This is a genomic window from Tsukamurella sp. M9C, from assembly GCF_020169415.1.
Classification (GTDB): domain Bacteria; phylum Actinomycetota; class Actinomycetes; order Mycobacteriales; family Mycobacteriaceae; genus Tsukamurella.
Genome location: NZ_JAIULG010000020.1, coordinates 1 through 54885, shown reverse-complemented (window position 1 = coordinate 54885; position 54885 = coordinate 1). Strand labels below are relative to the sequence as shown.

At 71.1% G+C, this 54885-nt stretch carries 58 protein-coding genes and 1 pseudogene; 40 read left to right on the top strand and 19 right to left on the bottom strand.

Translation table 11 applies throughout. The features are described from left to right. The first annotated feature begins 169 nt into the window (after positions 1 to 169). The gene (locus LB823_RS11860; protein WP_224647357.1) at positions 170 to 1555 is read left to right on the top strand and encodes a lipase family protein; all 1386 of its coding nucleotides are present in this window, start codon (positions 170 to 172) and stop codon (positions 1553 to 1555) included. Positions 1556 to 1562: 7 nt separating this feature from the next. Here the strand turns inward: LB823_RS11860 and LB823_RS11855 are convergent, their stop codons facing one another. After that, positions 1563 to 2624 (bottom strand): ferredoxin--NADP reductase, encoded by a 1062-nt coding sequence (locus LB823_RS11855; RefSeq protein WP_224647355.1) that lies wholly within the window; start codon positions 2622 to 2624, stop codon positions 1563 to 1565. An 87-nt stretch (positions 2625 to 2711) separates the two neighbouring features. On the opposite strand from LB823_RS11855, the gene LB823_RS11850 reads away from it, so the two are divergent. The 7 genes from LB823_RS11850 (at position 2712) to LB823_RS11820 (ending at position 11037) form a co-directional block, all read left to right on the top strand. Then, positions 2712 to 3692 carry an alpha/beta hydrolase gene (locus tag LB823_RS11850; RefSeq protein WP_224647353.1) on the top strand — a complete coding sequence of 327 codons (981 nt, stop codon included), beginning with the start codon at positions 2712 to 2714 and terminating at the stop codon, positions 3690 to 3692. Beyond that, a complete protein-coding gene (locus LB823_RS11845) occupies positions 3692 to 4546 on the top strand; it encodes an SDR family oxidoreductase (protein WP_224647351.1) in 855 nt (284 codons plus the stop codon). Before LB823_RS11850 ends, LB823_RS11845 begins: the two co-directional genes overlap by 1 nt. A gap of 38 nt (positions 4547 to 4584) precedes the next feature. Then, a complete protein-coding gene (locus tag LB823_RS11840) occupies positions 4585 to 5508 on the top strand; it encodes a ferritin-like domain-containing protein (RefSeq protein WP_224647349.1) in 924 nt (307 codons plus the stop codon). Between the two features lie 17 nt (positions 5509 to 5525). Continuing rightward, positions 5526 to 7010 carry an NAD(P)/FAD-dependent oxidoreductase gene (locus LB823_RS11835; RefSeq protein ID WP_224647347.1) on the top strand — a complete coding sequence of 495 codons (1485 nt, stop codon included), beginning with the start codon at positions 5526 to 5528 and terminating at the stop codon, positions 7008 to 7010. Positions 7011 to 7019: 9 nt separating this feature from the next. Further along, positions 7020 to 7790 carry a MerR family transcriptional regulator gene (locus LB823_RS11830; RefSeq protein ID WP_224647345.1) on the top strand — a complete coding sequence of 257 codons (771 nt, stop codon included), beginning with the start codon at positions 7020 to 7022 and terminating at the stop codon, positions 7788 to 7790. 65 nt (positions 7791 to 7855) lie between these two features. Beyond that, positions 7856 to 8701: a formate dehydrogenase accessory sulfurtransferase FdhD gene (fdhD, locus tag LB823_RS11825; protein WP_224647342.1), complete on the top strand. Its 846-nt coding sequence runs from the start codon at positions 7856 to 7858 to the stop codon at positions 8699 to 8701. Further along, positions 8698 to 11037: an FdhF/YdeP family oxidoreductase gene (locus LB823_RS11820; RefSeq protein ID WP_224647341.1), complete on the top strand. Its 2340-nt coding sequence runs from the start codon at positions 8698 to 8700 to the stop codon at positions 11035 to 11037. The genes fdhD and LB823_RS11820 overlap by 4 nt, the downstream gene beginning before the upstream one ends. Positions 11038 to 11067: 30 nt before the next feature. Here the strand turns inward: LB823_RS11820 and LB823_RS11815 are convergent, their stop codons facing one another. From LB823_RS11815 to LB823_RS11805, 3 genes are all read right to left on the bottom strand, one after another. Then, entirely contained in the window at positions 11068 to 12828 is a 1761-nt protein-coding gene (locus LB823_RS11815) for an MFS transporter (protein WP_224647340.1), read from the bottom strand. Positions 12829 to 12944: 116 nt separating this feature from the next. Then, positions 12945 to 13778 carry an acyl-[acyl-carrier-protein] thioesterase gene (locus tag LB823_RS11810; RefSeq protein WP_224647339.1) on the bottom strand — a complete coding sequence of 278 codons (834 nt, stop codon included), beginning with the start codon at positions 13776 to 13778 and terminating at the stop codon, positions 12945 to 12947. Positions 13779 to 13803: 25 nt separating this feature from the next. Beyond that, positions 13804 to 14400, bottom strand: a complete 597-nt coding sequence (locus LB823_RS11805; RefSeq protein WP_224647338.1) for a DUF1269 domain-containing protein — start codon at positions 14398 to 14400, stop codon at positions 13804 to 13806. Between the two features lie 132 nt (positions 14401 to 14532). On the opposite strand from LB823_RS11805, the gene LB823_RS11800 reads away from it, so the two are divergent. Then, positions 14533 to 15450, top strand: coding sequence for an FAD-dependent oxidoreductase (locus LB823_RS11800; RefSeq protein ID WP_224647337.1), 918 nt, complete (start codon positions 14533 to 14535; stop codon positions 15448 to 15450). Positions 15451 to 15540: 90 nt separating this feature from the next. Beyond that, positions 15541 to 16110: a hypothetical protein gene (locus tag LB823_RS11795; RefSeq protein WP_224647336.1), complete on the top strand. Its 570-nt coding sequence runs from the start codon at positions 15541 to 15543 to the stop codon at positions 16108 to 16110. A gap of 31 nt (positions 16111 to 16141) precedes the next feature. Here LB823_RS11795 and LB823_RS11790 read toward each other — a convergent pair whose 3' ends face one another. Further along, a complete protein-coding gene (locus tag LB823_RS11790; protein WP_224647335.1) occupies positions 16142 to 17335 on the bottom strand; it encodes a serine/threonine-protein kinase in 1194 nt (397 codons plus the stop codon). 39 nt (positions 17336 to 17374) lie between these two features. Here LB823_RS11790 and LB823_RS11785 point away from each other — a divergent pair, with 39 nt between their 5' ends. Beyond that, a complete protein-coding gene (locus tag LB823_RS11785; RefSeq protein ID WP_224647334.1) occupies positions 17375 to 17662 on the top strand; it encodes a DUF2277 domain-containing protein in 288 nt (95 codons plus the stop codon). A 41-nt stretch (positions 17663 to 17703) separates the two neighbouring features. Here LB823_RS11785 and LB823_RS11780 read toward each other — a convergent pair whose 3' ends face one another. Then, a complete protein-coding gene (locus tag LB823_RS11780) occupies positions 17704 to 18606 on the bottom strand; it encodes a hypothetical protein (RefSeq protein ID WP_224647333.1) in 903 nt (300 codons plus the stop codon). A 107-nt stretch (positions 18607 to 18713) separates the two neighbouring features. Here LB823_RS11780 and LB823_RS11775 point away from each other — a divergent pair, with 107 nt between their 5' ends. The 9 genes from LB823_RS11775 (at position 18714) to LB823_RS11735 (ending at position 26936) form a co-directional block, all read left to right on the top strand. Then, positions 18714 to 19595: an ABC transporter ATP-binding protein gene (locus LB823_RS11775; RefSeq protein ID WP_224647332.1), complete on the top strand. Its 882-nt coding sequence runs from the start codon at positions 18714 to 18716 to the stop codon at positions 19593 to 19595. Beyond that, positions 19592 to 20356 (top strand): ABC transporter permease, encoded by a 765-nt coding sequence (locus LB823_RS11770; protein WP_224647331.1) that lies wholly within the window; start codon positions 19592 to 19594, stop codon positions 20354 to 20356. The genes LB823_RS11775 and LB823_RS11770 overlap by 4 nt, the downstream gene beginning before the upstream one ends. Positions 20357 to 20405: 49 nt before the next feature. Beyond that, complete coding sequence (locus LB823_RS11765; RefSeq protein ID WP_224647330.1) at positions 20406 to 20798, top strand: DUF5313 family protein; 393 nt, start codon at positions 20406 to 20408, stop codon at positions 20796 to 20798. Positions 20799 to 20807: 9 nt separating this feature from the next. Beyond that, the gene (locus tag LB823_RS11760; RefSeq protein WP_224647329.1) at positions 20808 to 21686 is read left to right on the top strand and encodes a DNA-3-methyladenine glycosylase; all 879 of its coding nucleotides are present in this window, start codon (positions 20808 to 20810) and stop codon (positions 21684 to 21686) included. Positions 21687 to 22028: 342 nt separating this feature from the next. Then, the gene (gene rpsL, locus LB823_RS11755) at positions 22029 to 22403 is read left to right on the top strand and encodes a 30S ribosomal protein S12 (protein ID WP_224647328.1); all 375 of its coding nucleotides are present in this window, start codon (positions 22029 to 22031) and stop codon (positions 22401 to 22403) included. Then, complete coding sequence (rpsG, locus tag LB823_RS11750) at positions 22403 to 22873, top strand: 30S ribosomal protein S7 (protein WP_068522691.1); 471 nt, start codon at positions 22403 to 22405, stop codon at positions 22871 to 22873. The genes rpsL and rpsG overlap by 1 nt, the downstream gene beginning before the upstream one ends. A gap of 129 nt (positions 22874 to 23002) precedes the next feature. Continuing rightward, a complete protein-coding gene (fusA, locus tag LB823_RS11745) occupies positions 23003 to 25108 on the top strand; it encodes an elongation factor G (protein ID WP_224647327.1) in 2106 nt (701 codons plus the stop codon). Positions 25109 to 25230: 122 nt separating this feature from the next. Further along, positions 25231 to 26421, top strand: coding sequence for an elongation factor Tu (tuf, locus tag LB823_RS11740; protein ID WP_224647326.1), 1191 nt, complete (start codon positions 25231 to 25233; stop codon positions 26419 to 26421). Positions 26422 to 26576: 155 nt separating this feature from the next. Beyond that, the gene (locus tag LB823_RS11735; RefSeq protein WP_224647325.1) at positions 26577 to 26936 is read left to right on the top strand and encodes a DUF732 domain-containing protein; all 360 of its coding nucleotides are present in this window, start codon (positions 26577 to 26579) and stop codon (positions 26934 to 26936) included. Positions 26937 to 26943: 7 nt separating this feature from the next. On the opposite strand, the gene LB823_RS11730 is transcribed toward LB823_RS11735, so the two are convergent. Further along, a complete protein-coding gene (locus LB823_RS11730) occupies positions 26944 to 27801 on the bottom strand; it encodes a hypothetical protein (RefSeq protein ID WP_224647324.1) in 858 nt (285 codons plus the stop codon). A 121-nt stretch (positions 27802 to 27922) separates the two neighbouring features. Here LB823_RS11730 and LB823_RS11725 point away from each other — a divergent pair, with 121 nt between their 5' ends. Continuing rightward, positions 27923 to 28738, top strand: coding sequence for an SHOCT domain-containing protein (locus tag LB823_RS11725; RefSeq protein ID WP_224647323.1), 816 nt, complete (start codon positions 27923 to 27925; stop codon positions 28736 to 28738). Between the two features lie 45 nt (positions 28739 to 28783). Here the strand turns inward: LB823_RS11725 and LB823_RS11720 are convergent, their stop codons facing one another. Beyond that, entirely contained in the window at positions 28784 to 28942 is a 159-nt protein-coding gene (locus LB823_RS11720; RefSeq protein ID WP_224647322.1) for a DUF5302 domain-containing protein, read from the bottom strand. A 99-nt stretch (positions 28943 to 29041) separates the two neighbouring features. On the opposite strand from LB823_RS11720, the gene LB823_RS11715 reads away from it, so the two are divergent. Further along, entirely contained in the window at positions 29042 to 29860 is an 819-nt protein-coding gene (locus LB823_RS11715; RefSeq protein ID WP_224647320.1) for an SDR family oxidoreductase, read from the top strand. Between the two features lie 12 nt (positions 29861 to 29872). Here LB823_RS11715 and LB823_RS11710 read toward each other — a convergent pair whose 3' ends face one another. Beyond that, entirely contained in the window at positions 29873 to 31306 is a 1434-nt protein-coding gene (locus LB823_RS11710) for an MFS transporter (protein ID WP_224647319.1), read from the bottom strand. A 161-nt stretch (positions 31307 to 31467) separates the two neighbouring features. Between LB823_RS11710 and LB823_RS11705 the strand changes: the two genes are divergently transcribed. Then, positions 31468 to 32091, top strand: a complete 624-nt coding sequence (locus LB823_RS11705) for a TetR/AcrR family transcriptional regulator (RefSeq protein WP_224647318.1) — start codon at positions 31468 to 31470, stop codon at positions 32089 to 32091. Positions 32092 to 32094: 3 nt separating this feature from the next. Here LB823_RS11705 and LB823_RS11700 read toward each other — a convergent pair whose 3' ends face one another. Next, positions 32095 to 33210: an alcohol dehydrogenase catalytic domain-containing protein gene (locus LB823_RS11700; protein WP_224647317.1), complete on the bottom strand. Its 1116-nt coding sequence runs from the start codon at positions 33208 to 33210 to the stop codon at positions 32095 to 32097. Further along, entirely contained in the window at positions 33210 to 34232 is a 1023-nt protein-coding gene (locus LB823_RS11695; RefSeq protein WP_224647316.1) for a ferredoxin--NADP reductase, read from the bottom strand. The genes LB823_RS11700 and LB823_RS11695 overlap by 1 nt, the downstream gene beginning before the upstream one ends. A 122-nt stretch (positions 34233 to 34354) precedes the next feature. On the opposite strand from LB823_RS11695, the gene LB823_RS11690 reads away from it, so the two are divergent. Both LB823_RS11690 and LB823_RS11685 read left to right on the top strand, forming a co-directional pair. Then, positions 34355 to 35107 carry a M50 family metallopeptidase gene (locus LB823_RS11690; protein ID WP_224647315.1) on the top strand — a complete coding sequence of 251 codons (753 nt, stop codon included), beginning with the start codon at positions 34355 to 34357 and terminating at the stop codon, positions 35105 to 35107. Positions 35108 to 35203: 96 nt separating this feature from the next. Continuing rightward, positions 35204 to 36691 carry an NAD(P)/FAD-dependent oxidoreductase gene (locus LB823_RS11685; RefSeq protein ID WP_224647314.1) on the top strand — a complete coding sequence of 496 codons (1488 nt, stop codon included), beginning with the start codon at positions 35204 to 35206 and terminating at the stop codon, positions 36689 to 36691. Here the strand turns inward: LB823_RS11685 and LB823_RS11680 are convergent. After that, entirely contained in the window at positions 36676 to 37287 is a 612-nt protein-coding gene (locus LB823_RS11680; protein ID WP_224647313.1) for an alpha/beta fold hydrolase, read from the bottom strand. The two genes, LB823_RS11685 and LB823_RS11680, sit on opposite strands and share 16 nt — an antisense overlap. A 33-nt stretch (positions 37288 to 37320) precedes the next feature. On the opposite strand from LB823_RS11680, the gene LB823_RS11675 reads away from it, so the two are divergent. Together LB823_RS11675 and LB823_RS23900 are read left to right on the top strand one after the other, a co-directional pair. Further along, positions 37321 to 38415 (top strand): CaiB/BaiF CoA-transferase family protein, encoded by a 1095-nt coding sequence (locus LB823_RS11675; RefSeq protein WP_224647312.1) that lies wholly within the window; start codon positions 37321 to 37323, stop codon positions 38413 to 38415. Positions 38416 to 38537: 122 nt separating this feature from the next. Continuing rightward, on the top strand, positions 38538 to 39923 hold the full coding sequence (locus tag LB823_RS23900; RefSeq protein WP_304941281.1) for a serine/threonine-protein kinase: 1386 nt from the start codon (positions 38538 to 38540) through the stop codon (positions 39921 to 39923). 111 nt (positions 39924 to 40034) lie between these two features. On the opposite strand, the gene LB823_RS11665 is transcribed toward LB823_RS23900, so the two are convergent. The 3 genes from LB823_RS11665 to LB823_RS11655 all read right to left on the bottom strand — a co-directional run bounded on the left by LB823_RS11665 (position 40035) and on the right by LB823_RS11655 (position 42401). Continuing rightward, positions 40035 to 40745: a S1 family peptidase gene (locus LB823_RS11665; RefSeq protein WP_224647311.1), complete on the bottom strand. Its 711-nt coding sequence runs from the start codon at positions 40743 to 40745 to the stop codon at positions 40035 to 40037. A gap of 120 nt (positions 40746 to 40865) precedes the next feature. Then, entirely contained in the window at positions 40866 to 41348 is a 483-nt protein-coding gene (locus LB823_RS11660) for a hotdog fold domain-containing protein (RefSeq protein WP_224647310.1), read from the bottom strand. A 39-nt stretch (positions 41349 to 41387) separates the two neighbouring features. After that, positions 41388 to 42401: a S9 family peptidase gene (locus LB823_RS11655; RefSeq protein ID WP_224647307.1), complete on the bottom strand. Its 1014-nt coding sequence runs from the start codon at positions 42399 to 42401 to the stop codon at positions 41388 to 41390. Between the two features lie 364 nt (positions 42402 to 42765). Between LB823_RS11655 and rpsJ the strand changes: the two genes are divergently transcribed. Genes rpsJ through rpsQ form a run of 11 tightly spaced genes read left to right on the top strand, consistent with a single transcriptional unit; the run spans position 42766 to position 47992 of the window. Further along, the gene (gene rpsJ, locus LB823_RS11650) at positions 42766 to 43071 is read left to right on the top strand and encodes a 30S ribosomal protein S10 (protein WP_003938093.1); all 306 of its coding nucleotides are present in this window, start codon (positions 42766 to 42768) and stop codon (positions 43069 to 43071) included. Between the two features lie 19 nt (positions 43072 to 43090). Next, a complete protein-coding gene (rplC, locus tag LB823_RS11645) occupies positions 43091 to 43756 on the top strand; it encodes a 50S ribosomal protein L3 (protein WP_224647306.1) in 666 nt (221 codons plus the stop codon). Then, positions 43753 to 44406 (top strand): 50S ribosomal protein L4, encoded by a 654-nt coding sequence (gene rplD / locus LB823_RS11640; RefSeq protein ID WP_224647305.1) that lies wholly within the window; start codon positions 43753 to 43755, stop codon positions 44404 to 44406. Before rplC ends, rplD begins: the two co-directional genes overlap by 4 nt. Beyond that, complete coding sequence (gene rplW / locus LB823_RS11635; protein ID WP_068522672.1) at positions 44406 to 44717, top strand: 50S ribosomal protein L23; 312 nt, start codon at positions 44406 to 44408, stop codon at positions 44715 to 44717. Before rplD ends, rplW begins: the two co-directional genes overlap by 1 nt. Then, positions 44718 to 45554 (top strand): 50S ribosomal protein L2, encoded by an 837-nt coding sequence (rplB, locus tag LB823_RS11630; RefSeq protein ID WP_224647304.1) that lies wholly within the window; start codon positions 44718 to 44720, stop codon positions 45552 to 45554. A gap of 14 nt (positions 45555 to 45568) precedes the next feature. After that, the gene (gene rpsS, locus LB823_RS11625; protein WP_068573204.1) at positions 45569 to 45850 is read left to right on the top strand and encodes a 30S ribosomal protein S19; all 282 of its coding nucleotides are present in this window, start codon (positions 45569 to 45571) and stop codon (positions 45848 to 45850) included. Next, a complete protein-coding gene (gene rplV, locus LB823_RS11620) occupies positions 45850 to 46248 on the top strand; it encodes a 50S ribosomal protein L22 (protein ID WP_068522669.1) in 399 nt (132 codons plus the stop codon). Before rpsS ends, rplV begins: the two co-directional genes overlap by 1 nt. Before the next feature lie 2 nt (positions 46249 to 46250). Continuing rightward, the gene (gene rpsC / locus LB823_RS11615) at positions 46251 to 47060 is read left to right on the top strand and encodes a 30S ribosomal protein S3 (RefSeq protein WP_068522668.1); all 810 of its coding nucleotides are present in this window, start codon (positions 46251 to 46253) and stop codon (positions 47058 to 47060) included. Positions 47061 to 47064: 4 nt separating this feature from the next. Then, the gene (gene rplP / locus LB823_RS11610; protein WP_224647303.1) at positions 47065 to 47481 is read left to right on the top strand and encodes a 50S ribosomal protein L16; all 417 of its coding nucleotides are present in this window, start codon (positions 47065 to 47067) and stop codon (positions 47479 to 47481) included. Beyond that, entirely contained in the window at positions 47481 to 47711 is a 231-nt protein-coding gene (gene rpmC, locus LB823_RS11605) for a 50S ribosomal protein L29 (RefSeq protein ID WP_013128010.1), read from the top strand. Before rplP ends, rpmC begins: the two co-directional genes overlap by 1 nt. Continuing rightward, entirely contained in the window at positions 47708 to 47992 is a 285-nt protein-coding gene (gene rpsQ / locus LB823_RS11600) for a 30S ribosomal protein S17 (RefSeq protein WP_068573211.1), read from the top strand. Before rpmC ends, rpsQ begins: the two co-directional genes overlap by 4 nt. 85 nt (positions 47993 to 48077) lie before the next feature. Here rpsQ and LB823_RS11595 read toward each other — a convergent pair whose 3' ends face one another. Further along, positions 48078 to 48596 carry a hypothetical protein gene (locus LB823_RS11595; RefSeq protein WP_224647302.1) on the bottom strand — a complete coding sequence of 173 codons (519 nt, stop codon included), beginning with the start codon at positions 48594 to 48596 and terminating at the stop codon, positions 48078 to 48080. A gap of 102 nt (positions 48597 to 48698) precedes the next feature. Continuing rightward, a complete protein-coding gene (locus LB823_RS11590; protein ID WP_224647301.1) occupies positions 48699 to 49250 on the bottom strand; it encodes a hypothetical protein in 552 nt (183 codons plus the stop codon). A 393-nt stretch (positions 49251 to 49643) separates the two neighbouring features. Here LB823_RS11590 and LB823_RS11585 point away from each other — a divergent pair, with 393 nt between their 5' ends. Both LB823_RS11585 and LB823_RS11580 read left to right on the top strand, forming a co-directional pair. After that, the gene (locus LB823_RS11585) at positions 49644 to 51035 is read left to right on the top strand and encodes a DEAD/DEAH box helicase (protein ID WP_224647396.1); all 1392 of its coding nucleotides are present in this window, start codon (positions 49644 to 49646) and stop codon (positions 51033 to 51035) included. 87 nt (positions 51036 to 51122) lie between these two features. Next, complete coding sequence (locus tag LB823_RS11580) at positions 51123 to 51449, top strand: bacterial transcriptional activator domain-containing protein (RefSeq protein WP_224647300.1); 327 nt, start codon at positions 51123 to 51125, stop codon at positions 51447 to 51449. Here LB823_RS11580 and LB823_RS11575 read toward each other — a convergent pair. Together LB823_RS11575 and LB823_RS11570 are read right to left on the bottom strand one after the other, a co-directional pair. Beyond that, positions 51375 to 54647, bottom strand: coding sequence for a helicase HerA domain-containing protein (locus tag LB823_RS11575; RefSeq protein WP_224647299.1), 3273 nt, complete (start codon positions 54645 to 54647; stop codon positions 51375 to 51377). The genes LB823_RS11580 and LB823_RS11575 overlap by 75 nt on opposite strands. Beyond that, positions 54644 to 54885: pseudogene (locus LB823_RS11570) on the bottom strand (hypothetical protein); the annotation flags it as partial. The gene LB823_RS11575 and the pseudogene LB823_RS11570, both read right to left, overlap by 4 nt.

The following is a 54885-nucleotide window of genomic DNA, read 5'->3' as shown; positions in this document are numbered from 1 at the left end:
ATACCGCCGAGGCGTGTGTCCGACGTCCATCTGAAACAGATTCGTTTCGATTTGGCGTTTCCGCGCCCGGCCGCGTGCTAGTGTCCGTCATCACAGTGACACACATATGTTTCACACTAACCCCCGGGAGGGTAACGTGGCAGCTCGTGGCGGTATTTCGCGACGGATCGTGAGGCTGGTCGGCGCCGTGGTCCTGGCGTTCGCGATGGCGGTGACGGGGCTGCCCGGCGTGGCCTCGGGCGACGCGGTGCGCCCGGCGACGGTGCCTGTCGAGCCGGCTCCGGCGATCCCGTTGCCGGCCGAGTTCGACCCGTCGTTCTACGCGCCGCCGGCCGCGGCCTACGCGGACAAGAAGCCTGGAGAGATCGTCGCGGCGCAGGCGATCAACGCAGCGAACTTCGGCGTTCTGCCCCTCAATGTGGACGCGTGGAAGGTGTCCTTCCGTACCGAGAACACCCGGGGAGAACCGATTCTCGGTGTGACCACCCTGCTCAAGCCGCGGGGTCGGACTGCGGGTGCGCGGCACGTGGTGTCCATGCAGTTGGCGGAGGACGGACTGGCGCAGTACTGCGCCCCGTCGTACGCGGTGCAGCAGTGGTCGCTGAGCCTCCCGGTCCAGAACGCGGCCATCCCGTTCGAGATGCTGGTGGTGCAGGGGGTGTTGCAACAGGGCTACGCCGTCTCCATTCCGGACTACCAGGGCGCGGCGTCCGCCTACGGGGCCGGCCCGCTGCACGCGCGGATCACCCTGGACGGCCTGCGCGCGGCGCGGGACTTCGGGCCGCTGGGGGTATCGAAGGACAGCCGGATGGCGATGTTCGGCTACTCGGGCGGCGCCATCGCCACCGGACACGCGGCGGAGCTCAAGCGCAGCTACGCCCCGGAGCTGCCGATCGTCGGCGCCGCCGAAGGTGGCGTTCCCGCGGATCTCGGCGCGGTGCTCGACGTCGCGAACGGCCAGGCCACCAGCGGGCTGATCTTCGGCGCAGTGCTCGGACTCACCCGCGAGTACCCCTACTTCCGGGAATTCCTCGAGAAGCACCTCGACCCCGCGGGGCAGTTCCTCGCTGCGATCAAACAGCCCTTCTGCGTGGGTGTTCAGGCCGCGACCCTGCCCTTCGTCAACCTCAAGGGCATGATCCGGTGGCCGGGCGATCCGCTCACCGCGCCGCCCGTCCGGCGGGTCCTCGACGAGACCCGGATGGGCACGGTGTTGCCGGACATGCCGATGTACATCTGGAACTCGAATCCCGACGAGGTGATCCCGGTGGGGCAGGTCAACCGCCTGGTCGCCGACTACTGCGCCAAGCCCGGGGCGCGAGTGACGTACACGAGGGACCACTTCAGCGAGCACATCACCGGCGAGGTCGTCGGCGCGCCACTCGCGCTGCTCTGGCTCCGGGATCGCCTGGAGGGCAAGCCCGCCCCGTCCGGCTGCTCCACGAAGGATGCGGGCTCCATGGCACTCGATCCGGCCTGGTGGCCGACCTTCTCGCAGGTGGTCGGCGGCGATCTCGCCGCGCTGTTCGGGCACGCGATCGGCGCCACCCGCTGATCACGGGTCAGTCGAACTCGACCTCCAGATCGTCCGCGCGGGGGAGTGACTGACAGGCGAGCCGGACGCCGTTGCTGAGCTCGTAGTCGTCGAGGGTGTCGTTGACCAGCATGTGCACCTCGCCGCGGCGCAGCGTGAAGGCGCAGCCGCCGCAGTTGCCCTCGCGGCACACGTACGGAGCGTCGAGGCCCCGGTCCAGGAGCGCGTCGAGCAGCACCTGATCGCGGGGCCAAGCGAGAACGGTGCTCTCGCCGTTCAGGCCGACGGTGACGGTGGCGGCACCGTCCGGCGATGGCGGGCCGCCGGCCGGTGCCCCGGACGGTACGGCGGCGAACGGATCGCCGGTCAGTGACGAGAAGGCCTCGCGGTGGATGCGCGCGCCGTCGATGCCCGCGGCCGCGGCGGCCTCGGTGGCGCAGTCCATGAACGGGGCGGGGCCGCACAGGTACGCCGACGTCGCGCGGGTCGGCGCCGGCAGGAGTGCGCCGAGCGTCGCGGCGTCGGGCAGGCCGCGCTCGGACTCGAGCCAGTGGGTCAGGCGCAGCCGCTCGCCGTACGCGCCGGCCAGTTCCGCCAGCGCGGCGTCGAACACGACGGAGCCCCGATCCCGGTTCGCGTAGACGAGCGCCACCGGCACGGCGGACTCCGCGAGGGCGGCCCGCAGGATCGAGATCACCGGCGTGATGCCGCTCCCGGCGGCGAACAGCACGAGCGCGTCGGGGGAGTCGCGCACGGTGAACCGCCCGCCGGGCGGGAGGGATTCGAGGATCATCCCCGGCTTCGCGTTGTCGCACAGCCAGTTCGAGGCGTAGCCCCCGGCCGTCCGCTTGACGGTGACCTGCAGATGCGGATCGATCCCGGGCGTGCTGGAGAGCGAGTAACAGCGCGGCGCCCAGGTGGTTCCGTCCTCCGGCGTGCCCGGCACGCGCAGCGTCAGGAACTGTCCGGGCAGGTAGTCGAAGCGTTCCCCGGCGGGGCGCGCGAAGACGAGGGAGACCGCGTCGGCGGTCTCCTCGATCACGTCGATGACCTCGAGGGGGTGCGACTGCGCGGGCGTCGATGGATCCACGTGCTCTGCTCCTTCGTCGGGGACCCGGACGCTACCGCGATAACTGTGCCATTGACAAATGGCACGATTGCTGGTGGTGTGGATGACATGCGAACAACGACACCGGCGCCGCCGGTCCCGTCGGCCTCGACGACCCGTTCCGACCTCGCAGCCGCGCTGACCCGCTACGGATTCGGCGCCGCCACCGGGTTGATCCCGATGAACGCGCCCGGGGTCCGGCTCGCCCGCGGCCTCGTGGCCGCGATCATGGGCGCCCTGGGCTCGACCCCGCGGGGGACCGCTGTCACCGCGGTGCGGGCCCCGGTGCGGGGCGACTGGGTCCTCGGTCCCGGCGTCACCTACGGCCGGCGCGCGATCTACTACGTGCACGGCAGCGCCTACGCGATCTGCTCGGCGCGCACGCACCGCAGCCTCGCCGCGCGACTGTCCGCCACCACCGGGCTCCCGGTCTTCGTCGTGGACTACCGGCTCGCGCCGGAGCACCCCTTCCCGACCGCCGCGGGCGACATCGCCGTCGGCTGGGACTGGCTCCTCACCCAGGGCTACGCGGCCGAGGACCTGGTGATCGCCGGTGATTCGGCCGGTGGTCACCTCATCTGCGACCTGCTGCTGCACCGCGCTGCCACCGATCGCCCGCAGCCCGCCGCGGCCGTCCTGTTCTCCCCGCTCATCGACCTCACCTTCGCCCTCGCCGCAGAGCAGGAGCGCGTGCGGCGGGACCCGGCCATCTCCGCCGCCGCGGCGAAGCGCCTGGTCGACCTGTACACCGCCGGCGTGGATCCGGAGCATCCGCGCCTGCGCCTCGACTTCTGGCGCTCGGACCGGCTGCCGCCCTTCCTGATCCAGGCCGGCGGCGCCGAGATGCTCTCCGCGGACGCACGGTACCTCGACGCCGAGCTCCGCGACCACGGCGGCGCGAGCACGCTCGAGATCTGGCCCGGCCTCATGCACGTCTTCCAGGCGCTGCCCCGGCTCGCGCCGGAGGCCGACGCCGCGCTCCTGCGGGTGCGCGACTTCCTCGCCGCGCTCGACACCGTTGCGGCTCACACTGATTCGGAGGCCTCCTGATGTTCGGTATCGACCGATTGTTGCACCACCTCGTCCGCGATCCGATCACCGGCGACGCGAAGGCCGTCGTCACCGGCGCCGGCAGCGGCATCGGCCGTGCCTTCGCGCTCGAACTCGCCGGCCGCGGCGGGGAGGTCGTCTGCGCCGACATCGACGAGGGCCGCGCGAAGGAGACCGTCGGGCTCATCGAGGCCCGGGGCGGGAGGGCGCACGCCGTCGTCGTCGACGTGGCCGACCGGGCCGCCGTCGAATCCCTCGCGGCGTTCGCGCGCACCGTCTTCGACGGTCCGCCCACCCTGGTGATCAACAACGCGGGCGTCGGCATCGGCGGCCGTCCCGTCGGCGACATCGGGCTCGACGACTGGAACTGGGCCCTGGGCATCAACCTGTGGGGCGTGGTGCACGGGTGCGAGCTGTTCGCGCCCATGCTCCGCGAGGCGGGCCGCGGCGGCATCATCAACGTCGCCTCCGCCGCCGGGTTCGCGGCCGCGCCGTCGATGGGGCCGTACAACGTCTCGAAGGCCGGCGTGATGTCGCTGTCGGAGACCCTCGCCGCCGAGCTGGCCGGGACCGGCGTGAACGTGACGGTGCTGTGCCCCACCTTCGTCAAGACCAATGTCGCGCGCGACGGCCGGATCACCGAGGGCAGCAAGAACCTCGCCGGCACCCTCATGAAGCTCACGGGCATCTCGCCCGACGGGGTCGCCGCGCAGACCCTCGACGCGCTCGACCTCGGCCGCCTCTACGTGGTGCCCCAGCTCGACGCGAACGTCATCTGGCACCTCAAGCGCCACTTCCCGACCCCCTACGTGCGCGGACTCGGCCTGCTCACCCGGCTGCTCCCCGCCTCCTGACCGGACACCCTCTCCGCCACCCCGAAAGGACCGCTCTCATGGCCATGGACCTCGACAACATGCTCCAGATGATCAAGGACCGGCAGTGGGCCCTCGTCGACATCGACTGGGACGCACCCGGCGCCGAGCTCATCGACCCCGAGCTGCACGCCAAGCTCAAGCCCTTCCTCTCCGACCTGATGTGGATCGAGAACGTGGGCGCCCGCGGCTTCGCCGCCATGGCGCGCAAGGCGCCGACCCCCACGCTCAAGAGCATCTACGAGCACTTCCACGCGGAGGAGCAGAAGCACGCCAACGCCGAGCTCGCGCTCATGCGCCGGTGGGGCATGCTCGACGACGACGAGATCCCGTCGCCGAACATCAACGTGCAGCTCGTGATCAACTGGCTCGACCAGCACTCCGACGGCATGTCGCTCTCCTTCCTCGGCACCGTCATCCCCATGCTCGAGGTCGCCCTCGACGGCGCCCTCATCAAGTTCATCACCGACGAGGTGATGGACCCGGTAGCGCAGGAGGTGTTCAAGCGGATCAACGCCGACGAATCCCGCCACCTCGCGGTCGACTTCGAGGTCATGGACATGCTCGGCCACGCCGACCTGCGCAAGCGCACCATCGACTTCGTCGGCGGGTGGGTCAAGCCTTCGCTGCTCATCGGCTTCCTCAGCTACGTCCCGCTGCTGAACAAGATGCGCGACAACATCGTCGAGATGGGCGTCGACGAGGAGCGGCTGTACGGCGCCATGAAGCGTTACCGCGCCGCCGGCGATCGCAGCGAGTACATCAAGCGGCTCCCCATGTTCCGCGTGGTGGCCTGGCACGGCAGCTGGGTGATCAACCGCACCAACCGGCTCTACCACGTGCCCGCGGACACGCTGGTGAAGGCGACCTCCCTCATCCCGTTCCCCCTGGTGCACCGCACACCCACCTGGTCGCAGGAACTGACCTACGAGCCCACCGCCTGACGAGGATCTGATCAGCCATGACCCACTCCGTAGCCGTCATCGGCGCCGGCTTCGCCGGCATCGGCGCCGCCATCCGCCTCCGCGACAAGGGGATCGACGACTTCGTCGTCCTCGAACGCGACACCCGCGTCGGCGGCACCTGGCGCGACAACACCTATCCCGGCGCCGCCTGCGACATCCCGTCGCGCCTGTACTCCTACAGCTTCGCGCCCAACCCGGACTGGTCGCACACCTACTCCGGCAGCGCCGAGATCCTCGACTACATCGACCGCATGGTCGAGACCAGCGGCGTCGCACCGCACATCAGGTTCGAGCACACCGTGACCGGACTCGAGTACGACGCCGACGCGGGGGAGTGGACCATCGCCCTCGAGGGCCGCGAGCCGCTGCGCGCCCGGTCCGTGATCCTCGCCTCCGGCCCCCTCGCGAACTGCTCCTTCCCCGCGATCCGCGGCATCGAGGACTACGAGGGGCACAAGATCCACAGCGCCCGCTGGGACCACGACTACGACTTCACCGGCAAGAAGGTGGCCGTCGTCGGCACCGGCGCCAGCGGCGTCCAGATCGTGCCCGAGTTGGTGAAGAAGGCCGCCTCCGTCAAGGTCTTCCAGCGCACGCCCGGCTGGGTGCTGCCCCGGATCAACACCGAGACCGGCGAATTCACCAAGGGGCTGTACCGCTCGATCCCCGGCGCGCAGCAGCTCGCGCGCGCCCTGTGGTTCTGGGGCCACGAGTCCGTCGCGCTCGGCGTCGTCTGGAACACCCCGCTCACCCGCGTGGTGGAGGCCGTCAGCAAGCTGCACCTGCGGCTGCAGGTGCGCGACCCGTGGCTGCGCCGCCAGCTCACCCCCGACTTCGCCGCGGGCTGCAAGAGGCTCCTCATGACCAGCGACTACTACCCGGCGCTGCAGCGCGACAACTGCACCCTGGTCACGTGGCCCATCGCGCGCATCGCGCCGCAGGGGATCCGCACCGTCGAGGGCGTCGAGCACCGCTTCGACTGCATCGTCTTCGCCACCGGCTTCGACGTCTCCAAGACCGGCTCGCCGATCCCCGTCACCGGGCTCGACGGGCGCGTGCTGGCGGACGAGTGGAGCGGCGGCGCCTACGCCTACCGCAGCGTCGCGGTCTCCGGGTACCCGAACCTGTACGTCACCTTCGGCCCCAACTCCGGCCCCGGGCACAGCTCGGCGCTGGTCTACATGGAGGCGCAGATCGACTACATCACGGATGCGATCGCCCAGCTGGTCGGCAACGGCTGGAAGGCGCTCGACGTGCGCGCCGACGTGCAGGCGGAGTACAACCGCGAGATCCAGCGCCGGCTCACCTCGACCACCTGGAACTCCGGCTGCAGCAGCTGGTACCTCACCGACGACGGCTTCAACGCCACCATGTACCCGGGCTTCGCGTCGCAGTACGTGGGCCAGCTGCGCGCCGTCGACCTGCGGGACTACCGGATCCTCGTGCACGAGGAGGCGGGTGCGGCGGTCGCCGCCGGATAGCATGCGGCTATGACCGAGTACCGGATCGACGACCTGGCCCGGGTGTCGGGGACGACGACCCGCAACATCCGGGGCTACCAGGAGCGCGGGCTGCTGCCCCAGCCCCTACGCCGGGGCCGGGTCGCGATCTACACCGAGAAGCACCTCCGGAACCTGCTCGCCATCAACAAGCTGCTCGGCAACGGATTCAACCTGGGGCACATCGCGACCTTCCTGACCAACCCCGGCGCGAGGATCGGCGACGCGCTCGACCTGAACGACATCCTCGACGAGCCGTGGGCCTCCGCGAACCGCCCCGTGCTCGGGCGCGAGGAGCTCGAGTCCCGGCTCGGTCCGCTGGACGAGGACGCGCTCGCCGCCCTCATCGGCGCCGGCATCGTCACCGAGACCGCGGAACCGGGGCGGTACGAGGCGGCCGACCGGCACATCATCGGCAACCTCGCGCGCCTGGTGGCGAAGGGCATGGACCTCGCGGTGCTCGTGGACGTGCAGCAACGGTTCGTCGCCAAGATGACCGAGGCGGCCGAGATCCTCATGACCGCCGCGCACGACGAGGTGGACCGGCGCCGCGGACCCGGCTGGCTCCCGTCCTCCGACGAGGACGTCGCCTGGGCGGTCGGACTGCTCGGCGCCATGCGTCGCGCGGGCACCGAGAACGCTCACGCCGCCCTGGACCGTGCCCTCGACGCGGCGCTCGATCAGGAGCTGCAGGCGCACAAGGTCGCGGCGGACGACCGGGCCGGAGCGGGCGGCGACGCAGGTGGCGCGGCACGCGGCTGACGGGCCGTCTCCGCCTCCCGCCGATGCCGTGATCGCGCGGAAGACACGGGTGTAGCGTCAGGGGCATGGGTCGGATCACGGTGCGTCGAGCGGTGGTCAAGGTCACCGTCGGCGGTGATCCGCTGCGCCGCATCGACACTCTCGCCGTGGAGGAGCCCCTCGAGATCCGCGTCGCGGGGGCGCCGCTCGCGGTCACCATGCGCACCCCCGGGCACGACGTCGAGCTCGCCGCGGGCTTCCTCGTCTCCGAGGGCGTGATCGGCGCCGCGGAGGAGTTCCGTTCCGCCATCCACTGCGGCGGGCCCGGCACCGGCGGTGAGATCAACGAGTACAACGTGCTCGACATCGCCCTCGCGGAGGGCGTCCGTCCGCCCGCCCCCGACGTGACCCGCAACTTCTACACCACCAGTTCGTGCGGGATGTGCGGCAAGGCCAGCATCGACGCGGTGCGCACCGTCTCGCGGTTCGACGTGCGGGCCGATCCGGTCGTCGTCGGTGCGGATCGGGTCGCGGAACTGCCGGACCGGCTGCGCGCGGGACAGGCCGTCTTCGACAAGACCGGCGGCCTGCACGCCGCCGGGCTGTTCGACGCCGGGACCGGCGAGTTGCTCGTGCTCCGCGAGGACGTGGGCCGGCACAACGCCGTCGACAAGGTGATCGGCTGGGCCCTGCTGCAGGGCCGGCTGCCGCTGCGCGGTGTGATCCTCCAGGTCTCCGGGCGCGCCAGCTTCGAGCTGGTGCAGAAGGCCGCGATGGCGGGCATCCCCGTGCTCTCCGCGGTCTCGGCGCCGTCGTCCCTGGCGGTCGAGCTCGCCGATGAGGCCGGCCTCACCCTGCTCGGCTTCGTCCGCGGCGACCACATGAACGTCTACTCCCAGCCCCAGCGAGTGCGACAGGAAGTCCTGACATGACCACCGATCACCAGTCCCAGGCCCCCGCCCACGTCCCCGGCCTCCTGCCCGACGTCCCCCGGCAGGGCGGCTTCGGACCGGTCACCGACGGTGCCTGGTCCAGTTCCCCGTACCACCACGCGGCGGCGTCCTGGGGCGCGGCCAAGTCCGTCGGCACCATCCTGTTCCAGCAGCGCGAGCTGATCCGCGGCACGCACTCGATGTTCGTGATGAACCACCCCACCGGCTACGACTGCCCCGGCTGCGCCTGGCCCGACGACAAGAAGCTCACGCTGGACTTCTGCGAGAACGGCGTCAAGCACGTGACGTGGGAGATGACGCCGAAGCGGGTCAAGCGCGACTTCTTCGCCGAGCACACCGTGACCGAGCTGGCGGACTGGACCGACTTCGACCTCGAGGACCAGGGCCGGCTCACCGAGCCGATGGTCTACGACGAGGCCTCCGACACGTACGTCCCGATCGGCTGGGACGCGGCGTTCGCCCTGATCGGGGACGCCCTGCGCGGGCTCTCGAGCCCGAACGAGGCCGCGTTCTACACGTCCGGCCGACTCAGCAACGAGGCCACCTTCCTCTATCAGCTGCTGGCCCGCGAGTACGGCACGAACAACCTCCCCGACTGCTCCAACATGTGCCACGAGGCATCGGGCCGCGCGCTGACGGCGTCCATCGGCACGGGCAAGGGCACCTGCGACCTGGAGGACTGGGAGGAGGCGGACGCCCTGTTCATCATGGGCGTCAACGCGGCGTCGAACGCGCCGCGGATGCTGACCGCCCTGGCCGACGCCACGCGGCGCGGCGCGCAGGTGGTGCACATCAACCCGCTGGTCGAGGCCGGCGCGACGAAGACGATCGTCCCGCACGAGATGGTCGACATGGCGCTCTTCAAGGCGACCTCGGTGTCCGACATGAACATCCAGGTGCGGCCGGGCGGCGACCTCGCGCTGATGCGGGGCATGGCCAAGGTCGTCTTCGAGGCCGCGGAATCGGATCCGACGGTGCTCGACGCCGCGTTCCTGCGGGACTGCACCGCCGAGTTCGAGGCCTACCGCGACCTCGTCGCGGCCACGAGCTGGGACGAGATCACCGCCCAGGCGGGCCTGCCGGAGTCGGAGATCCGCCGCGCCGGGCAGGTGTACCTGGACGCGGACAAGACGATCATCGCGTGGTGCCTGGGCATCACCCAGCACGAGCACGGCGTGGACACCGTCCGCGAGATCACCAACCTGCTGCTGCTGCGCGGCAACATCGGCCGGCCCGGCGCGGGTCCGTCGCCCGTGCGCGGCCACAGCAACGTGCAGGGCAACCGCACGTGCGGCATCGACCACCGCCCGCCGCCGTGGATCGACAAGCTCGACGAGGTCTGCGGCATCGTCTCCCCGCGGGCCGGCGGCCTCGACACGGTGAACTCGATCGAGGGCATGCACGACGGGCGGGTGAAGGTCTTCGTCGGGATGGGCGGCAACTTCGTGCTCGCCGCGCCCGACACCGCGTACACCGCGGCCGGACTCCGCAAGACCGACCTCACCGTGCAGGTCAGCACCAAGCTCAACCGCAGCCACCTCGTGCACGGCCGCGCGGCCGTGATCCTGCCGTGCCTCGGCCGCACCGAGAAGGACGAGCAGCTCGCGGGCCTGCAGGGCGTGACCGTCGAGGACGCGATGAGCATGGTGCACATCTCCCGCGGCAAGCGCCGGCCCGCGTCGAAGGAGCTGAAGTCCGAGATGGCGATCATCGCCGGTATCGCGAAGGCGACGCTGCCCGACAGCCGGACGCCGTGGCAGTCCTACGTCGACGACTACGACCGCATGCGCGACGTGATGGCGCAGGTGCTCCCCGGCTTCGAGGGCTTCAACGAGCGGCTCAAGAACCCGGGTGGGTTCCGCATCCCGCAGCCCGCCCGCGAGCGGGACTTCCGCACGCCGTCCGGCCGGGCGAACTTCTCGCTGGCCCCGATGCCGAACGTGATCCCCGCGGACGAGGACGTGCTCATCCTCGGCACCATGCGCTCGCACGATCAGTGGAACACCACGATCTACTCGGCCAACGACCGGTACCGCGGCATCAAGAACCTGCGCGAGCTGATCTTCCTCAACGAGGCCGACATGGCCGCCCGCGGCCTCGCCGAGGGCGACTTCGTGGACATCACCTCCACCTCGCGCGACGGTTCGGAGCGCACGCTGCGCCGGTTCCGGGCGCTGAAGTACGACCTCCCCCGGGGCGCCGCGGCCGGCTACATGCCGGAGATGAACGCGCTCATCGGGATCGCCGACTACAGCACCCAGTCCGACCAGCCGCTCATGAAGAACGTCGCGGTGCGGCTGGTCAAGTCGGCCTAGCCCGGGAGCCGGTCGGCCCCCGGACCGGGGTCAGTACCGGGCGATCGTCTCCACCTCGTCGGCCTCGGACTCGAGGGTCTCGGGGTCGTCGTCGGGCGCACCGTCGACCTCCTTGCCGCCCGTGAGCAGCGAGGCGACCGCGCCGAGGAGGCAGACCACCGCGGCGAAGGAGAAGGCGAGCTCCAGGCCCGAGCGGAAGGGCTCGGCGATGAGGTGCGGGAAGAACTGCAGGCCCGTGAGGTGCTGGGTCTGCTCGGCCGTGAGGTGCAGCTGCGCCAGGTGCGGGCCGAGCAGCTCCTGCACCGGGTTGTAGCCGAGGAAGGCCGCGAACAGCACCGCCACCGGCGGCAGCGCGGCGATCTCCGAGGCGTACTGCGGGGGAACGCCGTTGGCCTGGAGCCCCGTCGACATGGCGCCGGGCAGCGAGCCCGACAGGCCCGCGATCATCAGCGAGAAGAACAGGCCGATCGAGAGCACCATGGCCGAGTTCTGGAAGGTCGTCATCATTCCCGAGCCCGACCCGCGGGACGTCGCGGGCAGCGAGTTCATCACGACCGCGCGGTTGGGCGAGCCGAACATGCCCATGCCGACGCCGTTGACGAACAGGATGACGGCGAAGGCCCAGTAGGCGAAGTCGACCGGCAGCGCGATGAGGGCGAGGAAGGTGAGCGCGGTGATGACGAGGCCCACGGAACTGAGTGCGCGGCCGCCGATCCGGTCCGAGAGGGCGCCGGAGATCGGGGCGGAGAGCAGGAATCCGACGGTCATCGGCACCATGTAGATGCCCGCCCACAGCGGGGTCTGCGTGTAGTCGTAGCCGTGCTGCGGCAACCAGATCCCCTGCAGCCAGATGATGAGCATGAACTGCAGCCCGCCGCGGCCCAGCGAGCCGCAGAGGTTCGCGGCGTTGCCCCACACGAACGCCCGGTTCCGGAACAGGTGCAGGTCGAACAGCGGGGAGTCGACCCGGAGCTCGATGACGCAGAAGACCGCGAGCACCGCCGCGCCGCCCAGCAGGCAGGCGAGCACGAACGGCGAGGTCCAGCCCATCGCGTGGCCGCCGTAGGGCTGGATGCCGTAGGTGATGCCGACCAGGACCGCGATGAGGCCGACGGCGAAGGTCAGGTTGCCCCACCAGTCCATCGTCGCCGGCACGCGGGCGCCGCGGTCCTCGAGTTTCAGGTACGCCCAGACGGTGCCGATCACCCCGAAGGGCACGGAGACCAGGAAGATCAGGTGCCAGTTGATCGGCGCGAGCAGGCCGCCGATGATCAGGCCCAGGAACGAGCCGGCGATCGCCGCGACGCTGTTGATGCCGAGCGCGAGCCCCCGCTGGTCGGGCGGGAAGGCATCGGTGAGGATCGCCGAGCTGTTCGCCATGAGGAAGGCACCGCCGATGCCCTGCACCACGCGCCAGCCGATGAGCCACAGGGCCGCGGCGTGCCCGTCGAACCAGGTCGCTGCCAGGAAGATCGACGAGATCGAGAAGATCAGGAAGCCCATGTTGTACATGCGGGCCCGCCCGAACATGTCGCCGAGCCGGCCGAAGGCGACCACGAGGACCGCGGTCACGACCAGGAAGCCCATCATCATCCACAGCAGGTAGCTGGTGTTGCCCGGCTCCAGCGGGTTCAGGTGGATGCCCTTGAAGATGTCGGGCAGCGCGATCAGCACGATCGAGCTGTTGATCGTCGCGATCAGCATCCCGAGGGTGGTGTTGGACAGGGCGATCCACTTGTACGAGTCGCTGTGCGGCTTCGATGCGGGGGTGTCGAGCAGGGCCGGCGCCAACGTTCCGTCCTTAAGGTTAGAAGATCTTATCTATCTACCTCGAGGAGCTTAGGCCTGCGAACGGAGTGCCGCCACGTGGGGCGGGAGGTGCGTCTTTTTCGCCCGATTCGGGACTGTCAGACCCGCCACTCGATCCGCTCGACCTGCTCTGGCGGCCACGGCGCGGGAGGAGCGAAGGGGGCGCCGGTCAGCGCGACGACCGAGACCGCCGATGCCGGCTTGCGGGCGGGGGCGCCATCCTCGTCCAGGAGGTAGAGCCACTGCCGGTAGCCGGCGTCGTCCCGCTCGGACCGCACCTGCACGCTGGAACCCAGGGGGATCGGCGCGAGGTACTCGATGATCGCGCGGTGCGGGGCCGCGAGAAGGGCGTCGCCGTCCAGGTCGTCCTCGACGAGCTGCAGGTACGCGGCGTTGTTGAGGTGCTGGTACGGATCGAAGTCGGTGGCGCGCAGTTTCACGGTGTAGTCGCCCGCCGAGGGTTCGGGCGGCGTGGCGGTGTTGAGCGCCTTCCAGCGCAGCCGGGTCTCCGTCACGTACTGCTGCAGGTACTCCATGCCGCCGTCGCTGATGTGCGTCGGCATCCCCGAGTCGGCGCTGAACCGGATCCAGAAGGCTTCGGTCTCGACGTGCCCACCGGCGCTGCCGCGCAGCGTGATCCGCATGTTGCACCACCTGGAGCTGGTGGACTCGCACCAGCGCAGCAGCGTCACGTCCGAGGGCCAGTGCAGCGGCTCGAGCACGTCGATGATGCTGCGGCGCACCAGCCAGTACGGGTCGGTGGCGTCGAAACCGCGGTGGAACATCTCGTCGTTCGCCATGTCCTGCAGGTAGCGCGCGATCCCGTCGAGCCGGACCCGCCGCTCGGGGTCGACGTCACCCGTCCGGACGGGCCAGCTCCTCTCGAAGGAGGGACCGGGAGGCGCTGCCTGCAGGAACTCGTAGTCACTCACATGGCGAGCCTAACGATGTGTGCGGTCAGCCGCGGCTGAACTTCGCCTTGAGGGCGTTGATCCGGTCCTCGTTCTTGTCGTGGCGCTCCTGCTTCTTCTGCTCGTGCGCCGCCTTGCGGGCGGCCTTCGCGGCGGCGTCCGCGGCGTCCTGCTGCGCCTCGAGCTCGCTGATCACCTCGTCGAGCGGGCGGCGCGCGATGCGGCCGCCGGCCCGCGCGACCTGCGCGTCGAGCGCATCGGTCGTCGGCTCCTCGGTCTGCACGATGATCGCGTTGTTGCCGGGCGGGAGCTGCTGCGCGAAGAGGGAGATCACGTCGTCGCTGTCGTCGAGGTTGCTCGCGTCCACCAGCGCGCCGGTCGCCGTGCCCACCGACATGCCGAGCAGCATGCCCACCGGGCCGCCGAGCACGCCCACGAGCATGCCGATGAGCGAACCGCTGAGGGTGCCGGTGCCCGTGGTGCCGTCGGTGGTCTCGGGGATGTCGTAGGTGCCGTCCGCGTTGCGCTCGACGATCGCGGAGGACACCACCCCGTACGTGTCCGCGGTGTTCTTGAGGTTCGAGTACTCCTCGTACGTGGCGGCGCGGGTGGGCAGGGAGATGACGGCAACGTATTCGCTCATGGCACTTCCTTGTATCCGTGGGTGATTCGTTCGGGGTGGTGACGCTGCAAAGCCTACGCTGCGATTGTGAAGAGGCGGTGGCATCGCGAGAACGGCCGCCGCGGCCGGCGACGGGCATGACAGGCTGTCCGCATGGCTGAGGTGACGATCGTCGGTGCCGGCGTGATCGGACTGTCGTGCGCGGTGCGCCTGCTCGAGGCGGGGCACGGTGTTCGCGTGTACGGGCGGGAACTCTCGCCCGGCCTGACCTCCGCGGTCGCCGCCGCCGTCTGGTACCCGTACCTCGCCGAGCCCCGCGACCGGGTGACCGGATGGTCCGCGGCGACGCTCGCCGAGTTCACGGCGCTCGCCGCCCGCGGCGTCGATGGTGTCGTCATGACGCCCGGTACCGAGATCTTCCGCGAACCGGTCCCGGAGCCGTGGTGGACCTCCGCCGTGCCGTCGGTCGAGCGGGTCGCGGCGCCGCGACCCGGTTACGCCGAGGGGTGGAGCTTCGTCTCGCCCGTCATCGAGATGCCCGTCTACCTGCCCTGGCTCGCGGCCCGCGTCCGCGAGCTCGGCGGCACCGTCGAACAGCGGGAGGTCCGGTCCCTCGACGAGCTGGACGGCACCGTCGTCAACGCGACCGGGCTGGGCGCGCGCGAGTTCGTCGGCGACGCCACGCTGGAGCCTGTCCGCGGGCAGGTGGTCTACCTCGAGCAGGTGGGCGTGGACCGTTGGTGGATCGACGATTCCGCGCTCGACCTCGGCGTCACCACGTACGTCGTGCCGCGCTCGAACGACGTCGTCGTCGGCGGCACCGAGGATCACGGCGCCGAGGACCTCACCGTCGACCCGGCCACCGCGGACGCCATCCTCGCCCGGGCCCGCGCGCTCGTCCCCGAGCTCGCGGACGCGCGGGTGCTCGGCCACAACATCGGCCTGCGGCCGTCCCGCCCGACGGTGCGCCTCGAGCGCGAGGGCGACGTCGTCCACTGCTACGGCCACGGCGGCGCCGGGGTGACCCTGAGCTGGGGCTGCGCCGACGAGGTCGCCGCGCTGGTCGGGTGAGCGCGGCCGCGTAACGTGCGCGGCAGGCGAAACGGGAGATGAGTACTGACGCCGATGCCCTTGGGGCACTGCGGTTCGTACCGTCGAGCGATGACGATCATCAGACACCGCCGGCACGTGCGCGCCGCCGCGACGATCTCCCTCCTCGGCCTCGCGGTCGTGGGCTGCGGCCCGCTCTCGGACGCGGCATCAGCTCCGGGCACGACCTCGAGAGGCCCCGTCGACGCTCTCACCGTGGAGGTCAGCGGCGGACCGACCGGGAAGTCGACCGAACTCGCCGAGCCCGTCACCTGCCGGTGGTACCAGTGGGGGACCCGCGGCCACCACTACACCTTCAACGGCGTCGTGCGGATCAACGGCCAGCCCTACCGGCTGTCGATCGGGCTCTCGTCGGTCGAGGAGGGCCGGACACGCTTCATGATCACGAGCATGAGCACCGGCGTCGTCACCTTCTACCGCGACTCGGCCGGCGTCGTCTCGGACGAGCGCTGGGCGTCCGGCCCCGTCACGAACGCGAGTCAGGTCAAGGGAACCATCACCCTCGACGCGGACAAGTCCGGCAGTATCGACGCCGTGCTGTCCCGGCAGAAGGGGACCCCGGGTACGCCGCTGACGATCAGGGCCTCGTGGAGCTGCGCGACGATCCTCGGGGCGCCGTGATGCGGACGCCGGGGCGGTGCTGCCGGGGCGGTCAGCGGGTGCCGTAGTCGGGCGTGCGCGGCGGGGCGGTCGGCGGCGCGGAGGCACCGGTGGGCGGGAGGACGCGGGTCGTGACGCGGACGGAGCTGGGCGTGGTCGGGGTGACGGTGGTGTCCGAGGCCTGCAGGAAGGTGAAGCCGAGGAAGCCGGCGACGGCGAGGACGCCCACCAGGAGAACAGCGATGCCGCCCTTGAGGATCCCGGTGCCGCGGGACGATTCGGTGGGCTCCGGGGCGGGCCCGGCCGCGCGGAGTTCCGTGCGTGCGAAGTGCTCGGCGGCGGGCGTCGTCGTAGGAGGCACTGCCGGCAGGGCGATCGCCTGCGTCGTCGGAGGTGGGGCGGGGACGGGCGCCGCTCCGGACAGCGCGGCGACGAACGACGCGCAGTCCTGGAAGCGGTCCCGCGGCTCCTTCGCCAGCACCGTCGCGAACACCGCGTCGAGGTAGCCGGGCAGGGTGGGCACGCGCTCGGTGATCCGGGGGATCGGCCGGTTCAGGTGCGCGGACATGAGGGCGACGGAGGTGCCGGCGTACGGGGTCGTGCCCGTGAGCATCTGGAACGCGGTGCAGCCGAGCGAGTAGACGTCGGCGCGCAGGTCCAGCGGGCGGCCCTCGATCGCCTCCGGCGCGATGTAGCTCATCGTGCCCACGGTGACCCCGGTCGAGGTCAGCGACGTCGTCTCCCCGGCGGCCTTGGCGATCCCGAAATCGACGAGCTTCACCGTCGTCGCGCGGCCGCCCGTCAGCCGCACCAGGATGTTCGCGGGCTTGACGTCCCGGTGTGTGATGCGGTGCTCGTGCCACCCGAAGTCGAGCGCCGCCCCGGCGCCGGCGACGATGTCGGTGACCAGGCCCAACGGCATCGGCCCGTTGCGCGCGAGGATCACCGCGACGTCGTCGCCCGCGACGTACTCCATCGCCAGCCACAGCCGGCCGTCGACCTCGCCGCGGTCGTACATGCCCACGATGTTCGGATGCGACAGGATCGACAGGACGTCCGCCTCCCGGCTGAACCGCGCCTTGAAGTCCGCGTTGCGCGAGACGCTCGAGTCCAGCAGCTTCAGCGCGTCCCGGCGGGGCAGCCGGGGATGCTGGACGAGGAAGACCTCGCCCATGCCCCCGCTGCCGAGGCGGCGCAGTACGCGATAGCCCGCGATCTCCTGTGCCTCCCCCGTTCCCTCTCCCATGCGACAGCAATTTACCCGGGACGGGACTACCGTCGGAGTATGTGCCGGAACATCACTGAACTGCGGGGACTCGAACCCGCCGCCACCGACGAGGAGATCGAGGCCGCTGCGCGGCAGTACGTGCGCAAGGTCTCGGGGATTCAGAAGGTCAGCGACGCCAACCACGACGCCTTCGAGCTCGCGGTCGCCAAGGTGACCGCCGCGACGGAGGAACTGCTCGACGCGCTGCCCGCGCGCCGGCAGCCGCCGAAGACGGTGCCGCCGCTGCGCCGCCCGGAGGTCAGGGCGCGGATCGAGGCAAGAGCCGCCGCGGCCGAGTCCGCGTGACCGGACCGGCCTCGCTCCCGTGACGTTCGGCGGGACTTAGCTCAGTCCCCGTCGTCGGTGGTCGTGGTGTCGCCGGACCCGGTCGCGTCGGTGGGCGTGGTGGCGTCGCCCGACCCGGGGGCGTCGACGGTGGCCGACGGGCTTTGCCCGGCGCCCGCGGCATCGTCGGGGCTCGTCGACCGCGCGCCCGTGCTCGTCGGCCCGCCGGTCGACGGCGTCGTGAGCGCCCGCTCCAGGATCCGCGCGTTCTCCGCCGCCACCGCGCCCGCGGCGTCCAGCCCGGCCTGGACGGCGGCGACGGGGTCGCCGGACTCCGCGAGCGTCGTCGCGGCGGAGTTCGCGGTCTGCGTCGCCCCGAGCAGCGAGAGCTCCGGGACGTAGAAGGCCGCGGCGAAGAAGGCGTTCGTCCCCTGCACCACCGCGGTCTCCGCCGCGCCCTGCGGCACCGGCGTGATGCCGAAGTCCGGAGGCGTCGTGAGCGGCGGCGGCGTCGGCGCAACCGGGGGCAGCGGCTGTTGCAGCGCCGCGTACAGATCGGTGCGCAGCGCCCCGACCGAGCCGGTGCCGCCCCCGATCCGCATCAGATCGAGTAGGCCGATGACCACGCCGTTCTGGAACCGCGGCACCACCTGATTGAGATCGTTGCCGATGATGCCGGTCATCGCCGCATCCGCGGGACCGGTCACCGCCGCCGCCCCCGCGCCGAGCGCGCGGAACGGGCCGCCCGCGGCCGCGGCGAGCGCCGCGCCCGGCGCGGCGACCACCCCTGCGGGCACCCCGATCGCACCCTGCAGCGCGTACGGGCAGATCGCGGCGCAGTTCTCCAGTTGGTTCTGCGCGAACTCGCCGAGCAGCGCGCCCGGCGGCGGCGACGCTCCGAACGCAGGGGCGGCCGCGCACAGCGCCAGCGCCGCCGCGAGGGAGAGGGAGTGCCGCACACGCATGGCAGTGAATCTACTCCGTCTGTGATCCGCATCACAGAGCGATCTCCACCTCGGCCTCCACCCGCGGGTGGATCCGATCGGCGCAGGTCGCGGGCATCGTCGACGGCATGACACCGGCACTGGAACTCAGATCCCTGACCAAGACCTACGCGACCCCGACGGGGGAGCGGGTCACCGCCGTCGACGGCGTCGACCTCACCGTCCGCCAGGGCGAGGTGGTCGCCTTCCTCGGCCCCAACGGCGCGGGCAAGAGCACCACCATCGACATGATCCTCGGCCTCATCACCCCGGACGCCGGCACCGCGACGCACACCGGCACCGTCGCCGCCGTGCAGCAGTCGGGCGGGCTCCTCCCCGCGCTCACGGTGCAGGACACCGTCGACCTGATCGCGTCGCTGCACCCCGGTTCCGATCCGGACGCCGCGATCGCCCGCGCCGGCCTCGACGACCTGCGGCGGCGCACCGTCGGGAAGTGTTCCGGCGGGCAGCAGCAGGCGCTGCGGTTCGCCCTGGCCCTGCTCGCCGAGCCCGACCTGCTCGTCCTCGACGAGCCCACCGCCGGCATGGACGTCGACGCGCGGCGCCGGTTCTGGGCCGCCGTCCGCGCCGACGCCGGCCGCGGCACGACGGTCCTGTTCGCCACTCACTACCTCGAGGAGGCGGACCAGTTCGCCGACCGGGTGGTCATGATCGCGGGCGGACGGATCGTCGCCGACGGCGCCACCGCCGACGTCCGGGCCGCCGCCACCGGGCGGCGGGTCTCCGCGGTCCTCGGCCCCGACGGTGCCGCCGCCCTCGTCGCGGCCGTGCCCGGCCTCCGCGTGGCGGAGGTGCGCGGCGAGCGCACCGTCTTCGCCGTCGACGGCGACCCGCGCGCGTCCGACGACGCGCTCCGCTTCCTGCTCACCCGTACCGACGCCCGCGACGTGGAGACCCTCACGCACGGTCTCGAAGAGGCGTTCCTGCAGCTCACCGAGGAGAAGGCATGACCACCATCGCGACCTGGGGCCTGACGCCCCGCTTCCTGCTGCTCGACGTGCGGCGCCAGCTGCGCAACCGGCAGACCCTCATCATCACGACCGTCCTGCCGGTGGTGCTGTACCTGGCGCTGCACGCCCAGGCGGGGCCGGACGCGCGGTTCGCGCACGGCGACTTCGCCGCCTGGATGATGATCGGCCTCGCGCTCTACGGCTCCGCGGCGGCGGCCACGACGACCGCCGCCCAGGTCGCGGCGGAGCGCTCGACCGGCTGGGTGCGCACCCTGCGGCTCACGCCCCTGCGGCCGCCCGGCTACATCGCCTCGAAGGTGGTGAGCGCCCTGACCATGTCGGCGTTCCCCGTGATCGTGCTCGCGGCGCTGGCCGCGGTGACCGGCGCGCAGGCCGAGCCGCAGGTCTGGGTGCTCTCGCTGCTCCTCGCGTGGCTCGGCTCGGCGCTGTTCGGCGCGCTGGGGCTCGCCCTCGGGCTCGCGCTGCGGCCCGAGATCGTGATGCACGTGCCGGGGCTGCTGCTCACGGTGCTCGCCTTCGGCGGCACCGTCTTCTTCCCCCTCTCGGGCGGGATGCTGACCGCCGCGCAGCTCACGCCGATGTACGGGATCACCGCGCTCGCCCGCTACCCGCTGACCGGCGGCGAGATGCTCTCCGGCGGGCACGTCTCCCTGCTCGGGGCCGTGGTCAACGTGGTCGTGTGGTTCGCGGTCTTCGCGGGCGCCGCGGCCCTCGCATACCGGCGCAGCGGCGAGCGCTGAGCGGTTCGCCATGATTGTGAGCTGAATCACACCGGCGTAGCGTGGGGGCATGTCCACGACTACGCGAACTACACCGAACCTCCTCGAGCGGGTGAAGTACCTCATGGGGATGCGCCTGCCCGACTCCATGCGCGACTGGGTGGTCAACGACGCCACCGGCCCCGGCCACAACCGTCGCTTCTTCATCCGCGGGGCGCTGATGTTCGTGCCCTTCCTCGTCGTCGCCCTGCTGCTCCCGTCGCCGCTGTGGGTCAAGCTCGCCCTCGTCGCGATGATGGCCCTGCCGGCCATCGTCTTCGTCGGCGGCCTGCGCTCGATCTACCTGCAGGAACTGCTGGTCGACAACGGCATCGACCCGCACACCGAGAGCGGCAGCCAGCTCGCCGAGCACCGTCGCCGCGCGCAGGTCTACGAGGAGAAGTACCGGCACCGGGCGGCGTAACCTCGCCGGGTGACGGCAGAACGCTCATGGGCTCCGGGGTACTTCCTCGACCTGCACGGCACCGTCGGCGTGCTCCGCCGCGGCGCGGGCGATCCGGCCTACGCGCGCACGCCCGACGGTGCGCTGTGGCGGGCCGTGCACACCCCGGACGGGCCGGGGACGCTGCGCCTGCGCCTCGTCGACGGCACGGTGACGGCGCAGGCGTGGGGGAGCGGCGCGGACTGGCTCCTCGACCACGCCCCCGCGATGGTCGGCGCGGACGACGAGCCGTCGGCCCTGGTTCCGCGCCACGACGTCGTCGAGCGGGCGGTCGCGGCCTCGCCCGGACTGCGCCTGACCCGGTCGAACCGGGTCTGGGAGACGCTCGTCCCGACGGTGCTGGAGCAGAAGGTCGTGGGCGCGGAGGCGTGGCGGTCCTGGCGGTACCTGGTCCGACGGTTCGGCACGGTCGCCCCGGGGCCGACGGGCGGACCCGACCTGCGGGTGCCGCCGCCGCGCGCCGCCTGGGCCGCGATACCCGGCTGGGAGTGGCACCGCGCCGGCGTGGAACCCGTCCGGATGCGCACGATCATCGGGGCGAGTGCTGTGGAGGTCGAGCATCGGCCCGCGAAGCTCGGGGCCCTCCCCGGCATCGGGCCGTGGACCGTCGGCGACCTGCTGGGCCGGGCGTGCGGCGACCCGGACGCCGTGCCCGTCGGCGACTACCACCTGCCGCGGATCGTGGGAATAGCGCTCGCGGGCGAGGCGTTGGACGATCCCGGAATGCTCGACGTGCTCGAGCCCTATCGGGGTCAGCGCGGGCGGGTGATCAGGCTGCTGGTCCGAGCGGGTGTCGACCGCGAACGCCGCGGGCCACGGGTGGCCGTGCGCGACTATCGTGGCCTGTAGGCAATGCATTTTGACCAGTGTGAGTTCAGGCGGGTAAGCTAGGTCGCCGTGCCTGGGTAACCAGGACTGTTCACACGTGTCCATGGCTAGGCCGGACCTCCGGAACCGCCCACGGATACGCGACACGCCCGACCTCGGGGTACGTGCGAGGCCGGTAGCTACTTCCCGGAAACGGGACTGACCAGCGGAAACGGCGAGAGTCGTTGAAGCGGGTGGGGCCGCGCTGCGGAAGTCGTTCTCCCCTTCGCGGGGGCGCGCGGCTTGCCCGGAGCTACAACCGCAGCAGCAGGAAGAGTCGACCGTGCGGTCGGCGACAGCCGAAACGAAGGAAACAGCGCTTCTATGCCAACTATCAACCAGCTGGTCCGCAAGGGCCGCCGGGACAAGGCCACCAAGACGAAGGTGGCCGCCCTCAAGGGCTCGCCGCAGCGTCGTGGCGTGTGCACCCGCGTCTACACCACGACCCCGAAGAAGCCGAACTCGGCTCTCCGTAAGGTCGCCCGCGTCCGCCTGACCACCTCGGTCGAGGTCACCGCGTACATCCCCGGCGAAGGCCACAACCTTCAGGAGCACTCGATGGTGCTCGTCCGCGGCGGTCGTGTGAAGGACCTCCCGGGTGTTCGCTACAAGATCATCCGTGGCTCGCTCGACACCCAGGGTGTCAAGAGCCGCAAGCAGGCCCGCAGCAAGTACGGCGCGAAGAAGGAGAAGGGCTGATGCCTCGTAAGGGACCGGCGCCCAAGCGCCCCGTCGTCAACGACCCCGTCTACGGCTCGCAGGTCGTCACGCAGCTCGTGAACAAGGTGCTCCTGGACGGCAAGAAGTCGACCGCCGAGCGCATCGTCTACGGCGCGCTCGAGGCCACCCGTGAGAAGACCGGCACCGATCCGGTTCTCACCCTCAAGAAGGCGCTCGACAACGTGCGCCCGTCGCTCGAGGTGAAGAGCCGCCGCGTCGGTGGCGCCACCTACCAGGTGCCGATCGAGGTGAAGGCCGGTCGCGCCAACACCCTGGCTCTGCGCTGGCTGGTGACCTTCACGCGGCAGCGTCGCGAGAAGACCATGGTCGAGCGTCTCGCCAACGAGATCCTCGACGCGAGCAACGGCCTGGGCGCTTCCGTGAAGCGTCGCGAGGACACCCACAAGATGGCCGAGGCCAACCGGGCGTTCGCGCACTACCGCTGGTGATCTGATCCCGCGGGCCGGCCCACCGGCCGGCCCGCGGGACACCGGAGAACCGCTGCCGCTACCGAGCTGCAGGTGCCGCTCCCGCGGCGGAGTTCCAACCATCCTTTAACGAGAACGAGGCTTACCACCGTGGCACAGGAAGTGCTTACCGACCTCACGAAGGTCCGCAACATCGGCATCATGGCGCATATCGATGCCGGTAAGACCACCACTACCGAGCGCATCCTCTTCTACACCGGTGTGAACTACAAGATCGGTGAGACCCACGACGGTGCCTCGACCACCGACTGGATGGAGCAGGAGAAGGAGCGTGGTATCACCATCACCTCCGCCGCCGTGACCTGCTTCTGGAACGGCAACCAGATCAACATCATCGACACCCCCGGGCACGTCGACTTCACCGTCGAGGTGGAGCGTTCGCTCCGCGTGCTCGACGGCGCCGTGGCCGTCTTCGACGGCAAGGAGGGCGTCGAGCCCCAGTCGGAGCAGGTCTGGCGTCAGGCCGAGAAGTACGACGTCCCGCGTATCTGCTTCGTCAACAAGATGGACAAGCTGGGCGCCGACTTCTACTTCACCGTGCGCACCATCGAGGAGCGCCTCGGCGCGAAGCCCCTCGTCCTGCAGCTGCCGATCGGCGCCGAGGATGCCTTCGACGGCGTCGTCGACCTCATCGAACAGAAGGCCATCACCTGGCGCGGCGTCGTGCCGACCGGTGCTGAGCCGACCATCGAGGAGATCCCCGCCGATCTCGTCGACAAGGCCGCCGAGTACCGCGAGAAGCTGCTCGAGACCGTCGCCGAGTCCGACGAGGCTCTGATGGAGAAGTACTTCGCCGGCGAGGAGCTCTCGATCGAGGAGATCAAGGGCGCCATCCGCAAGCTCACCGTCTCGCGCGAGCTCTACCCCGTGCTGTGCGGCTCGGCGTTCAAGAACAAGGGCGTCCAGCCCATGCTCGACGCCGTGATCGACTACCTCCCCAGCCCGCTCGACGTCCCCTCCATCGAGGGTCACGCCGTGGGCGACGAGGAGAAGATCATCTCGCGCAAGCCCAGCAAGGACGAGCCCTTCTCGGCCCTGGCCTTCAAGATCGCCGCGCACCCCTTCTTCGGCAAGCTGACGTTCGTCCGCGTGTACTCGGGTCACATCGACTCGGGCACCGGCGTGCTCAACGCCACGAAGGGCAACAAGGAGCGCATCGGCAAGCTCTTCCAGATGCACGCCAACAAGGAGATGCCCGTCGAGGATGCGACCGCCGGTCACATCTACGCGATGATCGGTCTCAAGAACACCACCACCGGTGACACCCTGTGCGACCCGGCGAACCCCATCGTCCTCGAGTCGATGACGTTCCCGGATCCGGTCATCAACGTCTCGATCGAGCCGAAGACCAAGTCCGACCAGGAGAAGCTGGGCGTCGCGATCCAGAAGCTCGCCGAGGAGGATCCCACCTTCTCCGTCGAGCTCGACGATCAGACCGGCCAGACCGTCATCGGCGGCATGGGCGAGCTGCACCTCGACATCCTCGTCGACCGCATGCGTCGCGAGTTCAAGGTCGAGGCCAACGTCGGCAAGCCGCAGGTGGCGTACCGCGAGACGATCCGCAAGACCGTCGACAAGCACGAGTACACCCACAAGAAGCAGACGGGTGGCTCCGGCCAGTTCGCGCGCGTCATCATCAAGCTCGAGCCGCTCACCGAGGCCGAGGACGGCGTCACCTACGAGTTCGTGAACGCCGTCACCGGTGGTCGCGTGCCGAAGGAGTACATCCCCTCGGTCGACGCCGGTGCGCAGGACGCGCTGCAGTACGGCGTGCTCGCGGGCTACCCGATGGTCAACGTCAAGGTGTCGCTGCTCGACGGCGCGTACCACGACGTCGACTCGTCCGAGATGGCGTTCAAGATCGCCGGCGCGCAGGCCTTCAAGGAGGCCGCGCGCATGGCCGGTCCCGTCATCCTCGAGCCCATCATGGCTGTCGAGGTCACGACCCCCGAGGATTACATGGGTGACGTGATCGGCGACCTCAACTCCCGCCGTGGCCAGATCCAGGCCATGGAGGAACGCAGTGGTGCCCGTGTCGTCAAGGCGCAGGTCCCGCTGTCGGAGATGTTCGGCTACATCGGCGACCTCCGGTCGCGGACCCAGGGCCGGGCTAACTACTCCATGGTCTTCGACTCGTACGCCGAGGTTCCGGCGAACGTGGCGAAGGAGATCATCGCGAAGGTGAACGGGGAGTAATTCTCCCCGCTCTCCGGAGCGTGACGCCACAGAACAATTCCGCGGCGTCGAACAACTGAAGTAAATACACCCGCTTGTGGGGCAACCGGCCTCTCAAGCACCTACGTCCAGGAGGACATCAAGTGGCGAAGGCGAAGTTCGAGCGGACGAAGCCGCACGTGAACATCGGCACCATCGGTCACGTCGACCACGGCAAGACCACCCTGACGGCTGCCATCACCAAGGTTCTGGCCGAGAAGTACCCGGACCTGAACGAGGCCTCGGCCTTCGATCAGATCGACAAGGCGCCGGAGGAGAAGGCTCGTGGTATCACGATCAACATCTCCCACGTCGAGTACCAGACGGAGAAGCGTCACTACGCTCACGTCGACGCTCCCGGTCACGCCGACTACATCAAGAACATGATCACCGGTGCGGCCCAGATGGACGGCGCGATCCTGGTCGTGGCCGCCACCGACGGCCCGATGCCCCAGACGCGTGAGCACGTGCTGCTCGCCCGCCAGGTCGGCGTGCCCTACATCCTGGTCGCCCTGAACAAGTGCGACATGGTCGACGACGAGGAGATCCTCGAGCTCGTCGAGATGGAGGTCCGCGAGCTGCTGGGTTCGCAGGAGTTCGACGAGGACGCCCCCGTCGTCCGCGTTTCGGGCTACCAGGCGCTGCAGGGCGACCCCAAGTGGACCGAGTCGATCCTCGAGCTGATGAACGCGGTCGACACCGCGATCCCGGATCCCGAGCGTGAGACCGACAAGCCCTTCCTCATGCCCGTCGAGGACGTCTTCACGATCACCGGTCGTGGCACCGTCGTCACCGGTCGTGTCGAGCGCGGCATCGTCAACGTCAACGAGGAGGTCGAGATCGTCGGCATCCGCGAGAAGTCGACGAAGACCACCGTCACCGGCATCGAGATGTTCCGCAAGCTGCTGGACTCGGGCCAGGCGGGCGACAACGTCGGCCTGCTGGTCCGTGGCCTCAAGCGTGAGGACGTCGAGCGCGGCCAGGTCGTCGTGAAGCCCGGCACCACCACTCCCCACAAGGAGTTCGAGGGCCAGGCGTACATCCTGTCGAAGGACGAGGGCGGCCGCCACACCCCGTTCTTCAACAACTACCGCCCGCAGTTCTACTTCCGTACCACGGACGTGACCGGCGTCGTGACCCTCCCCGAGGGCACCGAGATGGTCATGCCCGGCGACAACACCGAGATGAGCGTCAAGCTCATCCAGCCGGTCGCCATGGACGAGGGCCTGCGCTTCGCGATCCGCGAGGGTGGCCGCACCGTCGGTGCCGGCCGCGTCACCAAGATCATCGCCTGATCTTCGGTAACCAGCCGTGAACGGCGCCTCTCCCTTCGGGGAGGGGCGCCGTTCCGCGTTTCCGGGCTTCTCGGGTTCGCGCCCCGGCGTTCGCGCGATCGGCGATAATCGCCACGACACGTGGGCCGGGCCCACCGGAGGCGAGGAGCGAGACGATGCCGAAGCTGATGAGGGCGGTGGCGGCCGCGGCCGTGGCGCTGGGGTGCGCCGCGCTGGTGCAGGCGCCCGCGCAGGCCGACGGCCGGCTCGACGAGGGCCGGTTCGTCGTGGCCTCGAAGAACCTCCACGACTTCACCAAGCCGTTCGGCGATCGGACCACCGACGCCCAGATGGTCCGGTTCGGCTACCGGGCGTGCGCCGCGCTCGACCGGAACCCGGGGAGCACCGCCGGGGCGACGCGCGCGCTCTACAACGACGAGCGGGCGTACCCGCTGTGGGAGCGGCAGCAGCTCGTCTTCTACGCGGCGCAGTACCTGTGCGTCCGCCACTGGGACCGGTACAAGACGTACCCCTGATGGCCGCTCAGCGCGCCAGGTAGCGCGCGAAGGTCCAGCCGTAGATCGCGGACTCCAGGTCGTGCCGGGCCGCGGCGATCGTGACCTCCACCAGCGCGCGCTCGACGAGCCGGGACCGGAGCGCCGCACCGTCGGGCGGGCCGCCGCCGGCGGTCAGCGACCGCGGCGGGGTGCGCGCCAGGTTCAGCGCATCGGCGAGGGCGTCCTGGTCGAGCAGCAGCTGATCGCCCACCGCCGCGGGCACGTCCCGGCCGGCGGCGAGGTACCGTCGCGCCTCCGCGCGGGCCTCGTCGACGCCGATCGCGTACTCGGGCTCGACGGTGATCCGCTCCAGGTCGCGGAGGAGGGCGCGGGCCTGGCGATCGGCCTCGTCGGGGTACAGGGTGCGGATGTGCGCGACGCGGGCGGGGGAGGCGACGGCCTCGAAGCGCGTGACCCGGTACGGCAGTACCTGCCCGGGATGGCGCTCGCCGACGAGCTTCCACGGGCCGTTCGGGATGTGGTGCGCCCGGCTGGGGTGGGTGGTGGCGACCGCGTGGATCGTGTAGCCCTCGGCCTCCGCGAACTCCACCAGCTGCCGCACGGGATCGTCGACGGTGGCCCACGCGGCCGCCGTGGGGACGTTCCACAGCACGCGCACGCCCGCGGGGACGATGGTGCCGAGCGGCAGCCAGCCGGCGTCGGTGGTGGTCACGACGAGCAGCGGCTCGGGCCCGCGGGTGAGGTAGGCGGCGGCCCAGTTCAGGCCCGACTCCGGCAGGTGCGGACCGCCCCGGAGCGAGCCGAGGATCGACCCGATGACGGCTCGGACCTGATGGACGGCAGGGTTTTCCGGCGGCACGCCCTCGGGTACCGGGCGGCGCACGATCGGTACGGGGATCAGTAGCGGAAGGTCGATGACACCCTCCTCGTGCGACCGTCGTAGTGCGATCGCAAGTCTATCGGATGCCCTGTGGGGTCGCCCGACGCGTCCGTACCCTGCATCCATGGACACAGCACGCGCCGATCGCGGCTTCGTCGGCACGTTCCTCCGGACCCTCGCCTTCGTGATGCTGTGCGGGATCGTCGGGCCGATCTTCCTGGTGCTGTACTTCGTGATCGGCGACCGGTCGCTGCAGTGGATGTTCTGGACCGGCGCGGCGATCACGGTGCTCAACGTGCTCATCGCCTTCGCCATCGCGTACGGCGCGGACAACCGGCGCGAGAAGATCGCCCGCATGATGGCGACGGGCCGGATGGCCCTCGCCGACCTCACGTCGGTCGAACAGACCACCGTCGAGATCAACGGGCAGCCCCTGATGAAGCTCGGCCTGCGGATCCACGGCGACGGGGTGCCGACGTTCGACGCGCAGATCCGCAAGACGGTGCCGATCGTGGCGCAGGGGCTGCTGCACCGCCGCGTGCTCGCGGTCGTCGTCGACCCCGCGACGCGGGAGTTCGAGATCGACTGGCAGGCGTCGGCGCTGGTGGCGGGTTCGGTGCCGGCGCAGTTCTCGTCGGCGGAGGACGGCCGGACCTACGACCTCAGCGGGCAGCCCGGCCCCCTGATCGCGATCCTGGAGGTCCTCCGCCGGCACGGGATCGCGACGGACGGCACCGTCGACCTGCGGAACGGCGATCCGTACCTCCGGCAGGAGGTGATGGCGATCGTCCGGCAGTACGGGCGGCAGCCGGGCGCGGCGGCCACCGACGGGAGGTCGCTCACCGAGCGGCTGGACGAGCTGGACGCGCTGCGGGCGGCCGGGCGGATCAGCGAGCGCGAGTACGGGGAGGCCCGGCGGCGGCTGCTGGGAACGACGTAGGCCCGGCGATCCCTGTCGGGTTCGCCGGGCCGTCGCGCGGTTCCGCTATCCGCTCTTGCGACGGAACTGCTGCTGGTGGCTCTCCGACCCGTGCGGGGTCGCGGGCTTCGCGGACCCGTCCAGGTGGGCGGAACCCTTGCGGTTCGACGCGTTCTTGCGTTCGAGTGCTTCCTTGAACTTGTCGGCGATACCGTCGTCGGTCATGGGGTCTCCTCTGGTCGGCGTGCGTTCACGCTAAACCGGACCGGGGCGGATGTCATCCGATTTGCCGCGAATCCGTTCGCAGGGGGAAGGATGGGGGATATGAGCATGTACGTGGTGACGGGTGCGGCGTCGGGTCTCGGCGCGGCGACGGCGGAGCGGCTGCACGCCGCCGGGCACGGCGTGATCGGCGTCGACCTGCGCGGGACCGACGTCGAGGCCGATCTCGGGACGCCCGGGGGCCGGTTCGAGGCCGTCGCGCGGATCGGCGAGCTGGTGGGCTCCGCGCCGCTCGCCGGCTTCGCCGCGTTCGCCGGGCTGGGGCCGGCCGCGGGCCGCTCGGGCGCGTCGGTCGTCGCGGTGAACTACTTCGGGGCGGTCGACCTGCTGGTGGGGCTGCGGCCCCTGCTCGCCCGCGGGCCGTCGGCGGCGCTGCTGGTGAGCTCGAACTCCACGACCACGCAGCCGGGCTGGCCGCTGCAGCTGGCCGAGATGTGCCTCGACGGCGACGAGCACGCCGCTTCCGACCTCGCCGACTCCTACGGCGAGTACGCCTCGATCCTGGCCTACCCGGCGACGAAGGCCGCGCTGGCCTACTACGTGCGCACGCACGCCGCCGAGTACGTGCGGCAGGGCATCCGGCTCAACGCCATCGCGCCGGGGCTCATCGACACCCCGATGACGCAGGCCGGGCGCGCCGACCCGCAGCTCGGTGCCGCGATGGACGCCTTCCTCGAGCTGATCCCCGCCGGCCGCGCCGGGAAGCCGGAGGAGATCGCCGCGCTCGCGCAGTTCCTGCTCGGCCCCGAGTCCGGGTACTGCGTGGGCTCCGTCGTCTTCGCCGACGGTGGCCTCGACGCCCAGCAGCGCCCGACGGACTGGCCGCGGCCCGCGTCGCCGCCGGAGGCGCCCCAGGCGTAGGTCAGAACCGGATCACCTGGCGGAGACCGGCTTCCTACTCCACAGTGCCGACCCGAGCGTGATCAGCAGACTCAGGGCGACGAAGCCGGAGCCCGCGAGGAACGCGCGATCCATGCCCGAGATCAAATCCGGCACCGTCGTCGTCGCACCCTCGCCGGAGCTGATTCCGGAGATCGCGATGAGCACAGCGAGGCCGAGCGCTACGCCGCCGGCCTGCTGCGCCGTCTGCATCAGGCCCGCGGCCGCGCCCGCATCGGAGGCGGGGACGCCCGAGAGGATGCGGCTGGTGAAGGGCATGAAGGCGAGCCCGCCGCCGATACCGAGCAGGAGTGTGGGGACGAACACGGCGGCCCAGTAGCCGCTGCTCGTGGTGAGTTGTGCAAGCTGGAAGTGCCCCACGGCCAGCAGGATCGTGCCGACGACCGCGACCGGCGCGGGCCCGAATCGGTTCACCAGGCGCGGCGAGATCCGGGAGACGCCGAAGATGCCCAGCGTCAGTGGGAGGAAGGCGACGCCCGTCAGGAACGCGGAATAGCCGTGTACCACCTGGAGGAACTGCACCAGGAAGAAGAACGCGGTCATCTGCGGGCCCACGATGAGCACGAACCCGACCAGTGCGGCCACCCGGTGGGGATCCCGGAGCAGGCGGAACGCGAACAGCGGGTGATCGGTGCGACGTTCGACGACGCAGAGCGTGGCCAGGGCGATCACTGCTACGCCGAACGCCGCCACGGTGCGCGGCGCGATGCCGCTCTCGGGGAGCCAGACGAAGCCGGCGACGAGCGATGTCATGCCGATGGTCGCGGCGAGCGCGCCGGGCACGTCGAAGGGCTCGCGTCGACGGGGCGTTCTCGGGAGCAGCCGGGATCCGAGGACCAGCGCGGCGATCCCGATCGGCACGTTGATGAAGAAGGCCCAGCGCCAGGACGCCCACGAGGTGAGGGCGCCGCCGAGGAGCAGGCCGACCGAGCCGCCGCCGGAGCTGACCGCCGCGAACAGGCCGAGCGCGCGGTTGCGCGCGGCGCCCTCCGGCTGTGACCGGGTGAGCAGGGCCAGCGCCGCCGGCGCGGCGATCGCCGCACCCACGCCCTGCACCGCGCGGGCGGCGACCAGCCAGACGCCCGTCAGGGCGAACCCGCCGAGCACTGAGCCGATGAGGAAGACGACGAGCCCGCCGAGGAAGGTTCGCCGGTAGCCGAGCACGTCGCCGAGACGCCCGCCCAGCAGGAGCAGCCCGCCGAACGCCAGGGTGTAGGCGTTGAGTACCCACGACAGGTCGGCGGCGGAGAAGCCGAACGCGCTGTGCACGATCGGTAGCGCGACGTTCACGACGGTGGCGTCCAGCACGAGCATGAGCTGGACGGTGAGGATGACGGAGAGGATGAGGCCGGGGCGCGCAGGCGCTCCTGGTCGGTCCGGGAGAGCCGATGCGGTGATCGTCGACATGAAGTGTGTCCTGATTCACTGGTGATGGCGGGTCGATGGTCCCCGGTTCTCGGCCGAGGGGCTACGATGTGGAGAGCGGCTCCGGTTTTTCGGAGATGAATCGGCGAATCGGAGGCCCTCTCCGGTTACGCTACGGAGGCAGTCTCCGGTTTGCAAGGGGTGTGAGCGAAGTGTCCGAAAGGTCGGTATCGGTCGGCGGTGCGCCACGGGTCGAGGCGCCGCGCCCGCTGCGTGCGGACGCACAGCGCAACCGCGACAAGATCCTCGCGGTCGCCCGCGAGGCGTTCGGTGATCGCGGAGCCGATGCGTCTCTCGATGAGATCGCCAAAGCCGCGGGCGTCGGGCCGGGCACCCTGTACCGGCACTTCCCGACCCGCGCGCATCTGCATCGCGCAGTCCTGGACGACTGGCAGGTGGAGGTCGCCGCCGACGGGGAGCGGCTGATCGCCCTCGCCGACGTCGAACCGGAGCGCGCCCTCTCCGAGTGGGCGCACAGCCACTACGAGCACAAGTCGTTCTTCCGCGGCCTGCACGCTCGCCTGCTCGCCGACGCGGACGACGACGACACCTCGGTCCTCTACAGCTGCAAGACCGCACTCGGCTCCGCCGGCGAGGGTGTCCTCGAGCGCGCGCGGGCCGCCGGCCTCGTGCGCCCCGAGATCGGCTACCGCACCGTGTCGCAGCTGATCAGCGGTATCGGCATGGTCGCCGAGCAGGTGCCGGACGGCATCGACGTCGCCGGTCAGATCGGCATCGTCCTGGCCGGCATCCGGCCCGCGACCTAGGCGTCAGAAGCGGATCACCTGGCGGACGGCGGCACCGTCGGCCAGGGAGTCCATACCCTCGTTGATCTGCGCCAGCGTGATGACGCCGCTGATCAGCTTCTCGACCGGCAGGCGGCCGGCGCGCCACATCTCGACGTACCGCGGGATGTCGCGCTGCGGGACGGCGGAGCCGAGGTAGCTGCCGATGATGGTGCGGGCCTCGGCGGTGAGCACGAGCGGGCTGATCTCGGACCGCGCAGCGGGATTCGGCAGCCCGACGGTCACCGTCCGGCCGCCGACAGCGGTCGCCGCCACCGCGGATTCGAAGGCCTTCGGGTGGCCCGCCGCCTCGATCACGACGGGCGCGCGCACGCCGGCCTCGGCGAGTTCCGCAGGGGTGTAGGCGGCGTCGGCGCCGAGGGCGCGCACCTGCTCCAGCTTCGCGGGCTGCGCGTCGACGCCGATCACGCGGCCGACGGCACCGTCGGCCTGCAGGGACAGGGCGGTGAGGACGGCGGCCATGCCGACCCCGCCCAGGCCGACGACGATCACGTCGTCGCCGTTCGACGGTGCGCCGGCGTTGAGCACCGCACCGCCGCCGGTGAGCACGGCGCAGCCGAGGACGGCCGCGATCTCCGGCGGCACATCGGCATCCACGCGGGTGACGGAGCGGGCGTCCACCACGGTGTGCGTCGCGAAGCCGGACACCCCGAGGTGGTGGTGCACCTCCGCGCCGTCGCGCGACAGTCGCCGGCCGCCGCCCAGCAGCTCGCCGGCGTTGTTGGCGACGCTGCCCGGCGTGCACGGAAGCTGGCCGTCGGTGCGGCAATTGGCGCACTCGCCGCAGCGGGGGAGGAAGGCCATGACCACGCGGTCGCCGACCGCGACGCCCTCGGTGCCGGGCCCCAGCGCCTCGACGATGCCCGCGGCCTCGTGGCCCAGCAGCATCGGCACGGGGCGGACGCGGTTGCCGTCGACCACCGACAGATCCGAATGGCACAGGCCCGCGGCCTCGATGCGGACCAGGAGTTCGCCGGGGCCCGGCGGCGCGAGCTCGAGCTCGCCCACCGAGATCGGCTGCGACCGCGCGTACGGACGCGCGCGCCCGATCTCCTCCAGCACCGCTCCGCGGATCCGCATCAGTACTCGACCTCCAACTCTGGCGACGTCGGCTTCGCCTGGCACCCCAGAATGTAGCCGTCCTCGGCGTCGTCGGGGTCGAGTCCGTCGGTCACCGCCATCGCGACGGTGCCCTTCGTCAGCTTGCACAGGCACGTGGCGCACTCGCCCGATTGGCAGGAGTACGGCACGTCGTGGCCGTTGTTGATGAGCACGTCCACCAGCGACTCGCCCTCCGGCCACGGCACGGTGAAGCTCGCGCCCAGGTTGTGGACGGTGACCTGCGGCGAGTCCGCGGTGACCTCCACCTCGTGGGGCACGATGTCGGCGAAGGCGTCGCCGGTGAGCGAGGCGTAGATCTCCTGGTGCACCTGCTCGCGCGGGGTGCCGATCACCCTGGCGGCCTCCTTGCAGGCGGCCATGAACTCGTCGCGGCCGCACAGGTAGGTCGCGCGCGAGTGGTACGGCGTGAGCAGCGCGGACAGCATGTCGGCGTCGGGGATGCCCCGCTCTGACTCCATCCACCAGATCACCGTGAGCCGTTCGTGTTCCGCCTCCAGTCGCGCGATCTCCGCGCGGAAGATCGTGGCCTCCGGGTCGGCGTTGGCGTACAGCAGCGTGACCGGCTGCGTGCCGGCCTTGAGTGCGGCCGCCAGGATCGACATGATCGGCGTGATGCCGCTGCCCGCCGCGAGCAGCAGCAGCGGCACGTCGAGGCTCTCCGGCACGAAGACGCCCGACGGCGGCAGGACCTCGAGCTCGTCGCCCGCGGTGACGTTGTCGCAGAGCCAGTTCGAGGCGTACCCGTCGACGGTCCGCTTGACGGTCACGCCGGGCTTCGCGTCGTCGAACGGGGAGGTGTACAGCGAGTAGGAGCGGGCGACGGACCCCGTGCGCTCCGACGGGACCCGGACGGTGACGAACTGGCCCGGCCGGTAGTCCCACTCCGCATCGAAGACGAAGGACTTCGCGAGCGCCGTCTCGTCGATCACCTCGGTCACGGTGACGATCTGGCTGCGGCTCGAATGGGGGGTGAGGCTCATGCGTCCAGGTTATCGGCCGAGCGTGCGGTGGATTCTGCCCGCCCAGCGGGCACTATCGACCGCACGGGCCGGGAGAGTGCGGACTCAGCGTTCCCACAGCGGCCGTGACTACCGTGCACCGGGTGGATCCCGCCCTTCCCGACGCCCTCGCCCACGCCTGGGACCGCGTCGTCGCCGACGTGGCCGACCGCCAGCCCGCGCCGAGCGCCGCCGTCCTGGTGGGCACGGCCGTCGCGGCCCTCGTCCTGGTCCTGTGGCGGCCCGCGTGGCGCCGGGCCCGGCACGTGGTGACCATCGCCCACGAGGGCGGCCACGCCGTGACCGCCGTGCTCTGCGGACGCCGGCTCAGCGGCGTCCGCCTGCACTCCGACACCTCCGGGCTCACCGTCTCCCGCGGGCGACCCCGCGGGCCCGGCATGGTCACCACGTTCGCGGCCGGCTACCCGGCGCCGACGGTGATCGGCCTGGTCGCCGCCGTCTTGCTCTCCCGCGGCTACGCCCTGGCCGCGCTGTGGGCCGCGGTGCTCCTGCTGGCGCTGCTGCTCCTGCAGATCCGCAACTTCTTCGGCCTGTACGTGGTGCTCCTCGCCGCCGCGGTCGTGGTCGCCGTCTCCTGGTGGGCGGCCCCGGACGCGAAGGTCGCGCTGGCCCACGTGGGTACCTGGTTCCTCCTCTTCGGGGCGCCGCGCGCTGTCGCCGAGCTGCAGTCCCTGCGCCGTCGCGGGCGGGGCCAGGAGAGCGACGCCGACCAGCTGGCCCGGCTGACCAGGATCCCCGGCGGCGTGTGGGTGGCGCTGTTCGCGGCGACGACCGTCGGGGGAGCGGTGCTGGGCGTCGTGCTGCTGGCCGCGCGGGCGGGCGCGACTCCGCCCTGAGTAGGAGGCGGCGGGATGCGCCCGGTTCTACACTGACGTAGATTTCAACTGACATTCCGTTCACAAAAAGGGCAGTGGACGATGGAGGGACTGGACATGACGCACGACGTGATCATCGTCGGCGCGGGGTTCGGCGGCATGGGTGCCGCGATCGAACTCCTCGGCCGCGGTCGCAACGACATCCTCATCCTCGAGCGCGAGGAGGACCTGGGCGGGACGTGGCACGTCAACCACTACCCGGGCCTCGCGGTCGACATCGCCTCGGTGACCTACTCGTACTCCTTCGAGCCCAACCCGAACTGGTCGCGGCTGTACGCGCCCGGCTCCGAGCTCAAGGCCTACGCGAGCCGGGTCGCCGACAAGTACGGGCTGCGGCCGCTGATGCGCTTCGGCGTCGACGTCACCGGCGCCGTCTGGGATCCGCAGGCCGCCGAGTGGGAGGTCACCGTCGTCCGCGACGGCGGCCTCGAACAGAAGCTCCGCACCCGCTACCTCATCACCGCGACCGGCTTCCTCAGCCAGCCCAAGCTCCCCGACATCGAGGGCATCGACGACTTCGCCGGCACCGTCATCCACAGCGCGAAGTGGGACGACGACGCCGACCTCGCCGGGCAGCGGATCGGGATCATCGGCACCGGCGCGACCGGCGTGCAGCTGGTCCCGGAGCTGGCGAAGGTCGCCGGGCACCTCACCGTCTTCCAGCGCACCCCGATCTGGGTGGTGCCCAAGGTCGACTTCGACGTCCCCGGCCCGGTGAAGGCCCTGTTCGGCCGCCTGCCCGTGACGCAGCGCGCGGCGCGGCTCGCGAACTCGACGGCGCTCGAGGTGCTCAGCACCGTCGGCGTGCTCAACTACAAGTACGGGCACCGCTTCAACGACATCGCGGCGCTGCTCGCCAAGGCGCACCTGCGCGCGCAGGTCCCGGACCCGGAGACGCGGGCGGCGCTCACCCCGTCGTACTCCTTCGGCTGCAAGCGGCCCACCTTCTCCAACACCTACTTCCCGTCCTTCAGCCGCGACAACGTGACCCTCGAGGCCTCGTCCATCGCCCGGGTGCTGCCGCACGGCATCGAGATGGCCGACGGCACCGTCCACGAGCTCGACACCCTCGTGCTCGCCACGGGGTTCTCGCTGTGGGAGAAGAACTTCCCCGCGATCGACGTGACCGGCCGGGACGGGCGGAACCTCGGCGAGTTCTGGCGCGAGGGGCGCTTCCAGGCCTACGAGGGCATGGCGGTGCCGAAGTTCCCCAACTTCTTCAGCCTGCACAGCCCGTACAGCTACACGGGCCTGAGCTACTTCTGGACCATCGAGGCGCAGATGGTGCACCTGCGCCGCGTCTTCGACGAGATCGACCGGACCGGCGCGCGCACCGTCGAGGTGACGGAGCAGGCGAACGCGAAGTTCCTGGAGACGATGTCGTCGCGGCTGGGGCGGTCCGTCTTCCAGCTGGGCGCGTGCGAGGGCAGCCGCAGTTACTACTTCGACCCGCACGGCGAGGCGACGCTGCTGCGGCCGAGCTCAGTGATCGGCGCCCGCCGCGACGCCCGCACCTTCCCGATCGAGGACTACGCCTTCGCCTGATCCAGCAGCGCGATCACGGCGTCGGCGGCCTTCGCCGGTGCGCCGGACTTCGCGGGCGCCAGGTCGTGCGCGGCCGCGACCTCGACGGTGGTGGTGGGGCCCGCGATGAGCGCCGCGGCCTCCGCCATCTCCTCCGGCGAGGCGAAGGGGTCGCGCCGGCCGTGCACCAGCACCGTCGGGACGGCGATGTCCGGCAGGTGCGCCGTGCGGGCCTTCTCCGGCCGCCCGGGCGGGTGCAGCGGGTAGGACAGGAGGAGAAGGCCGTCGGGCCGCTCCGGTCCCTCCGCGACGGCCATCGACGCCATCCGCCCGCCGTAGCTGTGCCCGCCCCACAGGATCGGGCCGTCCAGCTCCAGGAGCCGGGCGGTCTCCGCGAACGAGGCCCGGTCGGCCGCCTGGCCCGACGGTGACGGCGGCCCCTTCGGCCGCAGCCGCCGGAACGGGAGGTCGATGCGGACGGTGCGCACACCGCGCTGCGCGAGTTCCTCGCCGAGCAGCCGCAGCATCGCCTGGTCGCGGTTGCCGCCCGCGCCGTGCGCGAGCACGAGATTCGCTCGCACGTCACCGTCGGGGTCGTGAATCGAGAGCCAGGTCACCCGCCCAGCCTACGGGCAAGTTAACGTGCATTCATGACTGATTCGAAGCAGGGTCCCCTCGCGGGACTGAAGGTGGTCGAGTTCGCAGGTCTCGGCCCCGCCCCGCACGCCGCGATGCTCCTCGCCGACCAGGGCGCCGACGTCGTCTCGGTGCAGCGCCCCGGCATCGGCGTGAACGGCATCACGGGCACGCCATCGGGCGTCAAGCGCGGCCGCACCATCGTCGAGGCCGACCTGAAGAACCCCGCCGACATCGCCACCATCCTCGAGCTCATCGACCGCGCGGACGTGATCGTCGAGGGCTTCCGCCCCGGCGTCATGGAGCGCCTGGGCCTCGGCCCCGACGTGGTGCTCGAGCGCAACCCCCGCATCGTCTTCGCCCGGATGACCGGCTGGGGCCAGGACGGCCCGTTCGCGCAGCGCGCCGGCCACGACATGAACTACATCTCCCTCACCGGCCTGCTGCACGCCATCGGCCGCAAGGGCGAGCGTCCCGTGCCGCCGCTCAACCTCGTCGGCGACTTCGCCGGCGGCTCGATGTTCCTCGTCTTCGGCGTGCTCGCGGCGCTCTACGAGCGCAACACGTCCGGCAAGGGGCAGGTCATCGACGTCGCCATGGTCGACGGTGCCTCCCTCATCGGGCAGATGCAGTGGGACTTCCGGGGCCAGGGCATCTGGAGCGACGAGCGCGGCGTGAACACCCTCGACGGCGGCGCGCCCTTCTACGACACCTACGAGACCTCCGACGGCAAGTACGTCTCCGTCGGCGCGATCGAGCCGCAGTTCTTCGCCGAGCTGCTCGACAAGCTGGGCCTCAAGCAGGAGGACCTGCCCTACCAGCTCGATCAGGCCCGCTGGCCCGAGCTGCGCGCCGCTCTGGAGGCCGCGCTGAAGACGAAGACCCGCGACGAATGGGCCGAGGTCTTCTTCGACTCCGACGCCTGCGTCGCGCCGATCCTCACCTTCGAGGAGGCCTCGAAGCACCCGCACATGGCCGCCCGGCAGAACCTGCAGGAGGTCGGGGGAGCGATGGCCCCGATGCCCGCGCCGCGCTTCTCGCGCACGCCCGCCGCGACGCCCGAGGCGCCGAACCCCGAGGCCGTCGACCCGGCGACGCTCTGGCGCTGATCCCGGCTTCCGAAACCGGCGGAAATCGCGGCCGCGCCGCGCTATTCGCGGCGTGATCGCAAATAACGCCGGTTTCGGGAGGTATGCCGGAAGCCGTCGGCGGTGGCCGCTAGGATTCGCGCATGTCGATGCAGGCCGGTGCAGAATTCGCCGGGTTCCGGGTGGTCCGCCGGTTGGGCGCGGGTGGCATGGGCGAGGTCTACCTCGTCGCGCACCCGCGGCTGCCCCGCGAGGAGGCGCTGAAGATCCTCCCGCAGGACCTCTCCACGGACGAGTCCTACCGCGTGCGGTTCAACCGCGAGGCGGACCTGGCGGCCACGCTGTTCCACCCGAACATCGTGGGCGTGCACGACCGCGGCGAGGCCGACGGCAAGCTGTGGCTGTCGATGGACTACGTCGCCGGCGTCGACCTCGACGCCCTGCTCCGCGACCGGCACCCGCGCGGGCTGCCCGTCGCCGACGTGGTCTCCGTCATCACCCAGGTCGCCTCCGCGCTCGACCACGCCCACGGCAAGGGCCTGATCCACCGCGACGTGAAGCCCGCGAACATCCTGCTCGCCGAGTCGGGCGCCGACGCGGGCGGCCGCGTCCTGCTCGCCGACTTCGGCATCGCCCGCCGCATGGACGACGACGCCGGCCTCACGGCCACGAACACCGCGGTGGGCACGGTGACCTACGCGGCGCCGGAGCAGCTGGCCGACGAGGCCGTCGACGGCCGCACCGACCAGTACGCCCTCGCCGCGACGGCGCTGACCCTGCTCACGGGCCGCAGCCCCTTCGCCGGCACCACGCCGGGCGCGGTGATCAGCCGGAAGATGCGCGGCGAGGTCCCGCGCGCCGCCGACACCGATCCGCGCCTCGCGCCGCTCGACCGGGCGCTGTCCACGGGCATGGCCGCCGACCCGGCCCGGCGGTTCCGCACCTGCGCCGACTTCGCCCGTGCCCTCGAGGCCGAGGCAGCGTACCTGGGCTCGGGCCCGGTGCCGCCCGCGACGCCGCAGCCGACGCGGGCGCAGACCCCGCCGCCGGCCCCGCAGACTCTGCACACCCCGCCGCCGTACGGGCAGGCACCGGCGCCCGCGCCGTACGGGCAGGCGTCGATGCCGGGTCCCGCGGTCGCGCAGCCGGGGCCGGGACCCGGGCCCTACGGCTCGCAGCCCTCGTTCCCGGCGTTCGGTGCCGCGCCCGCCCCGGCGAAGCTGCCCTGGCAGGCGATCATCGCCGCGATCGTCCTCATCCTGTGCGGGATCTTCGGCGTGCTGCTCGGGATCTCGGGATTCGCGGACCCGGAGATCGGCGTGCCGCTGGGCGTGCTCTGGGTGGTGAGTTCCCTCGCGGGCCTGGTCGGCGCCGGCCTGCTCTTCGCGAAGCGGACGCGCACGGCGCTGATCGTCGCGACCGCGTCGGCGGTGATCCTCGGCGCCACGTGCTCGGGCCTCATCGCGACCGTGCTGGTCCCGATCCTGCTGTGGGCGCCGAAACCTGTCCGGGCCTGGTACAGCGAGTAGCGCGCGGCGGACTCTCGGATTCCGTCCGAGATGGACAGCGTGTCCGAACCGGACAGAATTCGAGAGTCGACGAGACGATGGCCGGTCCGGTCCCGGCCGCCGGCCGGGCTGCTAGCCGACGACGAGCGACGTGCCGGTGGCGCGGAGCGTGGAGCCCAGGTCGTAGAACAGCGAGCCGCTGCGGGCGAGCGGACCGTCGAACGTGGCGGCGCGGCTCGCGATGCCGAGCGCGGCGTTGTCGGAGCTGCGGATGAGCGGGCCGCCGCTGTCGCCGACCTGCACCGGGATCGTGGTGGCGATGTAGCCGCCGTCCACACTCACCACGGAGCCGCAGCGCCAGCCCGACGAGACGCCCTGGCTGCACACCGCGTCGCCGGGGCGGGCGGTGCCCACCGAGGTCGGCCGGACGCGGCCGCCGGGGGCGGCCTTCGCGAGCTTCGGGTCGAGGGTGAAGACGCCCCAGTCGGGGGCGTCGGGCACGACGAAGGTGTCGGACTTGGTCAGCGCGGGCGCCGACGAGCCGGTGTTCACGCCCACGATCCGCCCGTTGACGACCACCTGCTGGCCCTGGGCGCCGCAGTGCCCGGCGTACAGGCCCACGCGGGTGCCGTCGGCCCGCTGGCCGACGAAGCCGACGGTGCACCCGCGGCCGTCGGCGACGTTGCCGACCAGCTTGGTGACCGTGAGCACGGAGCTGCCGGGGGAGACGGTCGCGACCGGCTCCGCCTGCGCGGAGGCGGGCAGGATCAGCGCGGCGACGCCGCCGAGGACGGCCACGGACGCGGCGGCGTTCCTCGGGAACGACGTGATGGTGCGGCGCATGATCCTCCTCGGGTGGGCGCAAGACTGTGCGACGGTAGCGTGCCACACGCCACACCGCCTGTAAACCGAGTGAACGACGATGCGCAGGTCAACTCGAGTGACTCGAGTTGCGAATTTTCCCTACTTCGAGGGCTTGGGTGTGACCCAGGTCGTGATCTTCGCGTGCACGACCTCGGTGCCCTTCTTGTCGCGGACGGCGATGTCGACGACCACGTCGCGCCCGGTGGTGATCGCGTCCCAGTCGATCTCCTCGGCCAGCGTCGCGGTGGCGACGAGCGAGGACTCGGCCTTGGCCAGGTAGTCGACGGTCATCGACTTCGGCAGCCAGCGGTGCGTGCCCGGCGTGGACGCCTCCATCACCATGCCCATGCCCACCTCGGCGAGGTTGCAGGCCGCGATGGCATGGAAGGTGCCGATGTGGTTCTGCACGAACCACCACTTCGGCCCGTGGACCACGGCGCGGCCGTACTCGATCTCGGAGATGTACGGGGTGACGGAGGCGAAGTACGGCGCCTTGAGCGACGCGGCGGCGGAGAAGGCCAGCTTGCCGAGCGGCTTGTCGCTGAGCGTGCGCCACATCTTGTACGTGGTGGTGTCGGTCATGGCCGCTATCTTACTCCACGGTAAGTTCGACGGTGCGCGTCACCGGGGCGGGTTCGCCGCGAGCGCGTCGAAGCCCTCGCGGGCCAGCTTCACGATGGTCTCGCGGATCCGCGGCCAGTACGGCGAGCGCACGTTGACGGGGGTGCCGTGGTTCGCCCCGTCGAGCTCCACCAGCAGCGACGGTGCGCCGAGCGCCCGCGCCGCCGCGACGAAGTCCACCGACTCCGACGCGGGCACGATCGAATCCTCCGAGCCGTGGATCGCGACGGACGGCATGAGCGGATCGATCCGCTGGATCGGGTTCGCCAGCGCGTACCGCTCCGGCACCCGGTCCGGCATGCCGCCGAGCGCCTTGCGGACGTGGTCGTTGAGGCGCGAGCTGGTGCGCATGTCGAGCACCCCCGCCATGGAGACGAAGGCGCGCGGGGTCACCGTCGGGCCGCCGCCCGCCGGCCAGGTCACTCCGGGCGACCCCGCCGGGAGCGTGCGCCGGGTGGCCGCCCACGCCGCGAGCTGGCCGCCTGCGCTGTGCCCGACCAGGATCACGTTCGACGGGTCCAGGGCCGGCGCGGACTCGGCGAGGGTGGGGACGTAGTCGACGGCGTGGCCCACGTCGGTGAAGGTGGTCGGCCAGCCGCCGCCCGAGCCGACCCGCCGGTACTCGACGTTCCACACCGCGAGGCCCTGCGCCTGCAGCGCCCGCGCGACCTCGGCCATGTACCCCGCGCTCGACCGGTTCTTCCAGCCGCCGCCGTGGATGAGCACCACCACGGGCAGGCTGCGCGGCGCGTGGGCGCCGCGGGGGAGGTAGAGGTTGCCGTAGTTCTGGCGGGGATCCGCGTTCGGGGCGGGGTAGCGGTAGCGGATCGCGTCGTCCCGCACCGCGGCGACGGGACGCGGCACGGCCCGGGACTTCGAGGCCGCGGCCGAGGACAGTGCAGCGGCACCGTCGACGGGGGTCACCGCGCAGCCGGAGCCCAGAAGGACACCGGCGCACAGGAGGACGGCCAGGAGCAACGCGCCCGGCCTCGGCGCGACGCTCCGTTCGGTCATGCCCGATATTCTTCCAGAGCGCGCCCCGGCGACGCGTGTGACGCGAATCGCACCGGCGGGATCGACCGGTTCGATTTGAAGATGCGGCCCGAGCAGTGCATACTGGTCGGGTTGCCTTGTCGGGCGGCGCGGTCCTGTATGGGGCCGTCCCACCGGCTTCGGTATCGCCCGGCTCCCCTCGAGGGAGCCACCGGAACACACGGCGGAGTATGAGCGCCAGCGCGACACGCCCGACCGCGTGGACCGGAGCAATTTGATACATGAACAGCGTCGATCGACTTCAAGCGGGATACGTTCCCGCAGGTGATTCAGCTGTCCGTGTGTCTGGCAATACGTTTGAACACTTGACGGAAGAGGACACAGCGTGGCGGGACAGAAGATCCGCATCAGGCTCAAGGCCTATGACCATGAGGCGATCGACGCGTCTGCTCGGAAGATCGTCGAGACCGTGACTCGCACCGGCGCCCGTGTCGTCGGTCCCGTGCCGCTGCCGACGGAGAAGAACGTGTACTGCGTCATCCGCTCGCCGCACAAGTACAAGGACTCGCGCGAGCACTTCGAGATGCGTACGCACAAGCGGCTGATCGACATCCTGGACCCGACGCCGAAGACGGTCGACGCGCTGATGCGCATCGATCTGCCGGCCAGCGTCGACGTGAACATCCAGTAAGCGGCTGCGGAGAAACGATATGACTGAGAACAAGATCAAGGGAATCCTGGGCACCAAGCTCGGCATGACCCAGGTCTTCGACGAGAACAACCGGGTCGTCCCGGTCACCGTCGTCAAGGCCGGGCCGAACGTGGTCACCCAGATCCGTACCCAGGCCGCTGACGGCTACGACGCCGTCCAGCTCGCCTTCGGCGCGATCGACCCCCGCAAGGTGAACAAGCCCGTCTCGGGCCAGTTCGCCAAGGCCGGTGTCACCCCGCGTCGCCACATCGCCGAGCTGCGGCTCGCCGACGCCGATGCCGCCGCCGACTACGAGGTGGGCCAGGAGCTGGGCGCCGACGTGTTCGAGGCCGGCAACTTCGTCGACGTCACCGGCGTCAGCAAGGGCAAGGGCTACGCCGGCGTCATGAAGCGCCACGGCTTCTCGGGCCTCGGCGCCAGCCACGGTGTGCAGGCCGTGCACCGTGCGCCCGGTTCCATCGGTGGCTGCGCCACCCCGGGTCGCGTCTTCAAGGGCGTCCGGATGGCCGGCCGCATGGGCTCGGACAACGTCACCACGCAGAACCTGTCCGTGTTCAAGGTGGACGCCGAGGCCGGCGTCCTGCTGATCAAGGGCGCCATCCCCGGCCGCAAGGGCGGCCTCGTGATGGTCCGTACCGCAGTGAAGGGTGGTGCTCGCGCATGAGCAAGCTGACTCTTGATGTGAAGACCGCCGACGGCAAGGTCGACGGCACCGTCGAGCTCCCCGCCGAGATCTTCGACGTCGAGCCCAACATCGCGCTGATGCACCAGGTGGTCGTCGCGCAGCTCGCCGCTGCGCGTGCCGGCACGCACTCCACCAAGACCCGCGGCGAGGTCCGCGGCGGTGGGCGCAAGCCGTACCGCCAGAAGGGCACCGGCCGCGCCCGCCAGGGCTCGACCCGCGCGCCGCAGTTCAACGGCGGTGGCACGGTGCACGGCCCGCAGCCGCGCGACTACAGCCAGCGCACCCCGAAGAAGATGAAGGCCGCCGCCCTGCGCGGTGCCCTCACCGACCGGGTTCGCGAGGACCGTATCCACGTCGTCACCGAGCTGGTGTCCGGCCAGGAGGCGTCGACCAAGACCGCGCGCCTGTTCCTGGCCGCGCTGTCGGAGCGCAAGAAGTTCCTCGTGGTCGTCGGCCGCGAGGACCTGACCGCGCAGCGCAGCGTCCAGAACCTGCCGAACGCGAAGTGGATCTACTCCGACCAGCTCAACACCTACGACGTCCTGGACGCCGATGATCTGGTGTTCAGCCGCGAGGCTCTGGGTTCGTTCATCGCGAGCGCCACGAAGACCGAGGAGGCGAACGCCTGATGGCCACCGCAACCATCCCCGCTGACCCGCGGGACATCCTGCTCGCGCCGGTGATCTCCGAGAAGGCCTACGGCCTCATCGAGGAGAACACGTACACCTTCGTGGTGCACCCGGACGCGAACAAGACGCAGATCAAGATCGCCGTGGAGAAGGTCTTCGGCGTCAAGGTCGACAGCGTCAACACCTTGAACCGCCAGGGCAAGCGCAAGCGCACCCGTGCCGGTTACGGTCAGCGCAAGAGCACCAAGCGCGCCATCGTGACCCTGAGTGCCGATAGCAAGCCCATCGACATCTTCGGAGGCGCGAGCTAAATGGCTATCCGTAAGTACAAGCCGACCACTCCGGGTCGCCGCGGCTCGTCGGGCTCGACGTTCGACGAGGTCACGCGTTCGACCCCGGAGAAGTCGCTGATCCGTCCGCTGCACGGCCGTGGTGGCCGTAACGCGCACGGCCGCATCACCACCCGGCACAAGGGTGGCGGCCACAAGCGCGCCTACCGTCTGATCGACTTCCGTCGTCACGACAAGGACGGCATCAACGCCAAGGTCGCGCACATCGAGTACGACCCCAACCGCACCTCGCGGATCGCACTGCTGCACTACTTGGACGGCGAGAAGCGTTACATCCTCGCCCCCAAGGACCTGAAGCAGGGCGACATCGTGGAGTCGGGCCCCAACGCCGACATCAAGCCGGGCAACTGCCTGCCGCTGCGGAACATCCCCGCCGGCACGGTGATCCACAACGTGGAGCTGCGTCCCGGTGGCGGTGCCAAGATGGCCCGCTCGGCCGGTGCCAGCGTCCAGCTGCTGGGCAAGGAGGGCGCGTACGCGACCCTGCGTATGCCCTCCGGCGAGATCCGTCGCGTCGACGTGCGCTGCCGCGCCACCGTCGGCGAGGTGGGCAACGCCGAGCAGAGCAACATCAACTGGGGCAAGGCCGGCCGCATGCGCTGGAAGGGCAAGCGCCCGACCGTCCGTGGTGTCGTCATGAACCCGGTGGACCACCCGCACGGTGGTGGTGAGGGTAAGACCTCCGGTGGTCGCCACCCGGTGAGCCCGTGGGGCAAGCCCGAGGGCCGCACCCGCAAGAACAAGGCGAGCGACAAGATGATCGTCCGTCGCCGCAAGTCCGGTAAGAACAAGCGCTAGGAGGGAGTTAGAGAATGCCACGCAGCCTCAAGAAGGGCCCGTTCGTCGACGACCACCTCCTCGCGAAGGTCGACGTCCAGAACGACAAGGGCACCAAGCAGGTCATCAAGACCTGGTCGCGCCGCTCCACCATCATCCCCGACTTCATCGGTCACACCTTCGCCGTCCATGACGGTCGCAAGCACGTGCCGGTGTTCGTCTCGGAGAACATGGTGGGTCACAAGCTGGGCGAGTTCGCCCCGACGCGGACGTTCAAGGGCCACATCAAGGACGACCGGAAGGCGAAGCGCCGCTAATGAGCAACGACACAGCAGCACAGACCTCGGCGTCGGCGACCGCACGTTTCGTGCGCGTCACGCCCATGAAGGCCCGTCGCGTCATCGACCTGGTCCGCGGTAAGGACGCCGAGCAGGCGCTCGCGATCCTGCGGTTCGCGCCGCAGGCCGCGAGCGAGCCCGTCGCCAAGGTTCTCGCGTCGGCCATCGCCAACGCGCAGAACAACCTGGGCCTCGACCCGCGCACCCTGGTCGTCTCGGAGGCGTACGCCAACGAGGGCCCGACCATGAAGCGCATCCAGCCGCGGGCCCAGGGCCGCGCGTACCGGATCCGCAAGCGCACCAGCCACATCACCGTGGTGGTCGAGTCGGTCGAGTCGAAGAAGCCCGCCGCCAGCCGGAACCGGAAGGGAGCGTAAGCATGGGTCAGAAGATCAATCCCCACGGCTTCCGCCTCGGCATCACCACGGACTGGAAGTCCCGCTGGTACGCCGATAAGCAGTACTCGGAGTACGTCAAGGAAGACGTCCAGATCCGTAAGCGTCTGACCGACAGCCTCGAGCGTGCCGGCATCAGCAAGATCGAGATCGAGCGCACCCGGGACCGCGTGCGGGTGGACATCCACACCGCGCGTCCGGGCATCGTCATCGGCCGCCGCGGCGCCGAGGCCGATCGCATCCGCTCGGAGCTGGAGAAGCTCACCAAGAAGCAGGTGCAGCTCAACATCCTCGAGGTGAAGAACTCCGAGGCCGACGCCCAGCTCGTCGCGCAGGGCATCGCGGAGCAGCTGAGCAACCGCGTGGCGTTCCGCCGCGCGATGCGCAAGGCGATCCAGTCGGCGATGCGTCAGCCGAACGTCAAGGGTATCCGGGTCCAGTGCTCGGGTCGCCTTGGCGGCGCGGAGATGAGCCGCAGCGAGTTCTACCGCGAGGGCCGCGTGCCCCTGCACACGCTGCGCGCCGACATCGACTACGGCCTGCACGAGGCGAAGACCACCTTCGGGCGGATCGGCGTCAAGGTGTGGATCTACAAGGGCGACGTCGTGGGCGGCCGGCGCGAGCTGGCGGCACCGTCGAACGACGACCGTCGCGGCCCGCGTCGTGAGCGCCCGCAGCGCCCGCGTCGCAGCGGCGCGTCGGGCACGACCGCCACCAGCACCGAAGCCGGTCGCGCCGCAACGGAGGAGACTCCTGTGGCGGCGGCTCCGGCTGCAACGAACCAGGAGGGCTGACGCCATGTTGATCCCCCGTCGGGTGAAGCACCGCAAGCAGCACCACCCCGGCCGTTCCGGCCAGTCCAAGGGCGGCAACCATGTGACGTTCGGTGACTACGGCATCCAGGCTCTCGAGCCCGCCTACATCACCAACCGTCAGATCGAGTCCGCTCGTATCGCCATCAACCGGCACATCAAGCGTGGCGGCAAGGTCTGGATCAACATCTTCCCGGACCGCCCCCTCACGAAGAAGCCCGCCGAGACCCGCATGGGTTCCGGTAAGGGTTCGGTCGAGTGGTGGGTCGCGAACGTCAAGCCCGGTCGCGTGCTGTTCGAGATGACCTACCCCAATGAGGAGACCGCTCGCGAGGCCCTGCGTCGCGCCCAGCACAAGCTCCCCTGCAAGACCCGCATCGTGACCCGAGAGGAGCAGTTCTGATGTCGAACACCGTCGCCGCTGATCTTCGCGGTCTCACCGCGGACGAGCTGGTGGAGAAGCTGCGCGAGGCCAAGGAGGAGCTGTTCAACCTGCGGTTCCAGATGGCCACCGGGCAGATGAGCAACAACCGTCGCCTGCGCACCGTGCGTACCGACATCGCCCGGATCTACACGATCCTGCGCGAGCGGGAGCTCGGCCTGGCCTCGGGCCCGGAGGGTGACGCCGCATGAGTGAGAACGGAAGCAATGTGACCACCGAGGAGCGGAACAGCCGCAAGGTCCGCATCGGGTACGTCGTGTCCGACAAGATGGAGAAGACCATCGTCGTCGAGCTCGAGGACCGCGTGAAGCACTCCCTGTACGGCAAGATCATCCGCACCACCTCCAAGGTGAAGGCGCATGACGAAGAGGGCGTCGCCGGTGTCGGCGACCGCGTCCGGATCATGGAGACCCGTCCGCTGAGCGCCAGCAAGCACTGGCGCCTGGTGGAGGTGCTGGAGAAGGCCAAGTAGGCCCACCCGCACCGCACAGACGACGAAGGCCCCCGTCCACTCCGCGAGGAGAGGACGGGGGCCTTCGCGTCGTTCCGGGGTGGGGTCAGAGCTTCTTTCCGACGGCGACGACCGCGTTGCAGGCGTCGTACACGCGCTGGAGGGCCGGGTTGGACAGCTTCCACGTGGCGCCTTCGCTGCCGCGGGCCGCGCGGTCGGCGGCGAGGGCGCGCGAGTACTCGGTCAGGCGGGTCTGGTAGGTCCGCAGCGCCGCGACCAACTGCGGGTTCGACGCGGCGCGGCCGATGGTGCCCGGCAGCGTGCCCAGCTCGACGCGCAGCGCGTTCTGCTCGGCGTCGAGCGTCGGGGCGATGCCCTCCCAGGTCCAGTCCTTGTTCTTGGTGGCCTGGACGGCGGCGCGGCTCGCGGCCTGCCGCGGCGCGCGGTTGGTGTTCCACAGGTCGTACGCGGCGCGGGCGGGCGAGGCCGCCGGCGCGCCGGGCGCCGCCGGCGCGCCGGGAACCGGCGTCGGCGCGGCGGCGGCGACACCGGCGAGGGGAGTGGCGAGGGCGGCGGCCAGCAGGCCGGCGGAGACGGTGCGGGCGCCCCAGATACGAATGGTCACGATGATTACCTCTCGATGTCAAATGATGAACATCAAGAAGATAGCCCGGCGAACGACGTCAGTGTACGGAAATCTTCGTGATCTCGAACACGTAGTTGTCGATCAGGCGCAAACGCGACGCACGGCGCTGGCCGCATCGCCCAGCGCCGAGAACGCCGGGTTGCTCTTGACCCACGTGTTCTCGCCCGAGCCGCGCGCGGCCTGATCGGCCCGCAGGCCGTCGTTGTAGGCGTCGAGCTTGGCCTTGTAGTCCGTGATCGCGGTCTTGATCGTGGGCGCGAGGTTCTCCGTCGCGATGATGCCCGGCAACCGGCCGGTCTCCGTGGCGATGGCGGCGAACTCCGCGTTGATCAGGCCGGTGATGCCGTCCCAGGTCCACTTCGGGTCCTTGGTGAAGGCGACGGTGGCGCGGCTCGCGACGATGCGGGTGTCGTACCCGGACTGCCACGAGGAGCACGCGGACTTGCCCGCGGCCGCCGCGGCGGCGGCCCGCGACGACGCGATGGTGCTCTGATAGGCGGCGACGTCCTGCGGGTCCGCCGAGCCGGTCCCCGCCACCGAGCCGCAACCGGCCAGTGCGAACAGTGAAGCCCCGACGACCAGTGCCGCGCCCCCGCGGCCGCGGAGCGGATGGATCCTCGTACGTGCGGTCATGATTATGCCTCCCCTGGTGCGCGTCGACGTGCGCGCCTTATGACTGCATTGTCGCTCATGAATCGCCTCCGCGTTTCATGAGGGTGCGAACGCACAGTGTGTGAGCATCGGCACTCCACCATCGATTATGCGGGACGATGCGAACAGGTTTGCTATGCTGTGGAACATGCGGGACGGTGACGTCCCGCGCCGTCGTAGGGCACCCGGGCCCCTGACTCGCCGATCTCGGCTCGAGACCATTTCCCGGTTCTTTTCTTGCGGCGAACGGATGCGGCCACCGCCGCCTTCGCCACCACCACCGTTAGGTACCCCCTTACCGTGAGCACCCCTGTGTCCACCCGTTCCTTCGCCGACCTCGGCGTCCCCTCGAACCTCATCGCCGCCCTGAACGACATGGACCGCAGCACGCCGTTCCCCATTCAGGCCGACACCCTCCCCGACACCCTCGCCGGCCGCGACGTGCTCGGCCGCGGGAAGACGGGCTCGGGCAAGACCCTGGCCTTCGCGATCCCGCTGGTCGCGCGCATCGCCGGGCATCGCGCCCCTGCGGGCAAGCCGTCGGGCCTCGTCCTCGCCCCCACGCGTGAGCTGGCCACCCAGATCACCGCCACCGTCGAGCCGCTGGCCCGCGCCGCCGGCCTGCGCGTCACCACGATCTTCGGCGGGGTGAAGCAGACCCGCCAGGAGCAGGCGCTGAGCAACGGCGTCGACATCGTCGTCGCGTGCCCCGGCCGCCTCGAGGACCTGATGCGGCAGCGCATCGTCGACCTGTCGCGGGTCGAGGTCACCGTGCTCGACGAGGCCGACCACATGGCCGACCTCGGCTTCCTGCCCGTCGTCACCCGGATCCTGGCCGCGACCCCGGCCGGCGGCCAGCGGATGCTGTTCTCCGCCACGCTGGACAACGGCGTCGACAAGCTGGTCCGCAAGTTCCTCACCGACCCGGTCTCGCACTCCGTCGACCCCGAGAACTCGCCGGTCGTCGCCATGACGCACCACGTCTTCGAGGTGGGCGGCAAGGACGACAAGAACGAGCTGGTGCGCGCCCTCGCCTCGGGCACGGGCCGCCGCATCCTGTTCACCCGCACCAAGCACCAGGCCAAGAAGCTGGCGAAGCAGCTCACCGCCGACGGCATCCCCGCGCGCGACCTGCACGGCAACCTCAGCCAGCCGCAGCGCGACCGCAACCTCGAGGCCTTCAGCACCGGCACCGCCCGCGTGCTCGTCGCCACCGACATCGCGGCCCGCGGCGTCCACGTCGACGACATCGAGCTCGTCGTCCACGTCGACCCGCCGGCCGAGCACAAGGCCTACCTGCACCGCAGCGGCCGCACGGCCCGCGCCGGCAACGAGGGCACCGTCGTCACCGTGATGACCTCCGATCAGCGCAAGGACACCCAAGCGCTGCTCAAGAAGGCCGCGATCAGCGCCCGGCCCGTCGCCGTGACCGCCGCGTCGCCGGTCGTCGTCGACCTCGTCGGCGAGGTCGCGCCGTACGTCACCCCCGAGCCCGTCGCGCCGCAGCCGCAGCAGCAGCGCAGGTCCGGCGGCGGTCACGCCCCGGGCCGGGGCCGCGCCGGGCGCGGCAAGGGCACCGGGCAGCGGTCCGACGGTGCCGGTCGCGGCCAGGGCGGTTCCGCCGGTCAGGGCGGCCAGCAGCGTCGTCAGGGCCAGGGCGGCCAGCAGCGCTCCGGCGCCCGGCAGGCACCGTCCGGCCAGGGCCGCCCGCAGGGCCAGGGCAGCGCCCAGCAGCCCCGCCGTCGCGCCACCCGCCCCGCGGGCTGACGCCCGCCCGCACAATCGGGTAGTCGGCTACTCGTTCGCAGCGCGCCTCGCCGGGGTCCAATGGACCCAGGGAATCGGAGGTGCGCGATGGACGGATCGAACGGCGGCCGTGACGCCGTCGAGGCGGCGACCGCGGCGGTGCGCCGCGACCCGCTCCGCGCGGACGCGCACCGCGCCCTCGCCCGGGCCCACCTCGACGCCGGCGACCTCTGCGGGGCCCGCGCCGCGGTGCAGCGCTACGCGCAGCTGACGCGGCGCGAGCTCGGCGCCGAGCCGGCGCCGGACCTCTGGACGATGGTCGGGCTGCCCGCGTGGACCCACGCGCGTGCCGCCCGGTCGTCAGCCGCGGGCGATCGCCAGCACCTCGTCCTCGGTGGGCGGACTGGCGGCGTGATGGCTCAGGCACATCGGTGAGTGCAGGCGCACCGTCGCCGCGCCGGCCCCGAGATAGAAGTCGCCCGCGCCCAGCCCGCCGATGCCGTCGAGCCGCCCGCCGCGGGCGGCGGCCAGGTCCTTCGCGGCCTGGATCTGCACCGGCGCGTTGAGCTTGCCGTAGAAGTGCGTCGCGCTGTTGCCGACGATCTTGTCGTGCAGGCCCTTCGGGGCCTGCGTCGCGAACACCAGCCCCAGCCCGTACTTGCGGGCCTGCGAGGCGAGCAGCAGCGTCGACTCCGTGGACGGCTTCACCGACCCCGACGGCGCGATCTGTTGCGCCTCGTCCATCACCAGTAGCGAACCCAGCGGACGATCGCCCGCGGGATGGCGCTTGATCCAGGAGAACAGCGCCAGTTGCAGCTGCGCGACGAAGGTCTGCCGCTGCGTCTCGTCGGGCAGGCCGATGAGGCTGATCACCGAGATCCGCGCGCGCTTGCCGTCCGCGGGGGTCAGCAGTGTCGCCGGGTCGACCGCCTCGCCGCGGCCGCCGAGCAGCGGGTTGTTGATGAGCGCCGCCTGCAGGTTCGCGGCGAGCTCGGGCGCCAGCTTGTCGGCGCTGCCGAGGCTGCTGCGCGTCGAATCCCACGCGCCGAGGAACTCGGCGAACGCCCGGATGTCGGCGCGGCCGATCTCCCGGCCGTAGGCGTCGAGCGCCTCGCGCAGGATCGCGCGCTGCTGCTCGCGGCGCGATCCGCCCACGCCGACGTGCTGTTCCAGCGCGCTCGCGCACGCCTCCACGGCCATCGCGAAGCCTTCCCGCGCCTCCTGCGCGTCGAGATCGTCGCCGTCCATGCCCGCGCGCAGCGCCGCGAAGTCCGGGATCGGCTGCAGCACCAGCGGTCGCGCGGACGCCCGGTTCGGCGTCCACACCACCACGTCCGTGTCGGCGAGGTAGGTGCGCGCCCGCTCGGCGTCGCCCTCCCACCAGCCCGACGGCTCCTGCGGCCACGCCTCGCCGAGCCGGGACAGGTCGTTGTTCGGGTCCAGCACGATCGCCGACACCCCGCGCAGCGCGCACTCCTCGATGAGCCGGCGGATCAGCACCGTCTTCCCCGAGCCGGAGCCGGCGAAGATCGCGGTGTGCTTGCGCAGCTCGGCGAGGTCGACGGTGACGGGCGCGTGGTCCGGGCCTAGGCCGACGGCGATGCCCGCCGGGCCCGACGGTGCCGCCGGCGCGGCCGGGACCTCGGCCTTCGGTGCCGCGGGCTCCGGGCGCGGGGTCGGCGGCCCGCCGAACATGACGTCGGCGACGGAGCTCGACAGCCCGCCCACGCGGCCCACCGCGTCGCCGGGGATCATGCCGCGGGCGCGGCGCGAGGCGGGGCGCTCGGCCGCGGGCTTCGGGGCGCCGTCGAGCCCCGCGAACATCCGCAGCCCGTGCGCGGGCCGCCGCGCCGTGAGCCAGTCGTCGAGGCCGTCGGGCCCGTTCGCGATGATCCGGCCCAGCGCGTCGAGGGTGGCGAGATCGGCCTCGTCGAGGGGGAGCAGCTCCGCGCCGCGCTCCACGGCGTCGGCGATCACCGACGACGCCTTCGGGCTGGTCGGCCAGGGCGTGGAGCGCAGCAGGAAGAGCTTGCGCCGGTCCATCCCGGCGGCGACGCCGGCCGCCGTCGCGGCGCTCTGGACGCGGTTGGTGGTGGCGACGGCGTTGGAAGCGGGGATCGCGCGGAAGGCCCAGTGCTGCTCGTCCTCGACGCGGCCGGGTAGGCGGCGCCGCAGCCGGCCGTCGAGCTGCTTGTTGCCGCGCTCGATCTGGAAGCCGTCGCCGCCGTCCTCGCGGGTCCACGCCCGCAGGCCGGCCTCGATGAGGCCGCCCATCCGCTTGTCGGCGACGGCCTGGTCGGTCGCCACGTCGCCGACGCGGGCCCGGATCCGCAGCGCCTCGAACTGTTCGTCGATGCGGGCCAGCACGTCGACGGGCGGGTCCGCGGGGGGCTCGGCGGGCTCCATCGGCGTCGGCTCCGGGACCGACGGCGCCACGCGCGCCGGCCCGTCGTCGAAGGAGGCGAGCTCGAAGTCCGTGCGGGTGGTGACGCACGCCCGGATGTGCGCATCGACCTTGGTGAGCAGGTCGCGCGGGGTGTGGTGCACCGCGGAGGCGAAGGCCTCCGGCGCGATCGGCCAGGTGGGGTGCGGCGGGACGAACTCCTTCGCGCGGTACGCGGCCGTGAGCCTCCGCTCGACGATGGCGCGGGCGATGGCACCGTCGGGCAGCGACTTGAGCGGGCCGACCACTCGGAACCGGGCGGCGACGGATGCGGTGGCCCGGCTGGAGAGCGTCTCCCACGCCGTCGGCAGCATGCAGGCGACGGTCACCGTGCGATAGAGGCCCTGGCGCAGCGACATCAGGCCGTGGCCCACCTGCTCGATGACCTCGCTCTCCGCGGCGTCCGGCGCGGTGAGGGTGGCCGCGGACTGCGCGAGCAGGGTGTCGATCTGGTCGACGGCGAAGACGGTCGCCGCGGTCTCCGCCATGAACGCCGAGACCGCGCGGACCGTCTCCACGGCGGGGAAGCCGTGCGCGGGCAGCCCCCAGTGCAGGCGCTCGGCGGCGGTCTCCTCGACCTCGATGTCGTCGAGGAAGGCGGAGCCGAGGTCGGCGAGACGGGTGTCCGGGGAGGCCAGCAGCACCAGCGCGCGCAGCACGCCGTGGTACTGCCGCACCTGCGGGCGGCGCTTGCTCATCGCGGCGACGAGCGCGTCCAGGCCCTCCGGCGTGGGCACCGCGTCGCCCGAGAACTCGCGGCGGTGCGCGCGCGAGAGCCCGGCCTCGTCGGAGAGCAGCCACAGCAGCTGCGCGAGCTGGGTCTCGTGGTCGCGGGCGGGGCGCAGCAGCGAGCTGCGCAGCGAGGTCAGCGCGGCGCGCCAGAAGTCGGAGGCGTCGAGCAGCTCCAGCAGCACGAAGTAATGGCCGGCCGCCTGCACCTCGGACCGGAACCGGGTGAGCAGGTGGGTCTTCCCGGTGCCCGCGTTGCCGGTGATCACCAGGCCCGTCGGGGAGGCGCCGGTCGACGCGACGGCGTCGCCGAGGGCGTCCTCGAGGTCCTCCCAGACGTCGGTGTGCAGGCCGTCGACGTGCGTGTCCTCCGCTGCGGCGTCCCACACCTCCTCGTACGTGGGCGCCCAGCTCAGGCGGACGGAACGCAGCGCCGCGCGCTGGGTGTCGGAAAGCGTCATCGGGTGATCCGTATCGCGTGCAGGGGACGGCCGCCCAGCTGCAGCGCGGCGGCGTGATCGTCCGGGGTGAGGGCCTTGAGGTTGTCCTCGGCGACGATGTGCACGCCGGGCTCGGGGTACAGGGCGCGCAGGCCCTCGTCGACGACGGTGCGCGGCACGCCGGGCAGCGCCGCCCGCAGGTCGCGCAGGGCCACCCAGGCGCCCAGCGCCGCGACCGCGCGGTAGGCGGCCCGCACCC

Excerpts from the sequence above, each read along its gene's own strand:
- LB823_RS11850 (WP_224647353.1), top strand. The coding sequence starts at position 2,712 with ATGCGAACAACGACACCGGCGCCGCCGGTCCCGTCGGCCTCGACGACC.
- LB823_RS11845 (WP_224647351.1), top strand. The coding sequence starts at position 3,692 with ATGTTCGGTATCGACCGATTGTTGCACCACCTCGTCCGCGATCCGATC.
- LB823_RS11840 (WP_224647349.1), top strand. The coding sequence starts at position 4,585 with ATGGCCATGGACCTCGACAACATGCTCCAGATGATCAAGGACCGGCAG.
- LB823_RS11835 (WP_224647347.1), top strand. The coding sequence starts at position 5,526 with ATGACCCACTCCGTAGCCGTCATCGGCGCCGGCTTCGCCGGCATCGGC.
- LB823_RS11830 (WP_224647345.1), top strand. The coding sequence starts at position 7,020 with ATGACCGAGTACCGGATCGACGACCTGGCCCGGGTGTCGGGGACGACG.
- fdhD (WP_224647342.1), top strand. The coding sequence starts at position 7,856 with ATGGGTCGGATCACGGTGCGTCGAGCGGTGGTCAAGGTCACCGTCGGC.
- LB823_RS11820 (WP_224647341.1), top strand. The coding sequence starts at position 8,698 with ATGACCACCGATCACCAGTCCCAGGCCCCCGCCCACGTCCCCGGCCTC.
- LB823_RS11805 (WP_224647338.1), bottom strand. The coding sequence starts at position 14,400 with ATGAGCGAATACGTTGCCGTCATCTCCCTGCCCACCCGCGCCGCCACG.
- LB823_RS11800 (WP_224647337.1), top strand. The coding sequence starts at position 14,533 with ATGGCTGAGGTGACGATCGTCGGTGCCGGCGTGATCGGACTGTCGTGC.
- LB823_RS11795 (WP_224647336.1), top strand. The coding sequence starts at position 15,541 with ATGACGATCATCAGACACCGCCGGCACGTGCGCGCCGCCGCGACGATC.
- LB823_RS11790 (WP_224647335.1), bottom strand. The coding sequence starts at position 17,335 with ATGGGAGAGGGAACGGGGGAGGCACAGGAGATCGCGGGCTATCGCGTA.
- LB823_RS11785 (WP_224647334.1), top strand. The coding sequence starts at position 17,375 with ATGTGCCGGAACATCACTGAACTGCGGGGACTCGAACCCGCCGCCACC.
- LB823_RS11780 (WP_224647333.1), bottom strand. The coding sequence starts at position 18,606 with ATGCGTGTGCGGCACTCCCTCTCCCTCGCGGCGGCGCTGGCGCTGTGC.
- LB823_RS11775 (WP_224647332.1), top strand. The coding sequence starts at position 18,714 with ATGACACCGGCACTGGAACTCAGATCCCTGACCAAGACCTACGCGACC.
- LB823_RS11770 (WP_224647331.1), top strand. The coding sequence starts at position 19,592 with ATGACCACCATCGCGACCTGGGGCCTGACGCCCCGCTTCCTGCTGCTC.
- LB823_RS11765 (WP_224647330.1), top strand. The coding sequence starts at position 20,406 with ATGTCCACGACTACGCGAACTACACCGAACCTCCTCGAGCGGGTGAAG.
- rpsL (WP_224647328.1), top strand. The coding sequence starts at position 22,029 with ATGCCAACTATCAACCAGCTGGTCCGCAAGGGCCGCCGGGACAAGGCC.
- rpsG (WP_068522691.1), top strand. The coding sequence starts at position 22,403 with ATGCCTCGTAAGGGACCGGCGCCCAAGCGCCCCGTCGTCAACGACCCC.
- LB823_RS11735 (WP_224647325.1), top strand. The coding sequence starts at position 26,577 with ATGCCGAAGCTGATGAGGGCGGTGGCGGCCGCGGCCGTGGCGCTGGGG.
- LB823_RS11725 (WP_224647323.1), top strand. The coding sequence starts at position 27,923 with ATGGACACAGCACGCGCCGATCGCGGCTTCGTCGGCACGTTCCTCCGG.
- LB823_RS11720 (WP_224647322.1), bottom strand. The coding sequence starts at position 28,942 with ATGACCGACGACGGTATCGCCGACAAGTTCAAGGAAGCACTCGAACGC.
- LB823_RS11715 (WP_224647320.1), top strand. The coding sequence starts at position 29,042 with ATGAGCATGTACGTGGTGACGGGTGCGGCGTCGGGTCTCGGCGCGGCG.
- LB823_RS11710 (WP_224647319.1), bottom strand. The coding sequence starts at position 31,306 with ATGTCGACGATCACCGCATCGGCTCTCCCGGACCGACCAGGAGCGCCT.
- LB823_RS11700 (WP_224647317.1), bottom strand. The coding sequence starts at position 33,210 with ATGCGGATCCGCGGAGCGGTGCTGGAGGAGATCGGGCGCGCGCGTCCG.
- LB823_RS11695 (WP_224647316.1), bottom strand. The coding sequence starts at position 34,232 with ATGAGCCTCACCCCCCATTCGAGCCGCAGCCAGATCGTCACCGTGACC.
- LB823_RS11685 (WP_224647314.1), top strand. The coding sequence starts at position 35,204 with ATGACGCACGACGTGATCATCGTCGGCGCGGGGTTCGGCGGCATGGGT.
- LB823_RS11675 (WP_224647312.1), top strand. The coding sequence starts at position 37,321 with ATGACTGATTCGAAGCAGGGTCCCCTCGCGGGACTGAAGGTGGTCGAG.
- LB823_RS23900 (WP_304941281.1), top strand. The coding sequence starts at position 38,538 with ATGTCGATGCAGGCCGGTGCAGAATTCGCCGGGTTCCGGGTGGTCCGC.
- LB823_RS11665 (WP_224647311.1), bottom strand. The coding sequence starts at position 40,745 with ATGCGCCGCACCATCACGTCGTTCCCGAGGAACGCCGCCGCGTCCGTG.
- LB823_RS11660 (WP_224647310.1), bottom strand. The coding sequence starts at position 41,348 with ATGACCGACACCACCACGTACAAGATGTGGCGCACGCTCAGCGACAAG.
- LB823_RS11655 (WP_224647307.1), bottom strand. The coding sequence starts at position 42,401 with ATGACCGAACGGAGCGTCGCGCCGAGGCCGGGCGCGTTGCTCCTGGCC.
- rplC (WP_224647306.1), top strand. The coding sequence starts at position 43,091 with ATGACTGAGAACAAGATCAAGGGAATCCTGGGCACCAAGCTCGGCATG.
- rplD (WP_224647305.1), top strand. The coding sequence starts at position 43,753 with ATGAGCAAGCTGACTCTTGATGTGAAGACCGCCGACGGCAAGGTCGAC.
- rplW (WP_068522672.1), top strand. The coding sequence starts at position 44,406 with ATGGCCACCGCAACCATCCCCGCTGACCCGCGGGACATCCTGCTCGCG.
- rplB (WP_224647304.1), top strand. The coding sequence starts at position 44,718 with ATGGCTATCCGTAAGTACAAGCCGACCACTCCGGGTCGCCGCGGCTCG.
- rpsS (WP_068573204.1), top strand. The coding sequence starts at position 45,569 with ATGCCACGCAGCCTCAAGAAGGGCCCGTTCGTCGACGACCACCTCCTC.
- rplV (WP_068522669.1), top strand. The coding sequence starts at position 45,850 with ATGAGCAACGACACAGCAGCACAGACCTCGGCGTCGGCGACCGCACGT.
- rpsC (WP_068522668.1), top strand. The coding sequence starts at position 46,251 with ATGGGTCAGAAGATCAATCCCCACGGCTTCCGCCTCGGCATCACCACG.
- rplP (WP_224647303.1), top strand. The coding sequence starts at position 47,065 with ATGTTGATCCCCCGTCGGGTGAAGCACCGCAAGCAGCACCACCCCGGC.
- rpmC (WP_013128010.1), top strand. The coding sequence starts at position 47,481 with ATGTCGAACACCGTCGCCGCTGATCTTCGCGGTCTCACCGCGGACGAG.
- rpsQ (WP_068573211.1), top strand. The coding sequence starts at position 47,708 with ATGAGTGAGAACGGAAGCAATGTGACCACCGAGGAGCGGAACAGCCGC.
- LB823_RS11590 (WP_224647301.1), bottom strand. The coding sequence starts at position 49,250 with ATGACCGCACGTACGAGGATCCATCCGCTCCGCGGCCGCGGGGGCGCG.
- LB823_RS11585 (WP_224647396.1), top strand. The coding sequence starts at position 49,644 with ATGGACCGCAGCACGCCGTTCCCCATTCAGGCCGACACCCTCCCCGAC.
- LB823_RS11580 (WP_224647300.1), top strand. The coding sequence starts at position 51,123 with ATGGACGGATCGAACGGCGGCCGTGACGCCGTCGAGGCGGCGACCGCG.
- LB823_RS11575 (WP_224647299.1), bottom strand. The coding sequence starts at position 54,647 with ATGACGCTTTCCGACACCCAGCGCGCGGCGCTGCGTTCCGTCCGCCTG.